The organism is Citrobacter sp. RHBSTW-00887 (genome assembly GCF_013728095.1).
Taxonomy (GTDB): Bacteria; Pseudomonadota; Gammaproteobacteria; order Enterobacterales; family Enterobacteriaceae; genus Citrobacter; species Citrobacter braakii.
Window position 1 is genome coordinate 5,117,979 of the sequence record NZ_CP056267.1, and the last position, 57,330, is coordinate 5,175,308.

General features: G+C 51.6%; 57 protein-coding genes (1 of these 57 cut by a window edge). 29 read left to right on the forward strand and 28 right to left on the reverse strand.

What is annotated here, in order from left to right:
* The 4 genes from HV314_RS24420 to yiiM all read right to left on the reverse strand — a co-directional run.
* A protein-coding gene (locus HV314_RS24420) for an MFS transporter (RefSeq protein ID WP_181548129.1) crosses the window boundary here: on the reverse strand, positions 1-744 show its 5' portion. The gene continues 507 nt to the left of window position 1, outside the view; the window shows 744 of its 1,251 coding nt (coding positions 1-744); its start codon is at positions 742-744; its stop codon lies beyond the left edge, outside the window.
* A 118-nt stretch (positions 745-862) separates the two neighbouring features.
* Entirely contained in the window at positions 863-1,819 is a 957-nt protein-coding gene (locus HV314_RS24425) for a sugar phosphate isomerase/epimerase family protein (protein WP_016155208.1), read from the reverse strand.
* A gap of 8 nt (positions 1,820-1,827) precedes the next feature.
* A complete protein-coding gene (locus tag HV314_RS24430) occupies positions 1,828-2,532 on the reverse strand; it encodes a GntR family transcriptional regulator (protein WP_181546917.1) in 705 nt (234 codons plus the stop codon).
* Between the two features lie 229 nt (positions 2,533-2,761).
* Positions 2,762-3,436: a 6-hydroxyaminopurine reductase gene (yiiM, locus tag HV314_RS24435; RefSeq protein ID WP_181546919.1), complete on the reverse strand. Its 675-nt coding sequence runs from the start codon at positions 3,434-3,436 to the stop codon at positions 2,762-2,764.
* Positions 3,437-3,588: 152 nt separating this feature from the next.
* On the opposite strand from yiiM, the gene HV314_RS24440 reads away from it, so the two are divergent.
* Positions 3,589-4,485 carry a dihydrodipicolinate synthase family protein gene (locus tag HV314_RS24440; RefSeq protein ID WP_016155205.1) on the forward strand — a complete coding sequence of 299 codons (897 nt, stop codon included), beginning with the start codon at positions 3,589-3,591 and terminating at the stop codon, positions 4,483-4,485.
* Positions 4,486-4,526: 41 nt separating this feature from the next.
* Here the strand turns inward: HV314_RS24440 and kdgT are convergent, their stop codons facing one another.
* Entirely contained in the window at positions 4,527-5,510 is a 984-nt protein-coding gene (kdgT, locus tag HV314_RS24445) for a 2-keto-3-deoxygluconate transporter (RefSeq protein ID WP_016155204.1), read from the reverse strand.
* A gap of 234 nt (positions 5,511-5,744) precedes the next feature.
* Positions 5,745-6,365: a superoxide dismutase [Mn] gene (sodA, locus tag HV314_RS24450; RefSeq protein ID WP_016155203.1), complete on the reverse strand. Its 621-nt coding sequence runs from the start codon at positions 6,363-6,365 to the stop codon at positions 5,745-5,747.
* Positions 6,366-6,620: 255 nt separating this feature from the next.
* Here sodA and HV314_RS24455 point away from each other — a divergent pair, with 255 nt between their 5' ends.
* The gene (locus HV314_RS24455; RefSeq protein WP_181546921.1) at positions 6,621-8,042 is read left to right on the forward strand and encodes an L-fucose/L-arabinose isomerase family protein; all 1,422 of its coding nucleotides are present in this window, start codon (positions 6,621-6,623) and stop codon (positions 8,040-8,042) included.
* Between the two features lie 201 nt (positions 8,043-8,243).
* Positions 8,244-9,278 carry an L-rhamnose/proton symporter RhaT gene (rhaT, locus tag HV314_RS24460; protein WP_016157897.1) on the forward strand — a complete coding sequence of 345 codons (1,035 nt, stop codon included), beginning with the start codon at positions 8,244-8,246 and terminating at the stop codon, positions 9,276-9,278.
* Positions 9,279-9,381: 103 nt separating this feature from the next.
* On the opposite strand, the gene HV314_RS24465 is transcribed toward rhaT, so the two are convergent.
* Positions 9,382-9,861, reverse strand: coding sequence for an Hcp family type VI secretion system effector (locus tag HV314_RS24465; protein ID WP_114683749.1), 480 nt, complete (start codon positions 9,859-9,861; stop codon positions 9,382-9,384).
* Positions 9,862-10,048: 187 nt separating this feature from the next.
* Complete coding sequence (locus HV314_RS24470) at positions 10,049-10,738, reverse strand: hypothetical protein (protein ID WP_233592944.1); 690 nt, start codon at positions 10,736-10,738, stop codon at positions 10,049-10,051.
* Positions 10,739-10,837: 99 nt separating this feature from the next.
* Here HV314_RS24470 and HV314_RS24475 point away from each other — a divergent pair, with 99 nt between their 5' ends.
* Positions 10,838-11,818, forward strand: a complete 981-nt coding sequence (locus HV314_RS24475) for an IS5-like element ISKpn26 family transposase (protein ID WP_000019441.1) — start codon at positions 10,838-10,840, stop codon at positions 11,816-11,818.
* Positions 11,800-12,021: a hypothetical protein gene (locus tag HV314_RS27470; protein ID WP_326928836.1), complete on the forward strand. Its 222-nt coding sequence runs from the start codon at positions 11,800-11,802 to the stop codon at positions 12,019-12,021. Before HV314_RS24475 ends, HV314_RS27470 begins: the two co-directional genes overlap by 19 nt.
* Before the next feature lie 122 nt (positions 12,022-12,143).
* On the opposite strand, the gene rhaR is transcribed toward HV314_RS27470, so the two are convergent.
* Positions 12,144-12,983, reverse strand: coding sequence for an HTH-type transcriptional activator RhaR (rhaR, locus tag HV314_RS24480; RefSeq protein ID WP_094761767.1), 840 nt, complete (start codon positions 12,981-12,983; stop codon positions 12,144-12,146).
* Positions 12,984-13,088: 105 nt separating this feature from the next.
* Complete coding sequence (rhaS, locus tag HV314_RS24485) at positions 13,089-13,937, reverse strand: HTH-type transcriptional activator RhaS (protein WP_016157890.1); 849 nt, start codon at positions 13,935-13,937, stop codon at positions 13,089-13,091.
* Positions 13,938-14,237: 300 nt separating this feature from the next.
* Here rhaS and rhaB point away from each other — a divergent pair, with 300 nt between their 5' ends.
* The 5 genes from rhaB (at position 14,238) to rhaM (ending at position 19,519) form a co-directional block, all read left to right on the forward strand.
* Positions 14,238-15,707, forward strand: coding sequence for a rhamnulokinase (rhaB, locus tag HV314_RS24490; protein ID WP_181546923.1), 1,470 nt, complete (start codon positions 14,238-14,240; stop codon positions 15,705-15,707).
* A complete protein-coding gene (rhaA, locus tag HV314_RS24495) occupies positions 15,704-16,963 on the forward strand; it encodes an L-rhamnose isomerase (protein WP_019077926.1) in 1,260 nt (419 codons plus the stop codon). Before rhaB ends, rhaA begins: the two co-directional genes overlap by 4 nt.
* A 142-nt stretch (positions 16,964-17,105) precedes the next feature.
* Positions 17,106-17,933 (forward strand): rhamnulose-1-phosphate aldolase, encoded by an 828-nt coding sequence (gene rhaD, locus HV314_RS24500; RefSeq protein WP_016155197.1) that lies wholly within the window; start codon positions 17,106-17,108, stop codon positions 17,931-17,933.
* Positions 17,934-18,059: 126 nt separating this feature from the next.
* A complete protein-coding gene (fucO, locus tag HV314_RS24505; protein WP_181546925.1) occupies positions 18,060-19,208 on the forward strand; it encodes a lactaldehyde reductase in 1,149 nt (382 codons plus the stop codon).
* The gene (gene rhaM / locus HV314_RS24510; RefSeq protein WP_049269664.1) at positions 19,205-19,519 is read left to right on the forward strand and encodes an L-rhamnose mutarotase; all 315 of its coding nucleotides are present in this window, start codon (positions 19,205-19,207) and stop codon (positions 19,517-19,519) included. Before fucO ends, rhaM begins: the two co-directional genes overlap by 4 nt.
* Before the next feature lie 291 nt (positions 19,520-19,810).
* Here rhaM and HV314_RS24515 read toward each other — a convergent pair whose 3' ends face one another.
* Positions 19,811-21,208: a carbohydrate porin gene (locus HV314_RS24515; RefSeq protein ID WP_181546927.1), complete on the reverse strand. Its 1,398-nt coding sequence runs from the start codon at positions 21,206-21,208 to the stop codon at positions 19,811-19,813.
* Between the two features lie 336 nt (positions 21,209-21,544).
* Complete coding sequence (locus HV314_RS24520) at positions 21,545-22,093, reverse strand: helix-turn-helix domain-containing protein (protein ID WP_016155192.1); 549 nt, start codon at positions 22,091-22,093, stop codon at positions 21,545-21,547.
* Between the two features lie 101 nt (positions 22,094-22,194).
* Here HV314_RS24520 and HV314_RS24525 point away from each other — a divergent pair, with 101 nt between their 5' ends.
* The 6 genes from HV314_RS24525 (at position 22,195) to HV314_RS24550 (ending at position 28,067) form a co-directional block, all read left to right on the forward strand.
* Positions 22,195-22,854 (forward strand): AzlC family ABC transporter permease, encoded by a 660-nt coding sequence (locus HV314_RS24525; protein ID WP_016155191.1) that lies wholly within the window; start codon positions 22,195-22,197, stop codon positions 22,852-22,854.
* The gene (locus tag HV314_RS24530; protein ID WP_016157884.1) at positions 22,854-23,177 is read left to right on the forward strand and encodes an AzlD domain-containing protein; all 324 of its coding nucleotides are present in this window, start codon (positions 22,854-22,856) and stop codon (positions 23,175-23,177) included. Before HV314_RS24525 ends, HV314_RS24530 begins: the two co-directional genes overlap by 1 nt.
* 182 nt (positions 23,178-23,359) lie before the next feature.
* Positions 23,360-23,806: a PTS fructose transporter subunit IIA gene (locus HV314_RS24535; protein WP_094761756.1), complete on the forward strand. Its 447-nt coding sequence runs from the start codon at positions 23,360-23,362 to the stop codon at positions 23,804-23,806.
* A 10-nt stretch (positions 23,807-23,816) separates the two neighbouring features.
* Entirely contained in the window at positions 23,817-25,262 is a 1,446-nt protein-coding gene (locus tag HV314_RS24540; protein ID WP_181546929.1) for a PTS fructose-like transporter subunit IIBC, read from the forward strand.
* Entirely contained in the window at positions 25,252-26,322 is a 1,071-nt protein-coding gene (locus HV314_RS24545) for an aminopeptidase (RefSeq protein WP_181546931.1), read from the forward strand. The genes HV314_RS24540 and HV314_RS24545 overlap by 11 nt, the downstream gene beginning before the upstream one ends.
* Entirely contained in the window at positions 26,322-28,067 is a 1,746-nt protein-coding gene (locus HV314_RS24550) for a putative frv operon regulatory protein (protein ID WP_181546933.1), read from the forward strand. Before HV314_RS24545 ends, HV314_RS24550 begins: the two co-directional genes overlap by 1 nt.
* 56 nt (positions 28,068-28,123) lie before the next feature.
* On the opposite strand, the gene HV314_RS24555 is transcribed toward HV314_RS24550, so the two are convergent.
* Positions 28,124-28,336: a DUF1471 domain-containing protein gene (locus HV314_RS24555; RefSeq protein ID WP_003825262.1), complete on the reverse strand. Its 213-nt coding sequence runs from the start codon at positions 28,334-28,336 to the stop codon at positions 28,124-28,126.
* 128 nt (positions 28,337-28,464) lie between these two features.
* Positions 28,465-29,301, reverse strand: coding sequence for a formate dehydrogenase accessory sulfurtransferase FdhD (gene fdhD, locus HV314_RS24560; protein WP_049040549.1), 837 nt, complete (start codon positions 29,299-29,301; stop codon positions 28,465-28,467).
* A gap of 194 nt (positions 29,302-29,495) precedes the next feature.
* Between fdhD and fdnG the strand changes: the two genes are divergently transcribed.
* From fdnG to fdhE, 4 genes are read left to right on the forward strand one after another with little or no spacing between them, the layout of a single operon-like run.
* On the forward strand, positions 29,496-32,546 hold the full coding sequence (fdnG, locus tag HV314_RS24565) for a formate dehydrogenase-N subunit alpha (protein WP_181546935.1): 3,051 nt from the start codon (positions 29,496-29,498) through the stop codon (positions 32,544-32,546).
* A gap of 12 nt (positions 32,547-32,558) precedes the next feature.
* Positions 32,559-33,461 carry a formate dehydrogenase O subunit beta gene (gene fdoH, locus HV314_RS24570; protein WP_003028691.1) on the forward strand — a complete coding sequence of 301 codons (903 nt, stop codon included), beginning with the start codon at positions 32,559-32,561 and terminating at the stop codon, positions 33,459-33,461.
* Positions 33,458-34,093 (forward strand): formate dehydrogenase cytochrome b556 subunit, encoded by a 636-nt coding sequence (gene fdoI, locus HV314_RS24575; protein ID WP_003028686.1) that lies wholly within the window; start codon positions 33,458-33,460, stop codon positions 34,091-34,093. Before fdoH ends, fdoI begins: the two co-directional genes overlap by 4 nt.
* Positions 34,090-35,019, forward strand: a complete 930-nt coding sequence (gene fdhE, locus HV314_RS24580; RefSeq protein ID WP_003028685.1) for a formate dehydrogenase accessory protein FdhE — start codon at positions 34,090-34,092, stop codon at positions 35,017-35,019. The genes fdoI and fdhE overlap by 4 nt, the downstream gene beginning before the upstream one ends.
* A gap of 36 nt (positions 35,020-35,055) precedes the next feature.
* Here fdhE and HV314_RS24585 read toward each other — a convergent pair whose 3' ends face one another.
* Entirely contained in the window at positions 35,056-35,430 is a 375-nt protein-coding gene (locus HV314_RS24585) for a type II toxin-antitoxin system VapC family toxin (protein WP_016155182.1), read from the reverse strand.
* Positions 35,430-35,672 (reverse strand): CopG family transcriptional regulator, encoded by a 243-nt coding sequence (locus tag HV314_RS24590; protein WP_016155181.1) that lies wholly within the window; start codon positions 35,670-35,672, stop codon positions 35,430-35,432. The genes HV314_RS24585 and HV314_RS24590 overlap by 1 nt, the downstream gene beginning before the upstream one ends.
* Positions 35,673-35,877: 205 nt before the next feature.
* Between HV314_RS24590 and HV314_RS24595 the strand changes: the two genes are divergently transcribed.
* The 3 genes from HV314_RS24595 to HV314_RS24605 all read left to right on the forward strand — a co-directional run bounded on the left by HV314_RS24595 (position 35,878) and on the right by HV314_RS24605 (position 37,652).
* On the forward strand, positions 35,878-36,807 hold the full coding sequence (locus tag HV314_RS24595) for an alpha/beta hydrolase (protein WP_181546937.1): 930 nt from the start codon (positions 35,878-35,880) through the stop codon (positions 36,805-36,807).
* 84 nt (positions 36,808-36,891) lie between these two features.
* The gene (locus HV314_RS24600; protein WP_019077936.1) at positions 36,892-37,203 is read left to right on the forward strand and encodes a type II toxin-antitoxin system HigB family toxin; all 312 of its coding nucleotides are present in this window, start codon (positions 36,892-36,894) and stop codon (positions 37,201-37,203) included.
* On the forward strand, positions 37,200-37,652 hold the full coding sequence (locus tag HV314_RS24605; RefSeq protein WP_141876133.1) for a helix-turn-helix domain-containing protein: 453 nt from the start codon (positions 37,200-37,202) through the stop codon (positions 37,650-37,652). The genes HV314_RS24600 and HV314_RS24605 overlap by 4 nt, the downstream gene beginning before the upstream one ends.
* A 17-nt stretch (positions 37,653-37,669) precedes the next feature.
* Here the strand turns inward: HV314_RS24605 and fabY are convergent, their stop codons facing one another.
* The 10 genes from fabY to yihU form a co-directional block, all read right to left on the reverse strand.
* The gene (gene fabY, locus HV314_RS24610; protein WP_003825286.1) at positions 37,670-38,611 is read right to left on the reverse strand and encodes a fatty acid biosynthesis protein FabY; all 942 of its coding nucleotides are present in this window, start codon (positions 38,609-38,611) and stop codon (positions 37,670-37,672) included.
* 44 nt (positions 38,612-38,655) lie between these two features.
* Positions 38,656-39,093: a D-aminoacyl-tRNA deacylase gene (gene dtd / locus HV314_RS24615; protein WP_016157874.1), complete on the reverse strand. Its 438-nt coding sequence runs from the start codon at positions 39,091-39,093 to the stop codon at positions 38,656-38,658.
* Positions 39,090-39,962, reverse strand: a complete 873-nt coding sequence (locus HV314_RS24620) for a virulence factor BrkB family protein (protein WP_019077938.1) — start codon at positions 39,960-39,962, stop codon at positions 39,090-39,092. Before HV314_RS24620 ends, dtd begins: the two co-directional genes overlap by 4 nt.
* Positions 39,956-40,555 carry a glucose-1-phosphatase gene (gene yihX / locus HV314_RS24625; RefSeq protein ID WP_016157873.1) on the reverse strand — a complete coding sequence of 200 codons (600 nt, stop codon included), beginning with the start codon at positions 40,553-40,555 and terminating at the stop codon, positions 39,956-39,958. Before yihX ends, HV314_RS24620 begins: the two co-directional genes overlap by 7 nt.
* Positions 40,556-40,645: 90 nt before the next feature.
* Positions 40,646-41,536 (reverse strand): aldose epimerase family protein, encoded by an 891-nt coding sequence (locus HV314_RS24630; protein WP_181546939.1) that lies wholly within the window; start codon positions 41,534-41,536, stop codon positions 40,646-40,648.
* A 30-nt stretch (positions 41,537-41,566) separates the two neighbouring features.
* Positions 41,567-42,892 carry an MFS transporter gene (locus tag HV314_RS24635; protein ID WP_181546941.1) on the reverse strand — a complete coding sequence of 442 codons (1,326 nt, stop codon included), beginning with the start codon at positions 42,890-42,892 and terminating at the stop codon, positions 41,567-41,569.
* Positions 42,893-42,994: 102 nt separating this feature from the next.
* Positions 42,995-44,428 carry an MFS transporter gene (locus HV314_RS24640; RefSeq protein ID WP_049041375.1) on the reverse strand — a complete coding sequence of 478 codons (1,434 nt, stop codon included), beginning with the start codon at positions 44,426-44,428 and terminating at the stop codon, positions 42,995-42,997.
* A gap of 69 nt (positions 44,429-44,497) precedes the next feature.
* A complete protein-coding gene (locus tag HV314_RS24645) occupies positions 44,498-45,508 on the reverse strand; it encodes a zinc-dependent alcohol dehydrogenase (RefSeq protein WP_016157869.1) in 1,011 nt (336 codons plus the stop codon).
* 31 nt (positions 45,509-45,539) lie between these two features.
* Positions 45,540-46,427: an aldolase gene (locus tag HV314_RS24650; RefSeq protein ID WP_181546943.1), complete on the reverse strand. Its 888-nt coding sequence runs from the start codon at positions 46,425-46,427 to the stop codon at positions 45,540-45,542.
* 25 nt (positions 46,428-46,452) lie between these two features.
* On the reverse strand, positions 46,453-47,343 hold the full coding sequence (gene yihU, locus HV314_RS24655) for a sulfolactaldehyde 3-reductase (RefSeq protein ID WP_047357794.1): 891 nt from the start codon (positions 47,341-47,343) through the stop codon (positions 46,453-46,455).
* Positions 47,344-47,515: 172 nt separating this feature from the next.
* Between yihU and HV314_RS24660 the strand changes: the two genes are divergently transcribed.
* Positions 47,516-48,412, forward strand: a complete 897-nt coding sequence (locus tag HV314_RS24660; RefSeq protein WP_181546945.1) for a sugar kinase — start codon at positions 47,516-47,518, stop codon at positions 48,410-48,412.
* 39 nt (positions 48,413-48,451) lie between these two features.
* The gene (locus tag HV314_RS24665) at positions 48,452-49,240 is read left to right on the forward strand and encodes a DeoR/GlpR family DNA-binding transcription regulator (protein ID WP_053388928.1); all 789 of its coding nucleotides are present in this window, start codon (positions 48,452-48,454) and stop codon (positions 49,238-49,240) included.
* A gap of 66 nt (positions 49,241-49,306) precedes the next feature.
* Here HV314_RS24665 and typA read toward each other — a convergent pair whose 3' ends face one another.
* On the reverse strand, positions 49,307-51,130 hold the full coding sequence (gene typA / locus HV314_RS24670) for a ribosome-dependent GTPase TypA (protein WP_008786988.1): 1,824 nt from the start codon (positions 51,128-51,130) through the stop codon (positions 49,307-49,309).
* 380 nt (positions 51,131-51,510) lie between these two features.
* Here typA and glnA point away from each other — a divergent pair, with 380 nt between their 5' ends.
* From glnA to HV314_RS24690, 4 genes are all read left to right on the forward strand, one after another.
* Complete coding sequence (glnA, locus tag HV314_RS24675) at positions 51,511-52,920, forward strand: glutamate--ammonia ligase (protein WP_003028638.1); 1,410 nt, start codon at positions 51,511-51,513, stop codon at positions 52,918-52,920.
* Between the two features lie 203 nt (positions 52,921-53,123).
* The gene (glnL, locus tag HV314_RS24680; protein WP_016155163.1) at positions 53,124-54,173 is read left to right on the forward strand and encodes a nitrogen regulation protein NR(II); all 1,050 of its coding nucleotides are present in this window, start codon (positions 53,124-53,126) and stop codon (positions 54,171-54,173) included.
* Positions 54,174-54,184: 11 nt separating this feature from the next.
* Positions 54,185-55,594: a nitrogen regulation protein NR(I) gene (gene glnG, locus HV314_RS24685; RefSeq protein ID WP_047357802.1), complete on the forward strand. Its 1,410-nt coding sequence runs from the start codon at positions 54,185-54,187 to the stop codon at positions 55,592-55,594.
* Positions 55,595-55,706: 112 nt separating this feature from the next.
* On the forward strand, positions 55,707-55,817 hold the full coding sequence (locus HV314_RS24690; protein WP_003028631.1) for a YshB family small membrane protein: 111 nt from the start codon (positions 55,707-55,709) through the stop codon (positions 55,815-55,817).
* 87 nt (positions 55,818-55,904) lie between these two features.
* On the opposite strand, the gene hemN is transcribed toward HV314_RS24690, so the two are convergent.
* Complete coding sequence (gene hemN, locus HV314_RS24695; RefSeq protein WP_181546947.1) at positions 55,905-57,278, reverse strand: oxygen-independent coproporphyrinogen III oxidase; 1,374 nt, start codon at positions 57,276-57,278, stop codon at positions 55,905-55,907.
* Between the last annotated feature and the right edge of the window lie 52 nt (positions 57,279-57,330).

A 57,330-nucleotide genomic window follows, 5' to 3' on the forward strand; every position in this document is an offset into this window, starting at 1 on the left:
TACCGGCAGCATGTAGATATCTTTTAAGAATGGGATGAAGTAAGTCAGGCCACAGTACGCGGCGTAAACGAAGAAAATCCCTAAAGAAGCCAGCCAGACGTTAGGGCAGGACAACACATGTTTGATACCCTTTAAGACTTCCATGTTGGCACTGGTTTTCTCGCCGCCTTTCACTTTGTCATCATCGACAATAAAGTAAGTGAGAACGCCCGCAGCCAGCGTAATTAGCGTATAAAACAGCAGTCCAGCCTGCATCCCCGCTTTACCTTCACCAAACTGGACGAAAACAAACAGAGCGCCAGAAGCGACGATAACATCCACCACGCCACGTCCGGCTTCTAAAAAGCCAAACATACGCCCTTGTTCTTCTTGCGTACCTAGCAGACGCACAGCTTTCAATAACACCGGCCAATAAACCACATCGGCAAAGAACGCCATTGCGGCAAAGCAAATAAGATAACCGGTAAATGACGGTAGCGTCGCCAAATATAAACCGCATAGCCCAACGCCGATCAGACCAAATGGTAATAATATTTTCTTGGAATAACGGTCTGCGATATAGAGCGACAGAAAAAGCCCGGTTGTCTGAACAATCGTATAAACAGTAAAACTTAAACCAATTTGCGTATTGGTTAAACCCCAGTCACTTTGCATTGGCACATAGAAAACGTCTTTCATACTTGAAAGTTTGAATATTGTGCCGCCGCCTAAAATTAAAAAACAGAGCCTTGCCCATTTGTTCATGAACATAATTAAACCCTCATTGCTTGTTGAGAGAAATATTTAAATCAAATCATATAACTAATAAATAAAGAGAGTTATTTTCATAACCCTTTTCGCATTTAATAATATTTAAAGAAGTTTATTTATTACTTGTGAACTTGTCGCATAAATCACGGATATACTTTATTTGAGCAAGAGCATGTTCTTTTTCCTGCGCCAGTCGCGCATCAATCATGTTACTGTCGGGCAGCGGCGTATAGCTTGCATCGCGCCATGGGATCCAGGGATTATCACCTTCATCATCAAAACGAAATGCCGGAGCATAATATTCAACTTCCTCTTCCAGACCAAAAGCATTTACTTGCGGTTTATCCTCACCTAAAAGTAATAATGCCTTAAGCATCTCTTCCATTGGTAAGTCACCGTATCCTGAACGACAAGCCTCATGCCCCCAGCCTTTACCTTCTTTAATAATTTTTGCGTCTTTGATATGCACCTGAGTGATTAGAGGGGACATGACTTCTAACGCAGAAAGCGGCTGCTCATTGGCGTTAATCATGTTGCCAAAATCAAACAGAATAGAGAGATTCTTCATTCCACTATTATTAACCAGCGTCACCAGTTCATGGCCTTGCAGATCTTCATGCTGTTCGATAGTAAAGCTTAGTCCGCAATCGTCATACTGAGACAACCACGCAATATCATTGGCAATCTTTGCCATGACATCGTTGAGATGTCCTTCATAGCGCGGGTAGAAACGTACTGAAGTTGCGCCAGTTGCCACAGCAATACGGATCGCATCCGTCAATGTCGCCTTGTCCGATGCGCTCGTTTCAATATGTACATCGAGGTTATATTTTTTGGCCTTTTCTTTAAAATCGTGCAACTGCCGATCGTTTAGTTTCTGCAGCGATTGGGACTCACCATCCTCAACATGTATTTTCACTCCCTTTAATTGTTGCTGATGCGCAATATCCAGAAGATCGCCCGGAAGGACTCTCTCATAGCGCATATTCAGATGAAAGGCATAAGCATGTAGGTACAGTGGTATATTTCTCGCACGCTCAGCGAGAAGTTCTTGGTTGCATTTTCCCATTATTTTTCTCATTCATCACGAATAACAAGTTCCACTGATTCAAGTCGCCAGTATTCAAAATCAACCTGAACCACTTTTTTATCTCGGGTAGCCCGATGTTTTTCTACTAAAATTCCATAAGTATTAGGCGCAACGCCCAACTCTTTGCAGGCCACTTCTGGCATATTGACCGGCTTAAAAATCATTTCTTTGATATTTAAAGCATGACCAAACGCATCTTCCCAGACGCTGGCAAAAGACTGATTGCCCAATTTGTTAATGAATCCTGGCGCAACATCAGCATCAATATAGGACTCATGGTAAAACACTTTATGCGAATCAAGACCACACCAACCGGTAACTAAATAGCGATCACCGGAGGAGAGAAAAACATCATCAACATGGTGCGGAACCGTCGCAGTCGTTTCTTTGGTTAAATAACCCCAAAAAGGCTTGCGCCCCTGAGCACAGGCTTCAGCATTAAAGCTGGAAAGTGATTTGGGATTATAAATAAATCGCTTCGATGAAATAAACCAACCACTGCGGTTCTTTCGGAAGATACGCGCATCGATCTCAAGCTCAATCAGAACCTGACGTAAGGTCATGCGCTTCGCATCCAGCAACTCACATAACTCTCTCTCCGAAGGCAATTTAGAGCCCGCTGGCAAATTATTCTCGTTTAACCAGCTTTCAAAGCGCTCTCTAAGCACATCAACATTGTTTTTCTTTTTCATCTTACTCATCTGGTTTAAACCAATTTAAAGCTAAGATATTTGAGTGCAGGAAATACTCAAGTTTTTTTTCAACGCAGAGTTTCTTTTTGTGGGCCAGGTATCAAGAATGGACTGAAAACATGGCGTGACAGGCAGGTTTTTTTAACCTGCCTTAGCATGCAGAGATAAGAACCACGAGAGAGGCAAATCAGGTGTTACCACCTGATTTAATTGCATGGCCAGAATGTCTTTATTTTCCCCACAAACGTCGGGAATTGTCTTCGATCTTGCCGCTTAAACGACGCTTTTGCATCGTTCGGGTCCAGCTTTTCGATAACCCGGCAGCCGAGAGTAAACGGTGATATTGTGAGTCATCAAACGGCATATGCCAGGCAATGGCAATCGCCTCCCGCACGCTGACGTCGCTGACGCGTGAAGCCAGGATCAACGGCGCGTCCGCCGACACCTGGCCTGGAGCGATGACGCTGCACAACCAGCCCGTCTTGCCTGCATCCTGCATCTGGCTAGCCATATCGCTGATGCCAAAATGGAAATTCAGCTTAAAGCACGGCGAGCGCGGCTGCGTGACCTGAATCAGCGCATCTCCCCACTGGAAAATGTCGCCAATGAATACATTCTCTTCCGTTAGCCCCTCAGTAGAGAGATTCTCGCCAAACGCGGGCGCGACAAAGAGCTCTGCCTGCTCCGGAAACTCTTGTCTCCAGTTCTGATAGTGTTCACGCGGATAGTGGCACAGCGCGCGATCCGGCCCACCGTGAATTTTCGTTTCCGCCTGTTCATCACCCGTCAGCCCCAGTTCGGTCAGCATCAGCTCGCCGTCAACCTGGACCTTAGCAATCGCGCTGGGACGGCTTCCCGTGTAGTCCCGAACCTTGCCTGTAAAAACATCGACCGGATATCGCATCTGTTCCCTCTCCCGATAAATTTCCCCCATTACACCACATTTATTTTACCCCAGTCGCTCAAAATGAGAGCACGGTTCACATGAAACTTAGGGACACATGCTATCAATGTAATCTGGTTTTGAAACATCATTTCAAATAAGGAGTCAACAACGTGACTGGTCAATCGCAATTTGCTGGCGTCTGGTGTCCTTCCATTACGCCAATGGATAATGACGGCAAGATCGATCTTAACGGTCTGAGCCAGCATCTCAAACGCCTTACCGAGGCCAAAATCGACGTGATTTTGCTGATGGGTAGCATCGGGGAATTTGCCTCCTTTACGCTCGAAGAAAAGCTGTTACTGATCCGCGAGGCCCGCGCTATGAGCTCGCTGAAGATGGTCGCCAACGTCTCATCCACCTGCCAGAATGATGTGCTGTTGATGGCGCAGGAAGCGTATCGCGCCGATTACGATGCCGTGATGATCCTGCCGCCTTACTACTATGGGCAAACGGCAAAACAGCTGCTGAGCTACTTCCGTCAGTTGGGGCAGAAGCTCAGCGGTAAATGGTTTGCCTATAACTTTCCGGCGCGCACTGGCTGCGATTTAACGCCCGAACTGGTTGCCACCCTCGCCGCCGAGTTCCCCAACTTCGCAGGCATTAAAGATACCGTCGACTGCCAGTCCCATACTCGCAGTATGATCCAGACCACCCGCGCCGTACGGGAGGATTTTGCCGTGTTGTCCGGCTATGACGAATACTACATTCCTAACCTGCTGGCAGGCGGCGCGGGGGTGATTTCAGGATTAAACAACGTCATGCCTGAACTGTTTGTCAGCGCACGGGAAGCATTTAAACAGGGCGACCTGACAGCACTTCGCGACATTCAGGACCAGATTGGCACCTACATGTCCATCTACGCCATCGGCGAAGATTTCGTCACCACCATCAAAACCGTGGTATCGCGTAAGTTTGGCTATTGCACCGGCGTGTCACGAAATGCCGGCGGAGAGTTGAACGAGGGTGAGTGTCGGACCATCGATGAGGTATTTGTCGTCAAAGCGTAAATCGTTAAGCCGGATGGAACAGACCATCCGGCAAAAGAGGCTTACTTCACGGCGCTACGAATATCAATTTCCGCCGCCCTGGCTTTAACTCTTTTCGACCAGATGGAAGTGATAATCGGCACCAGAATGGAGGTCACAATCACCGACGTGGCGACAAGGGAAGTTGCTGCCGGCGCCATCGGTTTAAATGCCGGAACCATTTCAGCAATCAGCACTGGCGTAGCGACCGCCGCACCAGCTGAGCTGGAGGCCGCAATCCCCGCTGTGCCATCGCCGCCGCCAATCAGTTTATCGGCGATAATCAATGGAATACCGGTAATAATAATTACCGCCACGCCCAGCAAAATACCCAGTACACCGGTCTGCGCAATCACGCTCAAATCAATGGTGTTACCAAGCGCGAAGGCAAAGAAAGGAATCAACGTCTGCACCGCTTTGCTGAAGAACTCCCGCAGCTCAGGGTCCAGATTTCCCAGCGCAAAGCCAATCAGGAACGGTAATACGGCCCCCACAAACACGTGTGGTTCAAACGAAGCGATCCCGGCGGTTCCCAGAATCACCATAGTCATCAGCGGGCCAGACTCCAGCGACATCAGGACAAACGCCCCGGCCTCTTCTTTGGTGCCGTACTGCTGCATAATCGAGGCATACAGCCCGCCGTTGGTCATATCCATGGCTGCCACCAGCGCCAGCGTAGACAACCCGGCGAAGAAACCAACTTCTACACCATGTTCCGGCAGAATACGTGAAGCAATCGCCGCGACCACCCACGCTACCAGAATCTTGGTTATGACCAGCGTGCCTGATTTACGCAGCACGGTACCGGTGGCGCTTAGCTTGATCGACGCCCCCATACAAAAGAACCAGACCGCCAGAATAGGCACCGTACCGGTGATCATACCGTTGGTAAAGGAGCCGAAGTATTTCCCGGCGCCGGGGGAAAAGGTGTGACACAACGCGCCCAAAAAAAGCGGCACCAGCATCATGCCGCCTGGGATTTTCTCTATCGTTCGTTTGATCTGCATTTCCATCACCTGTAGACATAAAAATGGGGCAATTTTTATGGGCGATGCATCTTGCTTATGAGATGCGCCCGTCTTGATGAAACGAAGATAGACATTCATAGAGACTATAAAAGTGATCTCACTCGCATAATAAAACCTTGTTTCAATTTAAATGGATCATTGTTTTTATATTGATTTTGATCACAAAAAAACCCCCACAAGCATCGCTTGCAGGGGCTTATCAAAGCGTAGAACTTATTTTTTCGCTGCGAAACGCGCGGCAGCTTCGTCCCAGTTCACCACGTTCCAGAACTCTTTGATGTAGTCCGGGCGACGGTTCTGGAATTTCAGGTAGTAAGCGTGTTCCCAAACGTCCAGGCCCACGATCGGGAAGCCGGAAGCGCCAGAGATAGCTTCACCCATCAGCGGGGAATCCTGGTTAGCAGTGGAAACAACAGCCAGTTTGTCACCTTTCAGAACCAGCCACGCCCAGCCGGAACCAAAACGGGTTGCCGCAGCTTTTTCAAATTCAGCTTTGAAGTTGTCCACGGAGCCGAAGTCACGTTCGATAGCCGCTTTCAGGTCGCCCTGCAGCGTAGTACCGGTTTTCAGACCTTTCCAGAACAGGCTGTGGTTAGCGTGGCCGCCCGCGTTGTTACGCAGTACGGTTTTCTTGTCTGCTGGCAGTTGATCCAGTTTGGTGATCAGCTCTTCAACAGGCAGGCTCGCGAATTCAGGCAAGCTTTCCAGCGCAGCGTTCGCGTTGTTTACGTAAGCCTGGTGGTGTTTGGTATGGTGGATTTCCATCGTCTGCTTATCAAAGTGCGGTTCAAGGGCATCATAAGCGTACGGCAGGGATGGCAGTGTATAACTCATAATCATCTCCAGTATTGTCGGGCGGCCAGTGTTAACGCCGCGTAAGCAGTTGGGTCATTATAGTTAATTAAATGATATTGAAAATGATTATCAATGTCGTACTTTTTACATGGCTATTATGAGGTAAAAGTGTGAGCATCACTGGGAAAATCAGGCTGATTTTGCCAATCTGAGTAGAAAATAGGCAGCGACATGAAGGACATGGGAGATAAAGCACGACATAGTCTGAAAATTATCTCACAAGGAAATATTGCTATGTCTGTCAACATCGCCCTTTTTGGTATCGGCCTCGACACATACTGGCCCCAATTTACAGGCCTGGAGTCACGTCTTCAGGGCTATCTGCAATCAATTGATGAGCGCCTGACGGCGCAACAAGCCAGCGTGATTAATGGCGGCCTGATTGATAACGTCGATAAAGCCGATGCCCTTATCAGACGGTTGCAGCAACAGCCGGTCGATGCTGTCTGTCTTTACATCAGCACCTACGCGCTCAGCTCAACGGTGCTACCGCTTGTGCAGAGTATCAATAAACCGGTCGTTATTCTGGCCCTACAGCCAGAGCCAGGGCTGCCTTATTCAACAATCCGTCAAATTCCCGATCGGGGAGGTCGTACTGGAGAGTGGCTGGCGCACTGTCAGGCCTGCAGCGCCCCCGAACTGGCAAACGTGTTTAACCGTGCGAATATTCGCTTTCAGTTGATTGTTGGCGCATTACAGGGCGATGAGTATGTCTGGCAACAAACGGCGCAGTGGCTACAGGCACTTAACGCTCGTCAAATGCTGGCAAATTGTCAGGTCGGCGTCCTCGGGCACTATTATGACGGCATGGTAGACGTTTACAGCAATATGACGAACTTGTCCGCCAAAATGGGCGTACGCTTTAAGCCATTGGAAATGTGTGAGTTGGCGGAATATCGCGAGCAGGTCAGCGAGGCAGACCTCAATGCCAAACGACAGGAAATGCACCGTGTACTTCAGTTGGATGCGGCATGCGAACCTGCAGAGCTCAACCGCGCACTCACCACTGCCTGCGCCATGGATAAACTGATTGCCCAGAATAAACTCGGTGCACTAGCCTATTACTATGAAGGCCGTAACGCCAACGCTTACGAGAACATCATCACCTCAATCATTCTCGGCAACACGCTGCTTACCCACCGTGGTATTCCCGTAGCGGGAGAATATGAAATCAAAAATGTGCTGGCGATGAAAATTCAGCAACTTCTGGGGGCTGGCGGTTCATTCTCAGAACCATATGGCATTGAATTTAATGATGATGCTGTTTTGTGGGGACATGACGGTCCGGCACACCCGCTGATGGCGGATGGTCCGGTGAGTCTGGTGCCGCTGCCGGTTTATCATGGTAAACCCGGTAAAGGTGTATCTATCCAGATGACCGTAAAATCAGGTCCGGTGACCTTTCTTTCGGTAATTGAAGATGCCGAAAACGGGGTGCGTTTACAGTATGCCGAAGGTGAAGCTGTGCCAGGTGAAGTCCTGGATATTGGCAACACCAATAGCCGCTATCGCTTCCCGTTATCAGCTCGCGAGTTCACCACGCAATGGTGCATGGGCGGCCCAGCTCATCATTGCAGCATTGGCCTGGGACACCATGGCGAGGCACTGGAAAAACTCGCCTGGCTACTGGGTATTCAGGCAGTAAGAATTTGCTAATCCTCTATATTTCCGCCCTTCTCAAAAAAGAGGGGCGGAGCCGCATTTGTGATCAATATCCCTTTCATCCCCTGAATTTTGCCAGCATTACTGATCACACGGCAGCATGCTGAAGGTTAATCTATTGCTCACTCTTTAGACTTTTGAACATCAAAACGGGTGTTTTCATCCTGCCAAATCGATAACTCAAAAGGAAACAGAATGGGTAACGCAATTACGATGGGGATAATATGGCATCTAATCGGTGCCGCTAGTGCCGCTTGTTTCTATGCCCCTTTTAAAAAGGTACAACACTGGTCCTGGGAAACCATGTGGTCTATAGGTGGTTTTGTTTCATGGCTGATCCTTCCCTGGCTCGTCAGCGCGATCCTTCTGCCGGACTTCTGGGCCTATTACAGTTCATTCAGTGCGTCCACCCTGCTGCCGGTATTTTTATTCGGTGCCATGTGGGGGATTGGTAATATCAACTATGGCCTGACTATGCGCTATCTCGGTATGTCGATGGGGATCGGGATCGCTATCGGCATTACGCTAATTGTTGGTACCTTAATGACGCCAATCATTGCCGGTAAATTTGACGTGCTCATTGGCACACCAGGCGGACGTATGACCCTGCTCGGCGTGCTGGTCGCCCTGATCGGAGTGGCGATTGTCACCCGCGCCGGACAGTTAAAAGAGCGCAAGATGGGCATCAAAGCCGAAGAGTTCAATCTGAAAAAAGGTCTGATACTGGCGGTGATGTGCGGCTTTTTCTCCGCGGGGATGTCCTTTGCCATGGATGCGGCTAAACCAATGCACGAAGCCGCTGCAACACTCGGTATCGATCCGCTGTATGTCGCCCTGCCAAGCTACGTAGTCATCATGGGCGGTGGTGCGGTGATCAATCTGGGATACTGCTTCATTCGTCTGGCAAAAATGAAAAACCTGTCAGTAAAGGCCGATTTCTCTTTAGCAAAACCGCTGATTATCAGCAATATCCTGTTTTCGGCGCTTGCTGGCCTGATGTGGTATCTCCAGTTCTTCTTTTACGCCTGGGGCCATGCCAAAATTCCAGCACAGTATGACTACATGAGCTGGATGCTGCACATGAGCTTCTACGTCCTGTGCGGCGGTATTGTGGGCCTGATCATGAAAGAGTGGAGCAATGCAGGGAGACGTCCGGTCAGCGTGCTAAGTCTTGGCTGCGTAGTGATCATTGTCGCGGCAAACATTGTTGGTCTGGGAATGGCAAGCTAATCATGTTGGGTACTGAGATGACGCCACTGCGCTGGCGTCATCTCAGTACCCATCATTAGTAAATAATGCCTCACACCTATTTTCACGTTGCCCAAACGCTGACTTAATAGGTTGTACGTTGATTCCATTCATCGGTATAAATGATATTACCGTCACAATGTTTCCAGGTAATTTTCTCGTAGCGCAGCAGAACAGTCTCAAGATGTGTGCCTGTTGCTGCGCCAGGATATAAATCAGGAGTGATTGAAGTGAGCTTCACGTTGTGAAGGGTTATGTTGAAATACTCCTTTTCCATCCCTGCTTCATTAATTGAGTACATTTTAATCATCGCGGATTTAAGCGTAGCTCCGGTACTTAAGGCCCTGTACAAAAAAGGTGTAACTCGGTCGAATTCTTTTTGAAACATGATGGGCGCATGAATTCGCGTACCGGTCAGCCGCCCTGTATTACTATCAACCGGAATATTGACGTTATGAGTTAGTGACTTTATTTCAATAGCTCCAACGCGACCTACGACCTGACATGAGCCGGGCATAGGAGAACCATTCTCATCGGTTAGCCACAAATAAGCTGGATTAGACATGAACTACTCCTTTTATTTAAACCTAGTGAATAGTGAAGTCAACCGGGGGAAAAGCCACAACAAAACAATAATCGTTATTAATGTCAGTAAAAGACAATATTCAGGAAATAGATGAAGCCATAACAGACCAAAGCCTATTACCAGCGCTGGAAACACTACACTTTCTAATAAAAGTGTGATCAAACTATTAAACACCAAAATCCCTCTGCAAAAAATCCGCTAAATTATCAAGATTTGAGAAGCGCTTTGACTTTACTCTACTAATCATATTGGAAATAGCTGGTTCAACAAAATAATAGAGCATTTCAAGCTTTGCCTGATATAAAGCCCAATAATAATCTGGATCAATTCCTTTTAGCTGCCGCGCAGCAAGAGCGCACTTTTGTTGAACTCCGAAAAATTGCAGCAAAAATACCGCTTGCGGCAGTTTTGCAGATAAACGCTCAACGATGATTTTCGACATGAAGCCAGACTGAGACAACGCAATAGAAGCCGCGGAAGCAAAAGCATACCGAGTCCCTCCCGCAATATTCATATGAGTAGCCAGTGCGGACATTTTTCTGATAAATTGACGAGCCGAGCCTTCGGGATTACCTTCATCAACATCATCACTTATTGTTATGAAGTACAAATAAAGCATATATGTAATTACATCACGATATCTATATATTGACTCAATGGAATAGAGCATCCTTATTTCTTCAGATTTTAACTCCTGACAAATATCATTGTATTGAGGTATGAAACATGATGAATACCAACTAGCTCGCTCAATACCAGAATATATATCTGAAGCGACACCTCTGGCTGATTGAAAAACTCCACCAACAGCATTCTGAGTGGTTAGAGCCAGCCGTCTATCATTTTGAAACTTCATCCTTAAATAGTCAGACGCCTGCATTACTTAGGGAAGGTGCGAACAAGTTCCTGATATGAGATCATCATATTCATCCGGAGCGCATCCCAGAGGGACATCATGAGCCATCAACTCACCTTCGCCGATAGTGAATTCAGCACTAAGCGCCGTCAGACCCGAAAAGAGATTTTCCTCTCCCGCATGGAGCAGATTCTGCCATGGCAGAATATGACCGCTGTCATCGAGCCGTTTTATCCCAAGGCGGGCAATGGCCGACGGCCCTATCCGCTGGAGACCATGCTGCGTATTCACTGCATGCAGCATTGGTACAACCTGAGCGACGGTGCCATGGAAGATGCCCTGTACGAAATCGCCTCCATGCGCCTGTTTGCCCGATTATCCCTGGATAGCGCCCTGCCGGATCGCACCACCATCATGAATTTCCGCCACCTGCTCGAGCAGCATCAACTGGCCCGTCAATTGTTCAAGACCATCAATCGCTGGCTGGCCGAAGCAGGCGTCATGATGACCCAAGGCACTTTGGTGGATGCCACCATCATTGAGGCACCCAGCTCTACCAAGAACAAAGAGCAGCAACGCGATCCGGAGATGCATCAGACCAAGAAAGGCAATCAGTGGCACTTTGGCATGAAGGCCCACATTGGTGTCGATGCCAAGAGTGGCCTGACCCACAGCCTAGTCACCACCGCGGCCAACGAGCATGACCTCAATCAGCTGGGTAATCTGCTTCATGGAGAGGAGCAATTTGTCTCAGCCGATGCCGGCTACCAAGGAGCGCCACAGCGCGAGGAGCTGGCCGAGGTGGATGTGGACTGGCTGATCGCCGAGCGTCCCGGCAAGGTAAAAACCTTGAAGCAGCATCCGCGCAAGAACAAAACGGCCATCAACATCGAATACATGAAAGCCAGCATCCGTGCCAAGGTGGAGCACCCGTTTCGCATCATCAAGCGGCAGTTCGGCTTCGTGAAAGCCAGATACAAGGGGCTGCTGAAAAACGATAACCAACTGGCGATGTTATTCACCCTGGCCAACCTGTTTCGGGTGGACCAAATGATACGTCAGTGGGAGAGATCTCAGTAAAAACCGGAAATAACGCCAGAAATGGTGGAAAAAATAGCCTAAATAGGCTGATTCGATGTGTTTGCGGGAAAAAAATCGGCCCAGATCCGCGAAATTTTAATCAGCGAGTCAGCTTGGGAAGAAATGACCTGCTTATTCGCACCTTCCTTAGCTCTCAGTCATTTATGATGATAAATTATAATATACGTTCATGCCCCCCATGATAATGGGCGTTATTCCTATTTCACTCTTTATTTACAGCAATAAACCATCGTGGAGATTTTATTTTATGGGAGTATTCGCTGTCAGGTTTTATCACCCTAATATGCGACATTATTATGATTCCTCACTCAGCCAGATGACGCCACTGGCTCGGCGTCATCCCGGTTTCGCGCGTGAATACCACCGAAAAGTAGTTACTATCCTCAAAGCCGCAGCGCATGGAAATCTCACTAATCATCAACCGACTATGCTTGAGCAGATACTGTGCATGGCACACCCGCACCTGGCGCTGATACTGGTTGATAGTCATCCCGGTCTGGCTGCGAAACTGCTGGCGCAAAACGCGTTCGCTGCACCGTTCACGCTCGCAAAATGTATCCAGTTCGAACGCATGCTCATGGCTACCGGCTAACGCGGTGATCAGTTTATCCAGCAGCGTTTCACTTGACGTCGCCGGGAGCGTATCCGTGGCATAACGATGACGTTTAAGGTGAGTTACCAGTTGACCAAACAGCAGCTCAGCCATGGTAAAGGCCTGCGCATCGCGCTGATTACTTTCATGCTCAAGCTGGCTTATCACCTGTCTGGCCTGGGTCATGCCAACGCTGCCAAGTCGCCAGTGCGGCTGCCTCGGCGTACCGTCAAATCCGGGGATCGCCCCTTGCCAGTCAACATTCAGCGTTAACCGCTCCGGGCAGTAGATGATATTTTGCAACACAAGGTCGTTAACGGAGGTGTAGGAGTGTTTATCTTCGGCGCGAATATAAAACAGATCGCCACGGGTTATCCGGTACGGACGATCGTTAAGGACATGCAGACCATTGCCGCGCCAGACCAGAACCAGCTCGCAAAACTCGTGGGTATGCTCAGCAAAGACATCCTGCGGATAACGATCGGCCACGGCGACAGCCTGCTGCTCATGCGCAAAAAAGTCTGATTTCAAAAGAACCAGATGATTCGCCATCACATCACCTCAACCTGTACGCTTGCCGGATGCGCTGCGCTTATCCGGCATGAAAGGGTATGATTATCAGCAAACGGACGGTAAAAAACGTTGATAGCTTTCGCGTTACTGAAGGCTGCTTCCCGCTATAAGGTCACGCCCCTGACGAATATCGCGTGGCGACCACTCGAACTCACGGCGAAAAAGCGTCGAAAAGTGGTTACTGTCACCGAAACCGCAGAGATAAGCGATATCAGTCACGCTGTCATCACTGTGGCGGAGCAGATGTCTGGCTTTAATCAGTCGCAGACGGTTAAGGTAGCGCTGCGGCGTCAATCCTGTTTGCTGTTTAAGCTGGCGATGCAGAGTGCGTAAAGAGAGCGAAAACTTCTCGGCCAGCGCCTCCCAACACACCTCTTCGGCAAAGTTATCCTCCAGCCATGCCATCAAAAGGTTAAGCCGCGCATCGTTATCGGTCGCCGCTTCCATCAGGCTGCTTTTACGCAGCAGTACCAGCAACTGCATAAACAGGATCTCGCGATTTGCCGCCGTGGGCGTATCCATCTCCTCGCCGAGCGTCTCCATCTGCCCCACCAGGTGACGAACCTGCTGCAGTACGCCCTGGTTTACGCGCCAGTGGGAGGGATACTGCCCATTTTGTTCCTGAGGCAAAAGCTGATTCAGCCCGGCCAGAAATTGAAACGCATCCGGAGAGCGATACAACACATTGGTCAGACACAGATTGTCAGTATGTTCATATAAATGCCTGTCATGATCGCGGACGAAACACACAGTACCGCCGCTGATGGTGTAAGGCTGTCCGTTGAACACATGGATCCCCGTTCCATGTTCGACCACCACAATTTCATGAAAATCATGATGATGTTCAGGAAACGCGGGCTGAGGAAGCCGCGGTTCAATAGCCACAGGCGCTTTACCTGTCGGAAAAAAATCCACGCAATGCAGTACGGTCATGACGGCTCCCCCTGATTAACGAATATGGCTGAATAGTAATTAAGGGTTCCTACCCTCACCTTAATTTTTTGACGCCAAAGTGCGTAAACACGGTTAATTCTTCAAGAAATGGCGGGAAAGATCGGGAAATGCGGAAGGCGTCACATCCGCCAAAATCCGCGCTATTAGTGGAAACTGTGAACAACATCACGTTCACCTTTGCCATGTTGCCAGCCGCTAATTGGGGCTGTCACTGTCAAGAAGGTACGCTTTATTCGGGGTTCTTAGACTGAGTGCAATAAAACTCAGAAGGACCTCGCCATGACTTTTCGCCATTGTGTCGCTGTCGATCTCGGCGCATCCAGTGGGCGCGTAATGCTCGCACGTTACGACAGTAAACACCGCACCCTGACGCTGCGTGAAATCCACCGCTTCGTTAACTGTCTGCAAAAAACGGACGGTTTTGACACCTGGGACATCGACAGCCTGGAAAACGATATTCGCCTTGGCCTGAAAAAAGTCTGTGATGAAGGCATTCGGATAGACAGCATTGGCATTGATACCTGGGGCGTGGATTACGTATTGATCGATAACGCCGGCCAACGTGTTGGTCTGCCGGTCTCTTACCGTGACAGCCGCACGACCGGCATTATGTCACAGGCGATGGCGCAGCCAGGTAAAGGTGAAATCTACCGCCGTAGCGGCATTCAGTTTCTGCCGTTTAACACCTTGTATCAGCTACGTGCGCTGGTTGAACAGCAGCCAGAACTGCTTGCGCAGGTGGCACATGCTCTGCTGATCCCCGACTACTTCAGCTTTCGCCTGACCGGCAAATTGAACTGGGAATACACCAACGCCACCACCACCCAGTTAGTCAATATCAACACCGACGACTGGGATGACACGCTGCTGGCGTGGACCGGGGCAGACAAAGCCTGGTTTGGTCGCCCGACGCATCCGGGGAACGTCATTGGTCACTGGATTTGCCCGCAGAAAAACCAAATTCCGGTTGTGGCCGTCGCCAGTCACGACACCGCCAGCGCGGTCATCGCTTCACCGCTGGCCGATAAAAATAGTGCGTATCTCTCTTCCGGTACCTGGTCGCTGATGGGCTTTGAGAGCAGAACGCCGTATACCAACGATGCGGCGCTGGCGGCGAACATCACCAACGAAGGGGGCGCGGAAGGGCGCTACCGCGTACTGAAAAACATCATGGGACTGTGGCTGCTCCAGCGCGTTTTAAAAGAGCGCCAGATTACCGACCTGCAAACGCTTATTGCCCAAACGCAAGCGCTGCCGGCCTGCCAATTCCTGATTAACCCGAATGACGATCGCTTTATCAACCCCGACGATATGAGCGCGGAAATTCAGGCGGCCTGTCGTGAATCGGGTCAACCCGTTCCCCAGCAAAACGCCGAACTGGCGCGCTGTATCTTCGACAGCCTGGCATTGCTATACGCTGACATTCTGCAAGAACTGGCACAACTGCGTGGTGCAGCATTTAGCCAACTGCACATCGTTGGCGGCGGCTGCCAGAACGCCCTACTGAACCAGCTGTGCGCGGATGCCTGCGGTATTCGCGTGATGTCCGGGCCGATTGAGGCCTCCACGCTCGGCAATATTGGCATCCAGTTGATGACGCTGGACGAGCTTAACAACGTCGATGATTTCCGTCAGGTGGTGCGTGCCAACTACGACCTGACCACCTTCATTCCAAATCCTGAAAGTGAAATTGCCCGCTACCTGGCGCAGTTTCCATCACTACGACAGACAAAGGAGCTTTGCGCATGACCACTCAACTTGAACAAGCCTGGGAACTGGCAAAACTGCGTTTCGCCGCGGTAGGCATTGATGTCGAGGCGGCCTTACGCCAGCTCGATCGTCTGCCGGTCTCCATGCACTGCTGGCAGGGCGATGATGTCGCCGGTTTCGAGAATCCGGAAGGCTCGCTCACAGGCGGTATTCAGGCTACCGGCAACTATCCGGGCAAAGCGCGTAACGCCACCGAACTGCGCGCCGATCTGGAGCAGGCACTGAGCCTGATCCCGGGTCCAAAGCGTCTGAATTTGCACGCGATCTATCTGGAGTCCGATACGCCGGTTGCCCGCGACCAAATCAAACCTGAACATTTTAAAAACTGGGTTGAGTGGGCGAAAGCAAACCAGTTAGGGCTGGATTTCAACCCATCCTGCTTCTCTCACCCGCTGAGCGCCGACGGCTTCACGCTGGCCCACGCCGATGACACCATTCGCCAGTTTTGGATTGACCACTGCAAAGCCAGCCGTCGCGTCTCAGCGTATTTTGGCGAGCAGTTGGGTACGCCGTCAGTGATGAATATCTGGATCCCGGATGGCATGAAAGACATTACCGTTGACCGGTTAGCGCCGCGCCAACGTCTGCTTGAAGCACTGGATGAAGTGATCAGCGAAAAACTCGACCCGGCGCACCATATCGACGCCGTCGAGAGCAAGCTGTTTGGCATCGGCGCCGAAAGCTACACCGTGGGCTCCAACGAGTTCTATATGGGTTACGCCACCAGCCGTCAGACCGCGCTGTGCCTGGATGCGGGTCACTTCCATCCGACTGAAGTGATTTCCGACAAAATCTCCGCCGCCATGCTGTACGTACCGCGTCTGCTGCTGCACGTCAGCCGTCCGGTGCGCTGGGACAGCGATCACGTGGTGCTGCTGGATGACGAAACGCAGGCGATTGCCAGCGAGATCGTACGCCACAACCTGTTTGACCGCGTACACATCGGCCTCGACTTCTTCGACGCCTCTATTAACCGCATCGCCGCGTGGGTTATCGGCACCCGCAATATGAAAAAAGCCCTGCTGCGCGCGCTGTTAGAACCGACCGAGCAACTGCGTCAGCTTGAAGCCAGCGGCGACTACACCGCTCGTCTGGCCCTGCTGGAAGAGCAAAAATCGCTGCCGTGGCAGGCCGTCTGGGAGATGTATTGCCAGCGTCACGACACGCCAGCAGGAAGCCAGTGGCTGGACAGCGTGCGCGCCTATGAGAAAGAGATTTTGAGCAAACGTAGCTAACCGTGACACCAGGCTTACAGGCCGGATAAGACGCCCCACGTCGCTATCCGGCAATTAATGAAACACGAAGCCGGATGGATCTTCACTTATCCGGCTTACGTAAGACCCGATAACGATCGGGCAATCAACAGGATCACCGAATATGCAAAACATGACTAATTCCTGGTTCGTCCAGGGGATGATCAAAGCCACTTCCGACGCGTGGCTGAAAGGCTGGGACGAACGTAACGGCGGCAATCTGACGCTGCGTCTGGATGAGGCTGATATTGCGCCATTTAGCGCCGATTTCCACGAAAAACCGCGCTATATCGCGCTAAGTCAGCCAATGCCTTTGCTGGCTAACACGCCGTTTATCGTCACCGGTTCCGGTAAATTTTTCCGTAACGTTCAGCTCGATCCCGCGGCAAATTTGGGCGTGGTGAAAGTAGACAGCGACGGCGCGGGCTACCACATCCTCTGGGGCCTGACCCACGAAGCGGTGCCAACCTCCGAGTTGCCGGCTCACTTCCTCTCCCATTGCGAGCGTATTAAAGCGACGAACGGCAAAGACCGCGTGATCATGCACTGCCATGCTACCAACCTGATCGCCCTGACCTACGTGCTGGAAAACAACACCCCGCTGATTACCCGCAAACTGTGGGAAGGCAGCACCGAGTGTCTGGTGGTGTTCCCGGATGGCGTCGGCATTCTGCCGTGGATGGTGCCGGGTACGGATGAAATCGGCCAGGCAACCGCCGAGGAAATGCAGAAACACTCGCTGGTACTGTGGCCGTTCCACGGCGTGTTCGGCAGCGGTCCCTCCCTCGACGAAGCATTTGGCTTGATAGATACCGCAGAAAAATCCGCCGAAGTTTTAGTCAAAATCTATTCGATGGGCGGTATGAAGCAGACCATCACACGTGAAGAGCTGGTAGCACTGGCTAAACGCTTTGGCGTGACCCCGCTGGCCAGCGCCGTAGAGCTGTACTGATACCTGCCAACTCAACGCCGGATGCGGCTTCGCTTTATCCGGCCTACATGACGATGCACGTTTCACCGTCGGCCCGATAAGCGTAATGCCATCGGGCACCAGGGATTTTTTTTAAGGAGAATAGTGATGAGCTTTATGTTGGCACTGCCAAAAATTAGCCTGCATGGCACCGGCGCGATTGCCGATATGGTGAATCTCGTGGCGAATAAACAATGGGGCAAAGCGCTGATCGTCACCGATGGTCAGCTGGTGAAGCTGGGCCTGCTGGATAGCCTGTTTGCCGCACTGGATGAACATCAAATGTCTTACCACCTGTTTGATGAGGTGTTCCCGAATCCGACAGAAGAGCTGGTACAGAAAGGTTTTACGGCATATCAGGGGGCAGAATGTGACTATATTATCGCCTTCGGCGGAGGCAGCCCGATCGATACCGCCAAAGCGGTGAAGATCCTGACCGCCAACCCTGGCCCTTCTACCGCTTACTCCGGCGTGGGCAAAGTGAAAAATGCAGGCGTGCCGCTGGTTGCCATCAATACCACTGCTGGTACAGCAGCAGAGATGACCAGCAACGCGGTCATTATCGACTCTGCCCGCAAGGTCAAAGAGGTGATCATCGACCCGAACATCATCCCGGATATCGCCGTGGATGACGCCAGCGTGATGCTGGAAATCCCAGCCTCCGTTACCGCCGCAACCGGCATGGACGCCCTGACTCACGCGGTGGAAGCCTATGTTTCCGTTGGCGCGCATCCGCTCACCGACGCCAACGCCCTGGAAGCAATTCGCCTGATCAAACTGTGGCTACCGAAAGCGGTCGACGATGGTCATAACCTCGAGGCCCGTGAGCAAATGGCGTTTGGTCAGTATCTGGCGGGTATGGCATTCAACAGCGCAGGTCTGGGTCTGGTGCATGCGCTGGCACACCAGCCAGGCGCGACCCATAATCTGCCGCACGGCGTCTGCAACGCCATCCTGCTGCCGATCATCGAAAACTTTAACCGCCCGAACGCCGTGGCGCGTTTTGCCCGAGTGGCGCAGGCGATGGGAGTGGACACCCGCGGGATGAGCGACGAAGCGGCAAGCATGGAGGCCATCACCGCGATTCGTGCCCTGAGCAAGCGTGTAGGTATTCCGGCTGGCTTTAGTTCCCTTGGCGTGACGAAAGAGGATATTGAAGGCTGGCTGGATAAAGCGTTGGCCGATCCGTGCGCGCCGTGTAACCCACGCACCGCCAGCCGCGACGAGGTCCGCGAGCTGTATCTGGAGGCGTTATGATCCGCAAGGCCTTTGTGATGCAGGTGAATGCCGACGCGCACGTTGAGTATCAACGTCGGCACAATCCCATCTGGCCAGAACTGGAAGCGGTGCTGAAAGAGCACGGTGCCCATCACTACGCGATTTATCTCGATCAGGAACGCAACCTGCTGTTCGCCACCGTCGAGATTGAGTCAGAAGATCGCTGGAACGCCGTTGCCAGCACCGATGTTTGCCAGCGTTGGTGGAAGCATATGCGTGATGTAATGCCGGCAAACCCGGACAACAGCCCGGTCAGCGCTGAGCTAAAAGAAGTGTTTTATCTGCCTTAACCTCTCTGTTTCCTCCCCTGACGGGGGAGGAAACTTTTTTCTCCCGTCAGCAGCATTGCGTTTGTTTTGTCATCCACGCCTTTTCCTCACAACCCGGCACCTGCTCAGGCTTGCCAATGCTGAAAGTCTCCGGCGTCACCAAACTGGAAGATGGGACGGCATTTAACTACTCGTGTAGCTACAACCGCGCCGACAAGTTCAAAATCAAAAATAACTGGGTGGGGAAATAAAAGCCTGATGACCAGGCTATAAGAAAAAAGCGCCTGAATCCAGGCGCCTGAGAACGGAAAATCAGAAGAAGTATTTGAAGCGGAGACGCGCGCCGTAACGGTCGTCGTCGTCGGTATAATTCTCCGGATTGCTGTTATCGCTGTTAATCATCGAATAATAAGCGCCGAGATAAATATTAAAGTTCTGCATATCCATCACGTTCGGAATTAAATAAGACGCGTGAATGGTATGAATATCGTAAGTGCCCTCATTGTAGAACCAGTCATTATCATCGTGATCGATCAGACCGTTAAATTCGTCGATCTTGTTATGAGCATAGATATAGCCCAGTTCAAAGCGCTTCCACAGAGCGTTGGCCGCCGCCGTAAAATCTTTTTCGTTATCCGCATCGAGATAAGCGGTGTTCAGGTTAAACACCAGGCCATTTTCCGGATCGGCTTTCAGACCGTTCCAGGTCATCGTCATACCGTAACCGGTACGATCGGACTGATCGACAAAGTTGCCCTGAGCATCGGTATATCCATAGGCGTTATTGATAACGTTCGATTCCATGGCCGCAGAAATCGTCAGCGCATCCACCGGTGTCCAGGCGACGACCGGGCGCAGATAAGCCACGTTTTTCTCCTGCGACATTTCACGACCATGATAGCGGCTATCCTGATAAAGCGAGGTACCATCTTCCAGCAGGGTATTTAACTCGAAATACCAGTTATCGAGCTGTTTGCTCATCAGGAAGCTGCCGCCGGAATCAGAACGGCCACGACCTTCTTTCATCATGTAGATGTAGCCGCTACCGTCATCATACAAATCGTTGGCGGTATGCCCTGAATGCTCAACAAAGGTATCCTGATTCAGCGGGAACATATCGTAAGCTTCGAAACGACCGACTTTTACTTTCCAGTCATTTTCCTGACCGAAGAAGAAAGCGGCGTCATCAAGATTGACCGAACCCGTCATGTCAGCCAGCGGTTGCGCTGAAAAACCGGCGAAATAGCCGTTATCCAGCTTACGCATACCGTCAAAGCCCAGCAGGATACGTCCGTTCAGATCCCAGCGTTCATTGGTTGGGTCGCCCACATTCGAATTGGTTGCCGCCAGCACACCTTTGTTGCTTTCCGCATCCATGTTGAATTCCACGTCGCCGTAGATTTTCAGATCGCCATAGCCGGAGAGCACCAGGTTAGGGGTGGTGGCGTTCTTTTTGGTCTCTTGCGCGGGCGTAGTGCCGTTGACTGGCGTATTCCCCTGAGCAACTTTAATTTCCTGGATCTCCGCAGCCTGCTGTACCTGCAATTGCTGCACCTGATTTTCCGCTTTTGCCGCGCGGTTTTCCGCAGCTTCCAGCCGAGCCTCCAGCTGTTCGAGCCGCTGTTCCAGAGTCATTTTTTGCGTTTTAGCAAAGCCATTATTTGCCACTAATAATAGACTTATTGCTAAAGCTAACGTCGATTTCTTCATTATTTGCTTTCCTTGAAATAAAGATCGTCCAACGTCTTCCGACCGGAAGACGCGCAACATGCAAATCCAAAAAATATTTTTATAGGTAATACGATACCGATGACTGAAATAAATTCAGAACATTAAAACGTGGCACCAGTGCAGGCTAATATTTATTATCATACTGATTTTATTATGTGTAACGTAGATATAATTAAGAATGTGAGGGATATAACAATAGTGCTGAAATTAACGAAAAATAATAAAAACAATTTTATATGAATAACAATAAAATATAATTAAAAATAATAAAGGCGCGAACGACAATCGCCGCGCCTTTATTTAATAAGCGTTCAATTAACTCTGCTCAGAAACCAGAATCGCCTGAGTGTCAGGCTCCAGTGCTTTAAAGATATGCGCTTGATCGGCAGGGTAACAAATATAATCGCCCTCACCTAACTCCTCCGGCGCTTCCGTCAATCCCACCATCGCCTTACCCTGCGTTACGATAATATGTTCAACCGATCCCGGTGGATGCGGTTGTGAAATACGATCCGCGCCCGGCTGCGTCAGCAGCAGATAGATATCCCGCCGCGCACCCGGTGGGCAGGCGGCCAGTAAAATGGCCTGATAGTGGGCCTGCTCAGCCACGACTTTTGTCCCTTCGCCGCGGCGAATCACCTGCGTTTTTTGCTCCTGCGGTTCCAGCAGGCGCGCAAAGGGAATATCTAACGCCACACACAGCGACCAGAGCGTTTCCAGGCTAGGATTTCCATTGCCCGCTTCCAATTGCGAGAGTGTCGATTTTGCAATCCCCGCGCGACGGGCAATCTCCGCCAGCGACAAACCGGTGCGCTGACGTTCACGCACCAGACTTTTCGCGATCATACTGATGGGCTGGGTCATTCACGACTCCATGTTTTTTATATCGAACGAATTGTTCGACTTGTAAAGCCAATTGGTCGCGTTCATTATAATGGAAACTCGTTCGATATGGCTAAAACGGTATGAAACATTATTTTTCCAGTCTCAAAGGCGACACGATAAAAGCAATATTTTTAGTCTGTCTGGCCGTCGGTGTAGTCGGCATGTCATACGGCTCGCTGGCGATGGCCTACGGCTTCCCGCTGTGGGTACCGTTTGTACTCTCTATTACTGTGCTGGCGGGCGCGTCCGAGTTTATGTTTATCGGCATTATCGCCAGCGGTGGTAATCCACTGGCGGCTGCGGCTGCCGGTTTACTGGTTAACGCCCGACACGTGCCGTTCGGCGTCACCGTACGCGATCTGGTGGGTACCCGGGCTGCCAGTTTCCTCGGCTGTCATATTATGAACGACGAAAGCGTAGTCTTTGGCCTGTCGCAAAAAACGCCTGAGCAACGTAAAGCCGCCTACTGGCTGTGCGGTCTGGGCGTCGCAATTTTCTGGCCTGTTGGCACCCTGATCGGCGCAGGCGTCGGCAAACTGCTCCCTGCCCCGGAAACCATCGGGCTGGATGCGGTTTTCCCGGCAATTTTACTGGCACTCGTCGTCCCGGCATTCAAAAACCGCACTACGCTGATTCGTGCCTGTAGCGGCGCCACGTTGTCGCTTGCCGCCATTCCCTTTGCGCCGGTCGGTTTACCGGTTTTGCTCTCACTCTTTGGCTTACTGACGAGGAAAAAATAATGGGCAACATGACGCTGTTTATCGTCGGTATCGCCATGTTATCTGTGGGAACGTATTTAATGCGTTTAGGGGGAGCTAAGCTTGGAAGCCGTTTAGCGTTCTCAGAACGCTCGCAGGCGCTGCTTTCCGACGCCGCAACGGTATTACTGTTCTCCGTTGCGCTGGCGACCACCTTTTACGAGGGCGAACACTTTGCCGGAATGGCGCGCGTACTCGGCGTGGCTTTTGCGGTATTTCTCGCCTGGCGTAAGATGCCGCTGATCGTGGTGATCGTTGCCGCTGCGGTGGTAACCGCGCTGTTACGAATGGTGGGTATACACTAAGAATATAATTACCCTGGCGAAATATTCATCAGGGTAATCACCTGTAGCGTTATGTGTTTTACCCCACAAAACCAGGCGCTAACTCTGCCTCAAATTGTCACTTCCCGCTGACATATTGCTGCTCATCTCTTCACCATCTCACCGTTAAAATCAAATCAAACAGTTTTTAACGGAGTCCCACCATGACAGCCCTTACAGCTAACTGCATTGACCTGAATATTCAGGGGAATAGCGTTTATGCCATCCTCAAGCAACTGGCGAATATGGCGCTTCAAAATGGCTACGTCTCTGACCGCAGCGCCTTCCTGCAAACGCTGCTGATACGCGAAAAGCTGCATTCCACCGGCTTTGGTTCGGGCATTGCCGTCCCACACGGTAAAAGCGCCTGTATCACACGCCCCTTCGTCTTGTTCGCGCGCAAATCAGAAAAAGTGGACTGGAAAGCCAGCGACGGCGAGGACGTTAACTGCTGGATCTGCCTCGGCGTGCCACAAACGGGCGAGGACGATCAGGTCAAAATTATCGGCACCCTGTGCCGCAAAATTATCCATCAAGATTTCATCAACCAACTGAAGCAAGGCGACACCAACCAGGTGCTCGCCCTGCTCAATCAGACCTTAACCTCATAAGGAAGCGGCTATGGAGTCATCCTTGCGTTTAGTGGCGATTACCAACTGTCCGGCGGGTATCGCCCACACTTATATGGTGGCAGAAGCGCTGGAGCAAAAAGCGCGCTCGCTCAGCCATACGATTAAAGTCGAAACCCAGGGCTCAAGCGGCGTCGAAAACCGACTGACCAGTGAAGAAATTGCCGCTGCCGATTACGTTATTCTGGCTACAGGTCGCGGCCTGAGCGGTGAAGACCGGGCGCGTTTCGCCGGGAAAAAAGTCTATGAAATAGCCATTTCCCAGGCGCTGAAAAATATCGACCTGATTTTTACGCAGTTACCGACTCATTCACAACTTTTTGCCACTGATAGCAGCGTGAAGCTGGGAAAACAGGAGGTCCAGCACGGTAGCGTGATGAGCCACCTGATGGCTGGCGTTTCCGCCGCGCTGCCGTTTGTTATTGGCGGCGGTATTCTGGTCGCCATCGCTAATATGCTGGTGCAGTTCGGTTTGCCCTATGCCGATATGTCGAAAGGTGCGCCGTCGTTCACCTGGATTGTTGAATCCATCGGCTATCTGGGTTTCACCTTTATGATCCCCATTATGGGGGCATACATCGCGTGGTCGATTGCCGATAAGCCCGCTTTTGCCCCGGCGTTTCTGGTGTGTTACCTGGCGAACGATAAAGGTCTTCTCGGCACCCAGTCCGGCGCGGGGTTTCTCGGCGCGGTCGTACTCGGGCTGGCAATTGGCTACTTTGTGCTTTGGTTTCGCAAGGTTCAACTCGGCAAAGCGTTGCAGCCGCTGCTCGGCTCCATGCTGATCCCGTTTGTCACTTTGCTGGTGTTTGGCGTCCTGACTTATTACGTCATCGGCCCGGTGATGTCCGATATCATGGGGGGGCTGCTGCACTTCCTGAACACCATTCCGCCATCAATGAAAATGGGCGCAGCCTTCCTCGTTGGCGCAATGCTGGCATTTGATATGGGCGGGCCAATCAATAAAACAGCCTGGTTCTTCTGCTTCTCACTGCTGGAAAAACATATCTATGACTGGTACGCCATCGTCGGCGTGGTGGCGCTGATGCCGCCCGTCGCGGCAGGTATCGCTACCTATTTAGCGCCAAAACTGTTTACCCAGCAGGAGAAGGCCGCCGCCAGCAGTGCGATTGTGGTGGGTGCCACCGTCGCCACTGAACCGGCCATCCCCTATGCGCTGGCCGCGCCGCTGCCGATGATTACCGCCAATACGCTCTCCGGTGGTATTACCGGCATGCTGGTCATCGCCTTTGGAATCAAACGTCTCGCGCCGGGTTTAGGTATCTTTGATCCGCTGATTGGCCTGATGTCCCCGGTGGGGTCATTTTACCTGGTGCTGGCTATCGGTCTGGCGCTGAACATTTCGTTAATTATCATCCTGAAAGGATTGTGGCTGAAACGTAAAGCCGCGCAGCAGGAGCTTGCCCATGAACATTGAGTTACTTCAGCAGTTATGCGAAGCCAGCGCCGTCAGCGGTGATGAGCACGAAGTTCGCACTCTTCTCATTAATGCGCTGGATTCCAGCGTCGATGAAATCACTTTTGACGGCCTCGGCAGCTTTGTCGCACGCAAGGGCAACCGTGGGCCGAAGGTTGCCATCGTCGGTCACATGGATGAAGTGGGCTTTATGGTCACGCATATCGACGAAAGCGGCTTTTTGCGCTTCACCACCATTGGCGGTTGGTGGAGCCAGTCGATGCTGAACCACCGGGTCGCCATCCGTACCCGCAAGGGCGTTAAAATCCCTGGCATAATCGGCTCCGTAGCACCACACGCCTTAACGGAAAAGCAGAAACAGCAACCTCTGACATTTGACGAAATGTTCATCGATATTGGTGCCAACAGCCGCGAAGAAGTAGAAAACCGCGGAATTGCGATCGGTGATTTCGTTAGCCCGGAAGCCAATTTCGCTCGCTGGGGCGAAGATAAGATCGTCGGCAAAGCGCTGGATAATCGCGTCGGCTGCGCCCTAATGGCCGAGCTTTTACAAACCGTGGATAACCCTGAAATTACCCTGTACGGCGTGGGCAGCGTGGAAGAAGAAGTGGGTCTACGCGGGGCGCAAACCTCAGCGGAGCATATCAAGCCCGATGTGGTTATCGTGCTGGATACTGCGGTTGCGGGCGATGTGCCCGGAATCGACAGCATTAAATACCCACTCAAGCTTGGCGAGGGCCCAGGGTTGATGCTGTTCGATAAGCGCTATTTCCCTAATCAGCAGTTGGTTGCCACATTAAAAGCGTGCGCAGAAAGCAGCGGTGCGTCATTGCAGTTTTGCACCATGAAAACCGGGGCGACGGACGGTGGACGCTATAACGTTATGGGCGGCGGTCGTCCGGTGGCGGCGCTATGCCTGCCGACTCGCTATCTCCACGCCAACAGCGGCATGATTTCCGCATCGGATTACGACGCGCTGTTTACGCTGGTGCGGGAACTGCTCACCTCGCTGTCGACCGAAAAGGTCCGCGCGTTTACTGACTTTCGCCGGGAGAGTTAATGCTTTCGGAACGCCAGTTAAAATTGGTGGATCTTCTTGAACAGCAGCCGTGTTTGCTGGGCGACCTGGCGCGGCAAACTGGCGTTTCAGGCAGAACCATCCTGCGCGATATTGACTACCTCAATTTTACCCTCAGCGGTAAGGCCCGCATTCAGCCCGGTGGCAGTGCGGGCTATCAGTTGGAAATTGTCGACAGACGCGGTTATTTTCAGCTTCTGCAACGCCATGATAATGATGACCGGTTGCTGGCCTTTCTTCTGCTCAATACCTTTACACCGCGTGTACAGCTGGCTTCGGCGCTCAATTTACCTGAAACCTGGGTGGCCGATCGTCTCCCACGGTTGAAGCAGCGCTATGAGCGCGCCTTTTGTCTTGCCAGCCGCCCGGGCGTCGGTCATTTCATTGATGAACCGGAAGAAAAGCGCATTATCCTGTTGGCGAATCTGCTTAAAAAAGATCCCCTCTTAATTCCACTGCCGGGTATTACCCGAGACAACATCGACAGGCTCAATGCAGCATGTGAAAAACTTAATGAATTCCCGCTCATCTCGGGAGAGTACCTGGCAAGTCTGGTGCTAGCCGTCTATGCCCTGCGTAACCAGCTCTCCGGGTCATGGCCGGAGTGTCGGTATGTTTCACTGAAAAATGCGGTGGAACAAGGAGGTGTCTACCTGGGCGAGAACGCCTTCAGAACACTGATCGGCCTTCTGGAAATCAGACAACGGCAGGCAATGACAATCTCTGCCGATGCGGTGACCTTGTTGTTAAAAAGCGTTCCCGGCATCGCTGCGTTGCACGTTATCGATACCCAACTGGTTGATAATATTACCGGCCACCTGCTGAGATGCGTCTCTGCCCCGGTTTGGGTACCGGAACATCGCCAGAGCAGTATGCACAACCTGAAGTCGACCTGGCCTGCCGCCTTCGATTTGAGTCTGCGTTTTATTGCCCTGTTGCGTGAAAAACTGGATATCCCATTGTTCGATAGCGACCTCATAGGGCTTTACTTCGCCTGCGCACTGGAACGCCATCAAAACGAGCGCCAGCCGGTCATTTTGTTATCCGACCAGAATGCTATCGCCACCATCAACCAACAGGCTATTGAGCGAGATGTTCTGAATTGTCGGGTGATCATTGCGCGAAATACGAGTGAAGTCAGCGCCATCAGTGAAGAAATCACCCCACTGTTAATCATCAACAATAGTCACTATTTACTTGATGAATCTATAAAAAATACCTTAACCATCAAGAATATCATCACCTCTGCGGGTACCGAGCAGATTAAACACTTCCTCGCGACGGCCTTTATCCGCCAGCAGCCCGAACGTTTCTTTTTACAGCCGGGCAGCTTCCATTACGCCAATATGAAGGCCGAAAGCTGGCAGAGTATCATCGGCCGGATCTGCGGCCAGCTTGTGGCACAGAGCCATATCACCGAGGACGAAGCGCTGCGCATTTGCGCCCGGGAGCATGAAGGTGAAAACCTGATCGTGAATCGCCTGGCGATTCCTCATTGCTGGAGCGAACAGGAGCGCCGCTTTCGTGGTTTCTTTATTACCCTCGCACACCCTATTCTGGTGAATAACGAACCGGTCAGCCATGTCCTGATCGCCTGTGCCGCCGCCGAGGCGCGGCATGAGCTAAAAATCTTCAGTTATTTATCCAGCGTGCTGAGCAGCCATCCGGCAGAAACTATTGCGGGATTGAAAGACTATAACGCGTTTATCGCATTGCTCAGGCAGTGAATGCCGGAAATGAAAAAAGCGCCTCAAGGGCGCTCTTTCGACAGTACTGAGGTATCTTATTTCAGCAGTTCAGCGGTCATGTGCACGCGGTTGCCGGTGTATGCCTGAGTGATTTTATAATCGCTGGCACCTGCACGTTCAGCCTGAGCGGCAATTTTTGCTTCAGCGCTTTCCAGTGTAGAACCAGTTGCGGTAACTGTCTGAGCAGCGAAAGAACCGAAAGAAGTAGCCAGAGCGATAACTGCGACAAAAGTTTTGATGCTTTTCATGATATAAACCCTTTAACTTAGTTGTTTGATTAAGGCACCGTGCCTTGATGTGATAAATAATAGCCATCTCATCGCACAACTAAAAGCGGAAGGATTTGCCATTCTTATTCAAATTAATTGAATACTGGTTACTCAGTTATCAGACGCTCGGGATGTGTATAAATCGTCGCCCTGCCCGGTTTGCAAAAACCCACCAGCGTCAGGTTACAGCGTTCGGCAACTTCCACAGCGAGCGTTGTCGCCGCAGAAACAGCAAACAGGATTTCCACGCCGCACATTGCCGACTTCTGCACCATCTCGTAGCTGGCGCGGCTGGAGACTAATACCGCGCCCTGCTGCCAGGTTTCCCCTTCGATCGCACGTCGTCCCAGCAGTTTATCCAGCGCAACATGACGTCCAACATCTTCATGTCCGCCCGCCAGATGACCTGACGGCTGTACCCAGGCAGCCGCGTGCGTGCAGCCTGTCAGTTGCCCAACAGGCTGGAAATCAGGGAGATGCCTTAAGGCGTTATCGAGATGCGCCAGATTGAATGTCTGGGTAAACGGCAGCGGCTGGACCGGTTTGCCAATATCATTAAGTTGTTCCACGCCACAAACACCGCAGCCAGTCCGACCGGCCAGTGCGCGACGACGCTCTTTCAGCCCCATAAAGCGCCGACTGGACAGCTCAACCTGCACTTCTAATCCGTTGCAGGAAGGCACCACGTCCATCCCGTAAATATCTTGCGAGGACTCAATAATGCCTTCAGAAAGTGAAAAACCCATCGCGAAGTGCTCAAGATCTTTCGGTGATGCCATCATCACCACGTGTGAAATCCCGTTGTATACCAGTGCCACAGGCACTTCTTCAGCTACCTCATCTGGCTGAGGATGTTGCAAGTCCTCGCGCTTCCAGAGGGTCAACTGACGAGATCCTGTCGGAGATGTCACATTCTTGATGTTTTCTTGAATAATCTTATTCACTTTCTTTTAACCGTATTGGAACACGCATACCAACATTGTGGTATTCTTTACAAACCCCTCCTGGACGGAGGGAAATTCACCCAATTCTGGACCTTTGCGGTCCCGTCCGCAAAGAAAAATAACAACCACTTCCCTCGCGTTCGCGTTATAGGAAAACGAAGGGAACGTGACAATGTCGAAACAAGGAGCGAACCATGCAGGTCAGCAGAAGGCAGTTCTTTAAGATCTGCGCTGGCGGTATGGCAGGCACCACGGCAGCGGCACTGGGCTTTGCACCCGGCGTAGCGCTAGCGGAAACACGGCAATATAAATTGCTGCGCACCCGCGAAACCCGTAACACCTGCACTTACTGTTCCGTTGGCTGTGGACTGTTAATGTACAGTCTCGGTGACGGAGCAAAAAACGCCAAAGCATCCATCTTCCATATCGAAGGGGACCCGGATCACCCGGTGAACCGTGGCGCACTGTGCCCGAAAGGGGCAGGACTTGTGGACTTCATCCACTCTGAAAGCCGCCTGAAATTCCCGGAATACCGCACACCTGGCTCTGATAAGTGGCAACAGATTAGCTGGGATGAGGCATTTGACCGCATCGCTAAGCTGATGAAAGAAGATCGCGACGCTAACTACGTTGCACAAAACGCCGAAGGCGTAACCGTTAACCGCTGGCTTTCCACCGGGATGCTGTGTGCTTCCGCTTCCAGTAACGAAACCGGCTATTTAACACAAAAATTCTCCCGCGCGCTTGGTATGCTCGCGGTCGACAACCAGGCACGCGTCTGACACGGACCAACGGTAGCAAGTCTTGCTCCAACATTTGGTCGCGGTGCGATGACCAACCACTGGGTCGACATTAAAAACGCCAACCTCGTTGTGGTGATGGGCGGTAACGCCGCTGAAGCTCACCCGGTCGGGTTCCGCTGGGCGATGGAAGCCAAAATTCACAACGGCGCGAAGCTGATTGTTATCGATCCGCGCTTTACGCGAACCGCGGCGGTGGCTGATTTCTATGCTCCGATTCGTTCCGGTACTGACATTGCTTTCCTGTCAGGCGTTTTGCTGTACCTGCTGAACAACGAAAAATTCAACCGCGAATACACTGAAGCCTATACCAACGCCAGCCTGATCGTGCGTGAGGATTACGGTTTCGAAGATGGCCTGTTTACCGGCTACGACGCGGACAAACGCAAGTATGACAAAACCAGTTGGAACTACGAACTGGATGAAAAAGGCTTCGCCAAACGCGATGTCACCCTGCAACACCCGCGCTGCGTATGGAACCTGCTGAAACAGCACGTCTCCCGCTACACGCCGGACGTCGTAGAAAATATCTGCGGTACGCCAAAGGCCGACTTCCTGAAGGTCTGTGAGTACATCGCAGAAACAAGCCGCCCAGATAAAACCGCGTCGTTCCTGTACGCACTGGGCTGGACGCAACACTCCGTTGGTGCGCAGAACATCCGTACCATGGCGATGATCCAGTTGCTGCTGGGCAATATGGGGATGGCAGGCGGCGGCGTTAACGCTCTGCGCGGACACTCTAACATTCAGGGTCTGACCGACTTAGGTCTGCTGTCACAAAGCCTGCCGGGCTACATGACGCTGCCAAGCGAGAAGCAAACTGACCTGCAAACTTACCTTGCCGCCAACACGCCAAAACCGTTGCTGGAAGGCCAGGTGAACTACTGGGGCAACTACCCGAAATTCTTCGTTTCGATGATGAAAGCCTTCTTTGGCGATAAAGCGACAGCGGAAAACAGCTGGGGCTTCGACTGGCTGCCGAAGTGGGATAAAGGGTACGACGTCCTGCAGTACTTCGAGATGATGAACCAGGGCAAAGTGAATGGCTATATCTGCCAGGGCTTTAACCCGGTCGCATCATTCCCGAATAAAAACAAGGTTGTGGCTTCACTGTCCAAACTGAAGTTCCTGGTCACCATCGACCCGCTCAACACAGAGACCTCCACCTTCTGGCAGAACCACGGTGAGTCGAACGATGTTGACCCGTCGAAAATCCAGACCGAAGTATTCCGTCTGCCGTCCACCTGCTTCGCCGAAGAGAACGGTTCTATCGTCAACTCCGGTCGCTGGTTGCAGTGGCACTGGAAAGGTGCGGATGCCCCAGGAATTGCCGTTACCGATGGTGAAATCCTCGCCGGTATCTTCCTGCGTCTGCGCAAGATGTATGCCGAGCAGGGTGGCGCGAATCCGGAACAGGTACTGAGCATGACCTGGAACTACTCCACCCCACACGAACCGGCTTCGGAAGAAGTGGCGATGGAGAGCAACGGTAAAGCCCTGGCCGACATTACCGACCCGGCCACCGGTGCCGTTATCGTCAAGAAAGGCCAACAGCTTAGCTCGTTCGCCCAACTGCGTGACGACGGTACCACCTCCAGCGGCTGCTGGATTTTTGCCGGTAGCTGGACGCCGGAAGGCAACCAGATGGCACGTCGCGATAACGCCGATCCGTCAGGCCTTGGCAATACGCTGGGCTGGGCATGGGCGTGGCCGCTCAACCGCCGCATTCTGTATAACCGCGCCTCCGCTGACCCGCAGGGGAATCCGTGGGATCCAAAACGTCAGATTCTGAAATGGGACGGGGCGAAATGGAGCGGGATGGATATTCCTGACTACAGTGCCGCCGCGCCGGGCAGCAACGTTGGGCCGTTCATCATGCAGCCGGAAGGGATGGGACGCCTGTTTGCTATCGATAAGATGGCAGAAGGTCCGTTCCCGGAACACTACGAGCCGTTTGAAACGCCGCTGGGGACTAACCCGCTGCACCCGAACGTTATCTCTAACCCTGCCGCACGTATCTTTAAAGGTGACGCGGAAGCACTGGGTAAAGCGGATAAGTTCCCGTACGTCGGTACGACCTACCGTCTGACCGAGCACTTCCACTACTGGACTAAGCATGCGCTGCTTAACGCTATCGCCCAGCCGGAGCAGTTTGTGGAAATTGGCGAGAAGCTGGCGAATAAGCTCGGTATCTCTCATGGCGATACCGTCAAAGTCTCCTCTAACCGTGGCTACATTAAAGCCAAAGCGGTGGTGACCAAACGTATTCGCACGTTGAAGGCCAACGGTCAGGATATCGACACTATCGGAATCCCAATTCACTGGGGCTACGAAGGTGTGGCGAAAAAAGGCTTTATCGCTAACACGTTAACGCCATTCGTCGGTGATGCGAACACGCAGACGCCGGAATTTAAGTCCTTCCTCGTGAACGTGGAAAAGGTGTAACGGAGACGACCTATGGCTTATCAATCGCAAGACATCATTCGTCGTTCCGCCACTAACGGTTTCACCCCCGCGCCTCAGGCGCGGGACCATCAGGAAGAGGTGGCGAAGCTTATCGACGTCACCACCTGTATCGGCTGTAAAGCGTGTCAGGTGGCGTGTTCAGAATGGAACGACATCCGTGATGAAGTGGGCAACAACGTTGGGGTGTACGACAACCCGGCTGATTTGACCGCTAAATCCTGGACGGTAATGCGCTTCTCGGAAGTGGAACAAAACGACAAACTGGAGTGGCTTATCCGCAAGGATGGCTGTATGCACTGCGCCGATCCGGGCTGCCTGAAAGCGTGTCCGGCCGAAGGAGCAATCATTCAGTATGCCAACGGTATCGTCGACTTCCAGTCCGAGCAGTGCATCGGCTGTGGCTACTGTATCGCGGGCTGCCCGTTCGACGTGCCGCGCCTCAACCCGGAAGACAACCGCGTTTACAAATGTACGCTGTGCGTTGACCGTGTAGTGGTCGGACAAGAACCAGCCTGCGTGAAAACGTGTCCAACCGGCGCTATTCATTTCGGCACCAAAGAGTCGATGAAAACGCTGGCCGGTGAGCGCGTGGCGGAGCTGAAAACGCGTGGTTACGAAAACGCGGGTCTGTACGATCCGGCAGGCGTTGGCGGTACGCACGTGATGTACGTATTGCACCATGCGGACAAGCCGAATCTGTACCACGGTCTGCCGGAGAACCCGGAAATCAGCGCCACCGTGAAGTTCTGGAAAGGCATCTGGAAACCTCTCGCAGCCGTCGGCTTTGCAGCGACATTTGCGGCCAGTATCTTCCACTACGTCGGCGTAGGCCCGAACCGTGCGGAAGAGGAAGAAGACAATCTGCATGAAGAAAAAGACGAGGTGCGCAAATGAAACGACGTGACACCATCGTGCGCTACACGGCGCCGGAACGCATCAACCACTGGATCACCGCCTTCTGCTTCATTCTGGCAGCAGTGAGCGGGATGGGTTTTCTCTTCCCGTCTTTTAACTGGCTGATGCACATCATGGGCACGCCGCAACTGGCGCGAATTGTGCACCCGTTTGTCGGCGTGATCATGTTTGCCTCGTTTATCATCATGTTTTTCCGTTACTGGCACCACAATCTAATCAATCGGGATGATATCTTTTGGGCGAAGAATATTCGTAAGATTGTCGTCAACGAGGAAGTAGGTGACACGGGACGTTATAACTTCGGCCAGAAATGCGTATTCTGGGCGGCGATTATCTTCCTGGTCCTGTTGCTGGTGAGCGGAGTGGTCATCTGGCGTCCGTATTTTGCGCCTGCTTTCTCAATCCCGGTGATCCGATTCGCGTTAATGCTGCATTCATTTGCCGCAGTAGCGTTAATTGTGGTTATCATGGTGCACATTTACGCCGCCCTTTGGGTGAAAGGCACCATTACCGCGATGGTGGAAGGATGGGTTACCAGCTCATGGGCGAAGAAACATCACCCGCGCTGGTACCGTGAAGTCCGCCAGAAACAGGAAAAGTCATCTGAATGAGTATTCGCATAATCCCGCAAGATGAGCTGGAGAAGAGCGAGAAACGCACGGCGGATATGATTCCGCCGTTATTATTCCCCAGACTCAAAAATTTGTATAACCGCCGCGCTGAACGTCTGCGCGAACTGGCCGAGAACAACCCGCTGGGTGATTACCTGCGTTTTGCCGCGCTGATCGCTCACGCGCAGGAAGTGGTGTTGTACGACCATCCGCTGCAGATGGATCTGACCGCTCGCATCAAAGAAGCGAACGATCAGGGCAAACCGCCACTGGATATCCACGTTCTGCCACGCGACAAGCACTGGCAAAAACTGCTGCAATCGCTAATTGCTGAGCTGAAGCCGGAAATGAGCGGCCCTGCGCTGGCCGTAATCGAGAATCTGGAAAAAGCCTCGGAGCAGGAGCTGGAACTGATGGCCAGCGCGCTGTTTGCCTCCGATTTCGCCTCCGTCAGCAGCGACAAAGCACCGTTCATTTGGGCTGCCCTGTCGCTCTACTGGGCGCAGATGGCGAGCCTGATCCCCGGCAAAGCCCGTGCGGAATACGGCGAACAGCGTCAGTACTGCCCGGTGTGTGGTTCAATGCCGGTCTCCAGCATGGTGCAAATCGGTACCACTCAGGGGCTGCGCTATTTGCACTGCAACCTGTGCGAAACCGAGTGGCACGTGGTGCGCGTGAAGTGCAGCAACTGCGAGCAGAGCCGTGATTTGAACTACTGGTCGCTGGATAACGAACAGGCGGCCATTAAAGCTGAAAGCTGCGGCGATTGCGGGACTTACCTGAAGATTCTCTATCAGGAAAAAGACCCGAAAGTCGAGGCCGTAGCCGACGATCTCGCTTCACTGATGCTGGACGCACACATGGAGCAAGAGGGCTTTGCCCGCAGCTCCATCAACCCGTTCCTGTTCCCGGGTGAAGGGGAGTAAGTTCTTCGCACTACCGGGCGGCGCAGGTCGCCCGGGTTATAACGTATACGGTGTGACCACGCCGGATATGCCTGCAAAATCCCTGGTATTACGCGTAACCAGTGTAAGACGATGAATCTGCGCAGTGGCCAAAATGATGGCATCCGGCAATTTCATCCCATATTCCTGCCTGATACTCACGCTTCGTTCAGCAATATCCTGTGAAACACCGATCACATTAAAAGCGCCTAGCGCAACGCGTGTGCGAGATTCCTGATGATATTTTTTTGCGCCCACCATCAACTCCATCCATGTAATGAGGCTGATTGCGTTCTGCGGCGGCCATGTTTCTATCGCTAGTTTTGCTTCACTTCGCCCGCTAAACAGGTCGATGAGGATGTTGGTATCAAAAAGCGCAGATCCTGTGACCATTACCATTCCTCACGGAGTTTACGCTGATAATCAACGCCATCTTCCTCACAACCTTGCCATAGCCCAAGAGCACGTGAAATTGTCGTTTCAGCTTGATCCTGCCTCTCAAGATACTGTTCAACAGCCTCCCGCAAAAGCTCGGCCCGCGGCAGATTACGCTGCACCTTGAGATCATCAAGACGTTTGATCACTTCGTCTGATAAATCGAGTAAAATTCTGCCCATATCCATCCCAGCCATCATACTCACATATACCTCCAGTATATCATTGGCGATTAATTTCCACACAACATACACCCGAGAAAAGCGAGAAAATAGCCTTCACGCGAACGATTTTTACTTTTGCGAGCCGCTTTCCAGAATCGTACACCCCGTCACTTTTCCCATTCTCATTCGTGGTTATCCAGGTTATAAGACTGTATATCCATACAGATAAGGAAAATAATAAATGGCACTGGAAAGCGGGATTGCACAGCTGGTTGAGGCATTTATCGCGGCGGGACGCCCTTCTTCGCGCGAGCAAAATATTGATGACCGGAGAGCTGGCTACATTGCCAACACGGTACTAGCAGGAGAAACTGAAACCCGCGTACAGGTTGAAGATATTGAACTCGATGCAATGACATTTCGCGTTGTTTCGCCGCGGGGCGCCACGGGAAATCTACCCTGCGTTATCTATTATCACGGCGGCTGCTTTGTCAGTGGCGGATTCGCGACGCATGATAACCAGCTAAGGCAGCTCGCCTGGTACAGCGGCTGTCGAGTCATTGCGGTGCAGTATCGCCTTGCACCAGAGCATACTTTCCCGGCTGCACATAACGACGCTGAAACGGGAGCCAATATTATCTGGAAGTATGCCCAGAAACTGGGTGTCGACCGCGGCAGGATTACGCTTGCTGGCGACAGTGCGGGCGGGCATCTGGCGCTGATCACTGCACTGCGCCTGAAAGCTGCCAATCAATGGCAACCTGCGCAGCTAATGCTGATTTACCCGATGCTGGACGCGACCGCCAAGTTTGAGAGCTACGACCGAAATGGGCAGGATTACATTATCACACGTGACACGTTGCTTTCGGGCTACGAGATGTATTTGCCGCAAACCGACCTGCGGCATCCCGAAGCCAGCCCTGTCTGGCGTGAAGACTTCAACGGTCTGCCGCCCACGCACATCATTACAGCCGAATTCGACCCACTGCGCGATGAGGGCGAAGCCCTGTATCAACGGTTCCAGGAGCAGGGCGTGGAGTGTACCTGCCAACGCTATCTTGGCGTTATCCACGGATTTTTCCAGCTGGCAGGAGTGAGCCAGGCGGCACGAAATGTTATGCGAGATGTGGCCTGGCGCATCGTTAATCCTATAGCAGGAAGACATGCTTGATTAATATTTTGCTTTCATCTTGAAAACTTAATTACCTTGCGTTATTTTGTTTTCAGGTTGAAAACCTTGTAATGGAACTACACCATGCATGTTATCAGCCGAAAACCTTTCAACGAGGCAATACTCCGTTTTCCAAACCACATGGCAGCACTCGTTGATTTGCTGAATATTTTAGAGAAAAAAATGTTCCACACTCCTGAAGAGATGAAGCAGTACATACCTTCACTGGATAATTTTAAATACAGAAATAAATGGTGGGTGATTAATGTTTCAGGTAACTGCTTGAGACTTATTGCCTATATTGATTTCAAACTGCAAAAGGTATTTGTGAAGCATATCGTTCACCATGCCGAGTATGACAGACTAACCACATACTATCGGGGTCACAAAGAATGAGAACGCATGAAAGCCATCAGATAGACACAGCCAGTGTAAAATTGATGATCGATACCTTTACCGATGCAGTGAAAAAAATCCCCCTGTTAGGCAAAGAACAAAATGAGACAGAGTACCGAAAAGCACTCGCTTTGGTGGAGTTTCTGGTTGATCGTGACGACCTGGAAAACCCGTTGTTTGAGCTGCTTTCAGCTCGGATCCGCGACTACGAAAAACATGCGCCTGAGTTCAGTGCCCTCAACCAACAACTGGAACATACTCCTCATGGCGTTGCGTTACTGCGTACGCTCATGGATCAATATGGTCTCAAAGCAGCAGATCTTGCCAACGAACTTGGTTCAAAATCCAATGTCAGCAACATCTTGAATGGTCGCAGAGCACTGACTGTAAGTCATATTAAAATGCTCGCAGAACGCTTTAACCTTCCGGCAGACGCATTCATCGAGTAAAGAGGATCCCCTCTGACCTACTCTTCCTCATTCCCGCCCTCTTCATATGCGCCAAACGGTTTCGCGGGTAGCACAATGTAGGTACCTTCAAACACGACGCCCGGCGTGTCATCGCCAAACACCCCGACCTGCATCTGAACGCGCGCCTTGCGGCCTCTTGCCAGACGGTCCAGGTCACCGCTCAGCGAGCCCAGATCGGCAATAGCGGTAGGTTTCCCGGTAATTGGCCTGCTGTATCGGATATGCGCGTCGGCGAGGATTATCGTCCCCCCCAGATGACGCTCGCGCAGCATCAGCCAGATAAGCCCCCAGCCCGTTAACGTCGCCAGTGAAAACAGGCTTCCGGCAAACAGCGTATGGTGCGGGTTCTGATTGCCTGTCTCTGGCATCGTCGTAATAAATTTCTGCCCGGTGTACTGCTGAATGCGCACGCCCATTTTCTCACTCAATGGAATATGTTCGTACCAGGCTTGCTGTAGCTGTCCGCACCAGTCCCCGCGATGGAGAATGTCGTCCAGCGTTGCGATGGGTTTAATCATCAAAAAATGGCGCACCGGCGTGGTTTGTGGCGTGGTAATTTCGCCCTGACTCACAAACCCCAGTTTGGCGAAAAATTCGACCGCATCTTCACGGGCGCTACAGGTTACGCGTTTTACCCCTTCCTGACGCGCCACAGACTCCAGGGTCATCGCCATCAGCGTGCCCAACCCTTTCTCCTGCACAGAGGGGTCAACGGCCATAAAGCGTATGGAGGCTTCGTTATCCGCATTGATATACAAACGCCCAACCGCGACCAGATTTCCCTCTTCGTCCACCACCATCTGGTGATGCGCCATCGCGTCCCAGGCATCCCGTTCGGAGCCTTTGGGCTGGTGCAACGGTTTACGCAACATCTCCCAGCGAAACTGGTAGTAACGCTCCAACTCTTCTTCTGTTTGCGGTACTCGAAGGTGATACATAGTCGTATTCTCTCTTGTTGCCCGCGGCCACACCGGTAGCTGGTTCATACTTGTAACCAGAACGTCACGGGGCCATCATTAACCAGTGAAACCTGCATATCCGCAGCGAATCGACCGGTTTGCGTATTCATTTCCTGTTGGCGGCAACGCTCAACAAAGTATTCATACAGCGCTTCTGCCCGCTCGGGCGAAGCGCCTTTCGAAAACCCCGGGCGCATGCCACGTTCGGTATCTGCCGCCAGCGTGAACTGTGAAACCACCAGCACACTGCCACCTGATTGCTGCACGTTGAGGTTCATTTTTCCTTCGGCATCGCTAAAGATTCGATAGCCGAGTACGCGCTCGCACAGACGGTTCGCTTTCTGTTCGTCATCATCCCTTTCGACACCTAACAGGACCAAAAGTCCTGGGCCAATTTCACCCGTCACCTCGCCCTCCACGGTGACGCTGGCACGGGTTACGCGCTGAATTAATGCAATCATGGTTGATCTGCTTCTTCTTGTTCTGCGGCTTGTTTAAGTTTGCGGTATTCCCCGAGAGTGACAGTTATTTCCGCGCCTAGCAAGACGATACACCACGTCCAGTATACCCAGACAAATAAAATGGGGATCACCGCCAGGACACCGTAAATGAGCTGATACGACGGGAACATCGTGATGTAGAGCGCAAATCCTTTCTTTCCGGCCTCGAACAACACGGCGGCCACAAAGGCGCCAATAACCGCATCACGATTGGGCACACGCGTAGTTGGTACAATGCTGTAAAGCAGCCAGAACGAGAGCCAGGAAAGCACCAGAGGGAAAATACGCAAGACGTCATCAATCACCGAGTTGAGATCGCTGGCCCAGCGCAATGACAACAAATAAGAGCTGATCGCCAGACTAGCCCCCGCCAGCAGCGGCCCCAGCGTTAAAATCATCCAGTAGACGGCGAAAGAGTAAACTTTGGGACGAGTGCGCTTACTGCGCCAGATAGTATTCAGAGCATTATCAATGGCATACATCAGCAATAACGCCGTGACAATCAGCCCACATGCCCCAACGGCCGTCATTTTGTTCGAGTTGGCGACAAACTGTTCGATATAACGCTGGATGACGTCTCCCGTCGCCGGGATAAAGTTTGCAAAAATAAAATGACGTAGCTGGGCACTGACGTCGGAAAACATCGGAAATGCGGCGAAAAGAGCAAACACAACGGCGATAAGCGGCACTAATGAGAGCAGTGAAACGTAGGCAAGATTCCCTGCCAGCGTCGTCATGTTGTCCTCATCAATCCGCTGCCATAGTAGCTTCAGCCAGGCCCGTACAGGACGCGTATGATGCCTGGCTTGTTGCTGAACATTTTTTAACATAACAACTTCGCGAAATAGTCAGGAATGGTCGTTTTATCGACGACCTGGATACTGGTAATCCCTAACCGATTAGCTCCTTCAATATTATCGGCGTTGTCGTCAAAAAAGACCGCATCGTCCGCAGAAAAACCTTCAGACTGCAGGACATGCTGGTAAATCCGCGCTTCCGGTTTTCGCATGCCCAGATCCTGGGAAAGATAAATATGGTCAGCAGCCTGACGAATTTCAGGATATTCATCCGGCCAAAATGTTGTGTGCAGACGGTTAGTATTCGACAAGACGACCACCCGATGCCCCTGCTCACGCAGCTTATGCATGATGTCGATGACTTCAGGGCGCAATGCCACAAAAACGGCCTGCCAGCCGTGAGAGAACTGCTCGTAACTTAGCGGCAGCGCCATGTCATGACATAGCGCCTCGGCAAAGGCTTCATCCGTTATTTCACCTCGCTCGTGCTGGTGAAAAGCCTCCCCCATGGTGAAACTTTGCTTCAGCGAGGCCAGCGGTACACGGCTCAGATCGCTCCATGTGCCCAACACGCGGTTGAAGTCGATATCGACAATCACATTACCTAAATCAAAGATATAGAGCATGCCCTTCTCCTTATTCGCCGTGGATGAATAACTGTAGCGGGAAAGGAGAAGTTTGACTATGCGTCCCTGTTGGGATTATTGGCTAAGCCATCAGAATTCCTGTGCAAATTGCCAGCGTGACTCAATCACCAACGGAAGACCTGCACTGACAAACTGCGGTGTCCTATTTATCGCATTTGGCGCCTGAGTAAGCGGATTGGCACAAGTTGCATCGGGCTGTTTATCAAAGACAACCAGAATTTGCGCACTCGATGTCATTGTCATACTCAGCTTACCAGGCCACTGTAATCTGACATTGAGACCGTTATTAAAACCAAAGCAGTCATCCCACGGACCTGATTGTGGAGGGATTTTTTTACCGGTTGGTAGCTCATTGTTTCCAGCCTCTTCCTGCCAATCAGCATCAAAAAGTACCTGTAATTGTTCTTGTTCATTCTGCTGGTCGAGTCGTTTTGCAAACCAAGGGTGCCATCCAGCTGATGCAGGGAATGTTCCAGACAAAGTATGAATTTCTAAGCGTAGAATTAGCGCATCGTCTTCAATGGTCAGCGTTTGCAGGACCTCTCCTTGCCATGGCCATGGAGCGCCCAGTGTCATGCGCAGTTTCAAGGTATCCGCTTTATGTTCGACAATTTCCCATGATGAATAACAGGCCATACCATGTAGAGCATGAGGCGGTTTGTTAGCAGGTAATACGTACTGTTTCTCCCCCACTGTCAACGTTGCATCGCCAAGGCGGCCTGCCCAAGGAACCATAGGAAAGCAGCCATACTGAAATGCTTTACGCTGTGGCTCCCATTGACGTAACACTTCAAAACCAAATGCCTGTAGCGAGGTGATTCTGGCACCATCACGCGGAAAAACTTGCAGACGTAAATGTCCTTTTTCCAGCAAAATAGGTTGACCGATCGGTCCCGGCCAGGCGGCATCAAAAGCACGCTGTAATGCTTGATAATGCTCAGTATTCAATTCATTGTTCATGTTATTGCTCTCTGATATTTCGGTAAGAAGTTAAATGTTATTAGCGTCATTTTTATTGTCTGAATGTGGCTCAATAAGCCAGACGCAAATGAATGAAAGTATTGAGATAACAAACAGAAACAGTGCTACATACCACGGTTTCCCGCCTCCCAGCGCCAACAAGCTGGAGGCAATTAGCGGGCTTAACCCACCCAGAATTGCGGAGAACTGATAGGCAAATGAAAGACCCGTATAACGCACTCGTGTTCCGAACATACGAGTAAATAAGGTGGGCTGTACTGCAAACATCATCGTTGGCCCCAGGTTATAGCCAAGAATCATGCAGCACCAGATGATAAGTGTGCTTTTCGTATCCAGCAGCAGGAAGAATGGGAATGCAAAAAGGATGCAAAAACCAGCGCCAAATAAATACATCTTCCGTTGCCCAACGCGGTCAGAGATCCAACCAATTAATGGACAACATACAATGCCAATTGCTGAGGCGATTAGCATGCCGTTGAGTGGAATATCCCTTGATAATGCCAACTGGCTGGAAATATAGACAATACCAAAGGCATTAATGATGTTTGACGAAACGCTCTCTGCCAGCCTGGCCCCTAGCGCCAACAGAATGTTACGCGGATGCTTACGGAAAAGTTCAATCAACGGTGGTGCTGATTGTTCCTGTGAGACAGCCGTTTTTTGTTTTTTAAAATCCAGTGTTTCTTCAGTATGTAACCGTATGAACATCCCAACAATTAACATGATGGCAGAGAGCCAAAAAGGGATACGCCATCCCCAGGCCAGAAACTCTTCCTGGGTCAGGAAGTGATTGCATAATGCAAACACCCCTGTCGCCAGCATAATCCCAACCGAGGCTGCAGTTTGTGGGAGCGAACCTAAAAACCCGCGCTTCGCCTCAGGCGCAGATTCAATAGTCATCAATGCAGCCCCGCCATATTCCCCACCCAGACCGAACCCCTGCACCAGACGAAGAACCATCAATATAATCGGGGCCCAGATACCAATGTCCTTGTATGTTGGTATGAAGCCGATTAAAAACGTTGAGGAACCAACTATCGCTAACGTCCAAATCAACGTTATTTTTCGACCGACTTTATCGCCAAAATGGCCAAAAACAATGCCCCCTAGCGGACGTGATAGAAAACCCACACCAAAGGTCGCGAATGCGGCGATTAAACCAATAAAAGGATCGCTATCAGGGAAAAACAGGGGAGCAAAGACTAGCCCTGCTGCCGTTCCGAAAATAAAAAAATCGTACCATTCCATCAACGCGCCAGCGAAACTGCCCATGACAACGCGTCTCATGGCTTTGCCGGATAGCTCTTTCCCTGGTAAATGTTCTATTTCAGCCATAATTTTCCTCTCCGGGTCGGCGAGAAATCTGCGCAATAAAATCACTAAAAAAGCGGCGGATATACGAAAAAGCGCGTCGACATGTTGCGACGCGCTTGCTTGTTATTTATCCAGCTCAGCCAGTACCTCAGCGTCTTCAGCGTCAACGTTTGCACCAAGTGGTTCCCACTTAATCAACACGCATGTCAAGAAGCCGAGAAAAGGAACAATTGCCAGCCAATAGAACGCTTCTGTCTTTAATGCACCCCACAACATTGGCCAGAAAATAAGTCCGGCAATCGCCCCAGTACGCATAATTGCACGAGCAAATCCTACGCCTGTCGGGCGAATAGATGGCGGATAAGAAAGTGTGGCAATGGTCATTCCCAGGCCGCCCGGGCCCGCTGAATGGAAGAAAATGATCGCGCCCAACAAACCTAAAGAAAGCCATGGGTTGGTGGTTGCTAATGCACCTAAAGCCAGTAATGCAACCGTTACGACGGCGAAACCATACATCGACTGAAGGCGAGTTCCCAAACGCTGGAGGATAAGTGAACCAATCAATCCACCTGTAATGCCACACAGGGCATTCACTACCGCAGAACCGCTAAGTGCCCCGGTTAATCCACCGCTCAGTATTCCCGCCAAAGTCAGCGGTAAATAAACGCCCACGGCGTTGTATTGCCAGGCTTGCATCGTCGCCACAACGCAGCCGAGAATGGTACGTTTGCGATAACGTGAGTTAAATAAAATCCCATACCCGCCATGAAACTTACTTTCTGTTTTTTCAGCAGAAATATCATCGCTTTTTGACTTGGCAGCAACGCGAGCATGAACACCATAGCGTTTAGCCAGAATATCGCAGGCTTTATCATAACGTCCGACTCGTGCGGCCCACATTGCGGATTCGCCAATGAAGAAATAGCGTAGGATCATGATAATGATGGCAAAAATAGCACCAATGAAAATACCATAGCGCCATAATTGCTCTTCTGCGATACCCGACAACAGCAGTGGAAGCAGCACAAGATAGACGACCGTAGTTGATACATACCAGGCCATTTGCCAGAGATTAACCGATGAACCGGTTTTCTTAGATGTTGAGCCGCGTAGTTCTGCCACCGCATTTGTTGCCAGCGGGAAATCAATACCCAAGCCAAATCCCATGATTACGCGACACACCAGCACCCACCAGATGTTCGGGGCTATCGCGACAGCTGCGGCACCTATTGTGCACAGGCCCATTCCGATGATAAATGCACGCTTTTGACCAAAGCGGTTAATCACACGGTTCGCCAGCAATCCACCAATCAGAGCGGCAACTAAAACAGAGGCGTTAACCGTCGCCGCTAGCCCCGGCGAAATACCAAATTGCAATGCAATATATTTATTACCAAACCCCACCATCGCCGCCTGATAGGCATCAATTAGAATGCCGCCAAGAGCGATAAAAATGACGCCGACACTGGTGTTTACTGCTGAATGTTTATTAACAATATCAATCACGTCCTGGGGACGACCGATCGAGTAAGGTGTAGGACTGGTGATGTGACTCATCGCAGCATCCTTTTTCATTGTTGTAGGATGGCGCTACCCTTAAGCAGCGCCAGACAGAGGGTTACAGCATCAAACCTCAGCAAATTGCAGCATGACTTTTATAGAGTCATTTTGCTGCGCACGTTCAAACGCCTTATCCGCATCTTCGACAGGGAAGAGATCGGTCACCAGTTCGCTGGTGTCAAACCGCCCATCCGCAAGCCATTCAATCACGGCATCGAAGTCTTCCGGGATATACATGCCGGAATTCAACAAATCGCGTTCGAAGCGCTGCATCATCGGAAGAGGAATTTCACGTGGGCCACTCGGTACCCCCATGCACACTACCGTTCCGCCAGCATAAACGTGGGTAAATGCATCATTCAGCGTGGTCTGGGCAGCAACAACATCAATTGCCCCCGTAAAACGGACCTGTGCATCCAATTCCCCCGGAGCCCAGACTTCCGTGGCACCTAGCTTTAACGACAACGCGCGCTTAGCGGCATCAGGTTCGATGACGGTGATCTTTCCCGCGCCCATGATGCGCAATGCTTGAACGATGGATAAGCCAATTGTCCCTGCACCAATCACTAGTACACTTTCCAATGACGCTTTCGGCATACGGCTCACGCAATGACGCGCGCAGGCTGCTGGCTCAGCGAAAGCCAGTGCTTTTAGTGGTAACGAAGCAGGTGCAACATGGCAGTTTCGTGCAGGTACAATGTGCTGCGAGCGGGCAAAACCCGGCGCCCGAAAGCCAGCAACCTGTGGCGGCTCACACAGATTAAAGCGACCCGCTTTACAAGCACGACACTCCATGCAGGCCATTATTGGGTCGACTACGACATGATCGCCCAGCTTAACATTCGTCACTTCACTGCCCACTTCAGTTACGCGTGCCGCAATTTCATGTCCAGGCACAACCGGAGGTTTTGCAAATGGGTGCCCTCCCTTCAGTACATGCAGATCAGAGCCACATATTCCGTAAAACACCGGAGCAATGCGGACTTCTTGCGGTTTAAGTTCCTGGTGCGGCAGCTCAACATATTGGGTGGTCACCTTCCCAATATCAGAAAATAGAACTTGGGTAATCTTATCCATGGTTCTTCTCCAGATTCGTTAAAATGGGTGATTAACGCTGAGAAATCCCTTCATCGACGATTTCTGCCAGGCGTTGTAAGCGTGGAACCGACACATCACGCAACATTGTTTGCGGATCTTGAGCACCAACAACCGATGCCCAAACGGCACGCCCTGCCAGGAATCCGGAAGCTCCCCCCTTCATGGCGATACGGACCGCGCGGCCAAAAATATCCGCATCAACACCAGAAGAGAGAATGACCCACGGCATTTTCATTTGTTCATGCAACTTTTGACACGCAGCAAGTAGGGTCTGTTCATCACCTTTGCCGCCTAATGGCATTTCAGCTTTATAGAGGTCAGCATTGGTGCAGCCGAGTTCAGCCGCTGCGGCAACGATGGCGCTTTCCCGGTCAAATTCCCAACCACGACGAGGAGGTCGGACAACCGGCTCAATGATGCTGACCAACCCTGCGCTACGGCAGCGTTGAACAAACTCAGCCACCATAGCCAAACGTTCTTCTGCAGGTTCATCTTCACGCCACAGCACCAACAACTTCATGGCTTTCGCACCCATTTCGCGGGCTTTATGCGGATCAATCGCTCTATCAATTTCGACACTATCAACTGGAATACCATTACCCGGAACAAAATGGTCAGCCGCCACAATCAGTCCACATGAATCAGCGACTGCACCTTGAGAGACAATCTGATCGAGACAAAATTGTTTATCTGCCAGAACCGCTGAAGCGTAGGGAGACAGAATTTGTGTTGCTGCAACTTTAAAATCAGTCAATACGCTGTCGGCAACCGGTTTAGGATATCCAGACGCTGCAAACATCAGGCGCATTGCTTCACGCTGATCAACGGCCAGCATGGCAAATCCACCGCCAGGGCGAGAAATATCTTTCAGCGTGTATGGGGTATTGTGGGAAGACATAATAACTCCTGTAACTGTTTAAAATTTATAGTGAATCTGGTCGGCCAGCCTGCTGACGAACCTGAGATAACAACGCACTCCAGTCCTGACGGCCTCGACCGTTCTCGCTGGCACGGGTGTAATAGGTTTCTGCTGCAATGCCCATATTGAGCGGCGCACCGGTCTGACTAGCGACATCGACGGCAATACGCAGGTCTTTCAACGCGAGGTCCACCATGAATGCCGGAGAAAGATCTCCTTTAAGTACCTTGCCAGGCCAGGTTGTCGTAAAGTGCCCCTTGCCTGCGGCAGTACCGCTCATGACCTTAATGGCCACATCAAGGCTCAAACCCAATGATTCGCAAAGTACAGCGGCTTCCGCTGACAAGGCGTTCAGCGCAATACTCATATAGTTATTGATGAGCTTTACACGGATCCCCATACCGGGACCGCCAGCTTCCACCAGTTCATTTCCCATACACATCAGCACAGGGCGAGCGCGTTCAACCTGTTCAGGCGTTCCACCAGCAAGAATCAGCAGCGTGCCGTCAATCGCGTTAACTGACGTTCTGCCCACGGGGGCATCCATCATGCTGATGCCTTTCCCTTTCATCTCATGAATCAACGCATCGGTCTGCAATGGATGAATCGTGGACATGTCAATAACCAATGCATTGGGGGACAGGCCTTCGCTGACGCCATCTTTACCCAGCAGAACTTGCCGAACGATGTCGCCATTTGGCAGCATAGTGATAATGAATTCAGCATCTTTAGCGGCTTCAGCAGGGGTTTGAGCAGCAGTCGCACCTTTTTGTACTAATTCATTGACTGCCTGTTGGTTTACGTCGAACACACGCAAAGCATGTCCCTTTTGCAATAGATTATTAGCCATTGGGCTGCCCATCTGGCCCAAGCCCAAAAATGCAACGGTTGTCATGAATGCTCTCCTGTCTCAGGTTGACAAAATAATTACAATTAAAAATTCGTTTTCGTCTGTTTTTGAGCATATTTGTAATTTATGACTAAAAACAAGACACATGTCACTAATTTGATCATTTATGTCATTAAAATGAACAAAAGAAGACAAGATCACACAGGAATAAACAAATATGACCAGAATTGCTTGTATTGGAATCACCGTTCAGGACCGTATTTATTCTTTAAACGACCTGCCCAATGGCGGGGGTAAATATCAATCTAATCAATACATTGAAACAGGTGGCGGCCCAGCCGCAACAGCGGCTGTCGCCATTGCCCGGCTCGGTATTGACGTTGATTTTATAGGTCGCGTAGGCGATGACAGTTGCGGGAATACTTTGCTTAACGAACTTCAGGTCTGGGGGGTTAATACCGAGTTTTGTCGGCAATACCCGAATTCCCGTTCATCTCAGTCCGCAATATTGGTCGATCAGCACGGAGAACGCATCATCGTGAACTATCCAAGCCCAGATCTTGGTACAGATGCTCAGTGGTTGGAGTCGATTGATTTTTCTCGATATGACATCGTTCTGGCCGATGTACGTTGGCATGAAGGGACGTTGAAATCCTTCGAGCTGGCACGTGCCGCAGGTGTCCCAACACTGCTGGATGCCGATATGACTCCACAAGACATAACCCCATTGGTAGCACTTGCCGACCATGCAGTTTTTTCAACCCCAGGTCTGAAGAGAATGACCGGGCAGAATGATGCACAACTGGCACTTAAACTGGCCTCTAAGCATACCAATGGTAAAGTGTACGTTACGCTTGGTAGTGAAGGATCACTATGGATTGAAAATGGGCAAACGTGCCAACAAACTGCATTTTCTGTCAATGTTGTGGATACAACTGGGGCAGGCGATGTTTTCCACGGTGCTATGGCGGCAGCTCTCGCAGAGAAAATGTCTACTGATCAAGCTATCCGTTTCGCAAGTGCTGTGGCGGCGATGAAATGCACTCAGGCAGGCGGACGAGCCGGAATTCCTAATCGTGCGCAAACCGAATCATTTTTGTCACTTTATGCGTAAAATAGCCGACAATTACGGGGAAGAGGTCCAGGAGTATTCATGAGCATCATTGAAGTCACCGGTAATCCGCGTCACGATCAACTTGTTCATTACATTTCAGAACGCGGCTATATGAATATTGAAGAGCTCGCACAATTGCTGGATGTTTCCACACAAACCGTGCGCCGAGATATTCGTAAGTTGAGTGAACAGGGTCTGATCACCCGACACCATGGTGGAGCCGGACGTGTATCCAGCATCATGAATACCGCCTTCGAACAGCGAGAGTTGTCCCTCATTCAGGAAAAAGAAGCGATAGCGGAGGCTGTTGCTGATTATCTTCCTGAACGCTGCACGGTTTTTATTACCATTGGTACTACGGTAGAAGCCGTCGCACGAGCTTTGCTGAACCGCCGGGACCTACGCATAATTACTAACAGTCTTCGCGTTGCGCAGATCTTATATAAGAATCAAGATCTTGAGGTCATGGTGCCCGGTGGAACGTTACGTGCTCATAATGGCGGTATTATTGGTCCAGGAGCAGTGAACTTTATTGAAGGATTCAGAGCCGACTATTTGATTACCAGTATTGGTGCCATTGAGGAAGACGGCACACTATTGGAATTTGACGTTAACGAAGCGCTTGTCGCCAAAACGATGATTAAGCATGCACGTAATACGCTGTTAGTTGCTGATCATACTAAGTTTACCGCCTCAGCCGCTGTATCCATCGGTAATATGCGCAAAATTCGGGCATTTTTTACCGATTCCCAACCACCAAATTCATTCAAGCAATTGCTTGATTTAGAAAATATTGAGCTAGTCATTGCAGAGCAGGAAACAACCTGATCTTTTAGATAAAAAAAGCCGCTGAAATCAGCGGCTTTTTTATGCTTACCTGAGAAAGAGCGTTAATTACTCTTCTTTCGCGCCACGCATTGCACGGCGACGATCGTTTTCAGTCAGGTGACGCTTACGGATACGGATAGAGGTTGGGGTAACTTCTACCAGTTCGTCGTCATCGATGAATTCCAGAGCCTGCTCCAGAGTCATCTTAACCGGCGGAACCAGAACCGTTGCTTCGTCAGTACCGGACGCACGCATGTTGGTCAGTTTCTTACCGGTCAGGCAGTTTACAGTCAGGTCGTTAGAGCGGCTGTGAATACCGATGATCTGGCCTTCGTAAACTTCAGCACCGTGACCCAGGAACAGCTTACCGCGGTCCTGCAGGCTGAACAGTGCGAACGCAACTGCTTTACCCTGGCCGTTGGAGATCAGTACGCCGTTCTGACGCTGACCCACATCACCCGCACGAACATCGTCGTAGTGGCTGAAGGTGGAGTACAGCAGACCGGTACCGGAGGTCATGGTCATGAATTCTGAACGGAAGCCGATCAGACCACGGCTTGGGATCACGTAGTCAAGACGTACGCGGCCTTTGCCATCTGGATTCATGTTTTTCAGGTCGCCTTTACGCTCACCCAGTGCCTGCATGACAGAACCCTGATGCTGCTCTTCTACGTCCAGCGTTACGTTTTCGAACGGCTCTTGTTTACGGCCGTCGATTTCGCGGAAGATTACTTTCGGACGGGAAACCGCCATTTCGAAACCTTCACGACGCATGTTCTCGATCAGAACAGACAGGTGAAGCTCACCACGACCGGATACACGGAACGCATCCGCATCTTCGGTTTCTTCGACGCGCAGCGCAACGTTGTGCACCAGCTCTTTGTTCAGGCGGTCAAGGATCTGACGAGAGGTAACATATTTACCTTCTTTACCACAGAACGGGGAGGTGTTTACGCAGAAGAACATGGTTACGGTCGGTTCATCAACGGACAGAGCCGGCAGCGCTTCGACGTTCTGCGGGTCGCAGATGGTGTCGGAGATGTTCAGTTCGCCCAGACCGGTGATCGCGATGATATCGCCCGCTTCGGCAATATCACTCTCGATACGTTCCAGACCCAGATGGGTCAGAACTTTACCGACTTTACCGTTACGGGTTTTGCCTTCGCTATCAATGATAGTGATCTGCTGGTTCGGTTTAACTTTACCGCGTTTGATACGGCCGATGCCGATTACGCCAACGTAGTTGTTGTAGTCCAGCTGAGAGATTTGCATCTGCAGCGGGCCATCAAGGTCTACGCTTGGAGCCGGAACACGATCAACGATGGTCTGATACAGCGGAGTCATGTCTTCAGCCATATCTTCGTGATCCAGACCTGCGATACCGTTCAGCGCGGAAGCGTAAACGATCGGGAAGTCCAGCTGCTCGTCGGTAGCGTCGAGGTTAACGAACAGGTCAAATACCTGATCAACAACCCAGTCAGGACGCGCGCCAGGGCGGTCAACTTTGTTGATAACAACAATTGGCTTCAGGCCATGGGCAAAGGCTTTTTTGGTCACGAAGCGCGTCTGCGGCATCGGACCATCCATTGCATCCACCACCAGCAGCACGGAGTCGACCATGGACATTACACGTTCAACTTCACCACCGAAGTCGGCGTGCCCTGGGGTATCAACGATGTTGATACGGTAGTCATTCCATTTGATAGCGGTGTTTTTAGCGAGGATGGTAATCCCACGCTCTTTCTCCAAATCGTTGGAGTCCATCACGCGCTCTTGGGTTTCAGCACGTGCATCGAACGTACCGGATTGTTGGAGCAGCTTGTCTACCAGGGTCGTTTTACCATGGTCTACGTGCGCGATGATGGCGATGTTACGCAAATTTTCGATCACAACTTTGCCTCAGGCATTTTAGAAATAGCGCGTTATTGTACACGGATTAATCGCAGTACAAAACAGGATCACAAACATCCTCCGCAAACAAGTATTGCAGAGTTTCTTTGTGATCACATTCACGGAGCGTTAAAAGGGGTAATCTGACATGCTTTGCACCATTATGGTGCTTAATGTTCACATTAAAGCACTATAATGGTGCAATACAACCTTCATGGTGCAGCCCCTTTGCACGATAGTGCGCATGATAACGCCTTTTAGGGGCAATTTAAAAGTTGGCACAGATTTCGCTTTATATTTTTTACGGCGACACGGCCAATTTTTTGCAGAATTGAAGACTTCGTTACCACGACGACCATGACCAATCCGGGAGAGTAAGTATGTCCGCTGAACACGTTTTGACGATGCTGAACGAACACGAAGTGAAGTTTGTTGATTTACGCTTCACTGATACCAAAGGTAAAGAACAGCACGTCACTATTCCTGCTCATCAGGTAAATGCCGAATTCTTTGAAGAAGGCAAAATGTTTGACGGCTCCTCAATCGGTGGCTGGAAAGGCATTAACGAATCAGACATGGTTCTGATGCCAGATGCGTCTACTGCACTTATCGACCCGTTCTATGAAGAGTCCACCCTGATCATCCGTTGCGATATCCTGGAACCAGGTACGCTGCAGGGCTACGACCGCGACCCGCGCTCCATCGCTAAACGCGCTGAAGAGTATCTGCGTTCTACCGGCATCGCAGACACCGTTCTGTTCGGGCCTGAGCCAGAGTTTTTCCTGTTTGACGACATCCGTTTCGGCGCGTCCATTTCCGGTTCCCACGTGGCTATCGATGACATCGAAGGCGCATGGAACTCCTCCACCAAATACGAAGGCGGTAACAAAGGTCACCGTCCTGGCGTGAAAGGCGGTTACTTCCCGGTTCCTCCAGTAGATTCTTCTCAGGACATCCGTTCTACCATGTGTCTGATCATGGAAGAAATGGGCCTGGTTGTTGAAGCGCATCACCACGAAGTGGCGACCGCAGGTCAGAACGAAATCGCGACCCGCTTTAACACCATGACCAAAAAAGCGGACGAAATTCAGATCTACAAATATGTGGTTCACAACGTCGCTCACCGTTTCGGTAAAACCGCGACCTTTATGCCAAAACCTATGTTTGGCGATAACGGTTCCGGTATGCACTGCCACATGTCTCTGTCCAAGAACGGCGTAAACCTGTTCTCTGGCGACAAATATGCGGGTCTGTCTGAGCAGGCGCTGTTCTACATCGGCGGCGTAATCAAACACGCTAAAGCGATCAACGCCCTGGCTAACCCAACCACCAACTCTTACAAGCGTCTGGTCCCAGGCTACGAAGCGCCGGTAATGCTGGCTTACTCTGCCCGTAACCGTTCTGCTTCTATCCGTATTCCGGTAGTGGCTTCTCCGAAAGCGCGTCGTATCGAAGTGCGTTTCCCGGACCCGGCTGCTAACCCGTACCTGTGCTTCGCAGCACTGCTGATGGCGGGCCTTGACGGTATTAAGAACAAGATCCACCCGGGCGAAGCCATGGACAAAAACCTGTACGACCTGCCGCCGGAAGAAGCGAAAGAGATCCCACAGGTTGCTGGTTCTCTGGAAGAAGCACTGAAAGAACTGGATCTGGACCGTGAGTTCCTGACTGCAGGCGGCGTGTTCACCAATGAAGCGATCGATGCGTACATTACGCTGCGTCGCGAAGAAGATGACCGCGTGCGTATGACTCCGCACCCGGTAGAGTTTGAGCTGTACTACAGCGTTTAATTAGTACCAATACTCCGTAGATTTCTTGTTGCGACCCACGCGGCTGTAGCAAGAAAAATATAGAGTCTTTAAGTTGCCGTGGAACTTTTAGCCCATCCCAGGATGGGCTTTTTTCTCCACTAACAACCTGCTTCCTCGCGCTTTTTTGATGTAAAAAGTTATAATGCACTAAATTGGTGCAACACTTTTCAGGAGACTGCTGAATGGCAACCGGCACGCTGCCCGATGCTGGGCAGATCCTCAATTCTTTAATCAACAGCATCTTACTCGTCGACGATGAGCTGGCGGTACATTACGCCAACCCGGCGGCACAACAGCTGCTCGCCCAAAGCTCCCGCAAACTGTTTGGTACCCCACTTCCCGATCTGTTGAGTTATTTCTCCTTAAACATCGGGCTGATGCGAGAGAGCCTGGAAGCAGGCCAGGGCTTTACGGATAACGAAGTGACACTGGTGATAGATAGCCACTCACACATCCTCTCTGTGACCGCTCAGAGGCTGCCTGATGGCCTTATCCTGCTGGAGATGGCGCCAATGGATAACCAGCGCCGTCTGAGCCAAGAACAGCTCCAGCACGCCCAGCAGATTGCTGCCCGCGATCTGGTGCGCGGCCTGGCGCACGAAATTAAAAACCCGCTGGGTGGATTACGCGGCGCGGCGCAACTACTCAGTAAAGCGCTTCCGGACCCGGCGCTGACCGAATATACCAAAGTCATTATTGAGCAGGCCGACCGCCTGCGTAATCTGGTCGACCGTCTGCTGGGACCACAACAGCCGGGAATGCACGTCACGGAAAGTATTCACAAAGTGGCGGAGCGCGTGGTGGCGCTGGTCTCGATGGAGCTGCCGGAAAACGTCACGCTGATTCGTGATTACGACCCGAGTCTGCCTGAATTACTGCACGACCCGGACCAGATCGAGCAGGTTTTGCTGAACATCGTGCGCAATGCTTTGCAGGCGCTGGGGCCGGAAGGCGGCGAGATTATTCTGCGTACCCGCACCGCGTTTCAGCTCACGCTGCACGGTATGCGTTATCGTCTGGCGGCGCGGATTGATGTTGAGGATAACGGCCCGGGAATTCCCTCGCATTTGCAGGACACGCTGTTCTACCCAATGGTCAGCGGTCGCGAAGGCGGTACCGGCCTTGGATTATCTATCGCCCGTAATTTGATTGATCAACATTCCGGCAAAATTGAATTTACCAGTTGGCCGGGTCATACCGAGTTCTCGGTTTACCTGCCTATCAGGAAATAAAGGTGACGTTTATGCAACGAGGAATAGTCTGGGTAGTTGATGACGATAGTTCCATCCGTTGGGTGCTTGAACGTGCGCTCGCAGGGGCAGGACTAAGCTGCACTACATTTGAGAGTGGTAAAGAGGTACTGGACGCGCTGGCCAGCAAAACGCCGGACGTACTGCTGTCGGATATCCGTATGCCGGGCATGGACGGCCTGACGCTGTTAAAACAGATCAAACAGCGGCATCCGATGCTTCCGGTCATCATAATGACCGCACACTCCGATCTGGATGCTGCCGTCAGCGCCTACCAGCAAGGGGCGTTTGATTATCTGCCCAAACCTTTTGATATTGATGAAGCCGTGGCGCTGGTCGAACGCGCCATCAGCCATTATCAGGAACAGCAGCAGCCGCGTAATATTCAAATCAACGGCCCAACAACCGACATCATCGGCGAAGCACCGGCAATGCAAGACGTCTTTCGCATTATTGGTCGCCTGTCCCGTTCTTCAATCAGCGTATTGATTAACGGAGAGTCCGGGACCGGTAAAGAGCTGGTCGCCCATGCGTTGCACCGTCATAGTCCGCGCGTCAAAGCACCGTTTATCGCGCTGAACATGGCTGCTATTCCGAAAGATTTGATCGAGTCTGAGCTGTTTGGCCATGAAAAAGGGGCGTTTACCGGGGCGAATACGATTCGTCAGGGGCGCTTTGAACAGGCAGACGGCGGCACGCTGTTCCTCGATGAAATTGGCGATATGCCGCTGGACGTGCAGACACGTTTATTGCGCGTATTAGCCGATGGACAGTTTTACCGCGTTGGCGGTTATGCGCCTGTGAAGGTGGACGTACGTATTATCGCCGCCACGCACCAGAACCTGGAACTGCGGGTGCAGGAAGGCAAATTCCGTGAGGACTTATTCCATCGCCTGAACGTCATCCGGGTGCATCTGCCGCCACTGCGCGAACGTCGGGAAGATATCCCACGCCTGGCGCGTCATTTCCTGCAGGAGGCCGCCCGCGAACTGGGAGTAGAAGCCAAGCAATTACACACTGAAACCGAGGCGGCGCTCACCCGTCTGTCATGGCCGGGAAACGTGCGTCAGCTTGAGAATACCTGTCGCTGGTTAACCGTAATGGCCGCCGGACAGGAAGTACTCATTCAGGACTTACCGACCGAACTGTTTGAAACCACCGTGCCTGACGCACCGTCCCATATGCAGCCAGACAGCTGGGCAACCCTGTTGGCACAGTGGGCGGATCGGGCATTACGTTCCGGTCATCAAAACCTGCTTTCAGAGGCTCAACCGGAGATGGAGCGCACGCTGCTGACTACCGCGCTACGTCATACCCAGGGGCATAAACAGGAAGCGGCACGGCTGCTCGGTTGGGGCCGTAATACCTTGACGCGAAAGTTAAAAGAACTCGGAATGGAGTGACGATCGGTCACTGTGTAAAGATTGATAATTGAGCGCAAATTGCTGCTATTTTGCGCTTTACTGTTCCGATGAGTTAAGTATGATCGTGCCCGGCAAACGGGGGGAAGTAATCATGCTGGAATCAATGATAAATCTGCTATCGAGCGGTGCGGTCGAAAGCCATACGCCACAAACTGCGGTTGCCGCCGTGCTGTGTGCGGCGCTGGTTGGGCTGTTCAGCTAGCGGGTTTGTCGGGTGGCGCTTCGCTTACCCGACCTACGTATTGAGATTTCGTAGGCCCGGTAAGCGAAGCGCCACCGGGCAACCCGGCTAAATAACGCGCGAGAACTGCTGCAAACGCGCTTTCTGGCGCAGATATGCATCGAAGCACATGCAAATATTACGAATCAGCAGACGCCCCTTCGACGTAACCTGAATCCCCTTCTCATCCACATCCACCAGCCCATCTTTCGCCAGCGGCGCCAGCAGTTTCAGGTCTTCGGCAAAATAGTCAGCGAAGTTCAGATCCCATTGTTGTTCCACGGCGGCATAGTCGAGGCGGAAATTGCAGATCAGGAGCTTAATAACATCCCGACGAATGCAGTCGTCGCGGGTCAGGGCAATTCCGCGCCACAGCGCATTCCCCTGCTCGTCTACCTGCTGGTAATAGTGCTTCAGCTCTTTCTGATTCTGCGCGTAGTTGTCGCCAATCATACTGATGGCCGATACGCCCATCCCCAGCAGATCGGTATCCCCCTGGGTGGTATAGCCCTGGAAATTGCGATGCAAAACGCCCTCGCGTTGAGCAATGGCCAGTTCGTCATCCGGGCGGGCAAAGTGATCCATGCCAATGAACTGATAGCCAGTTTCGGTCAGTGAAGAGATGGTCTCCTGCAGGATATCCAGCTTCTGCTGCGCGCTGGGCAGGTCAGCATATTTAATCTTGCGCTGGGCAGCAAACAGCGTCGGCAGGTGCGCGTAGTTAAAGACGCTCAGACGGTCTGGATTCAGCTCAGCCACGCGTTTCAGGGTAAAGGCGAAGCTCTCTGGCGTCTGTTTTGGCAGGCCATAAATCAGATCGATATTCGTTGAGGTAAAGCCAATCTCCCGCGCATGATTCAGCAGCGCAAAGATAAACTCCTCATCCTGCTCACGGTTCACCAGGCGCTGGACTTCTTTGTTGAAGTCCTGCACTCCCATGCTCAAACGGTTAAAACCTTCAGCGCGTAAATGATCAAGGACATCCAGCTCGATTTCACGCGGATCCACTTCGATCGAGATTTCGGCATCGTCGTTAAAGTTGAAATTGCCACGCAGCAGTGACATCAAACGGCTGATTTGCGCTTTATTCAGATACGTTGGCGTGCCGCCGCCCCAGTGCAGCTGGCTGACATGGCGTCCGGCGAACAGCGGTGCGCGATGGATAATTTCTTGTTCCAGGGCATCGAGATATTGATCTGCTTTATGCTGCTGGCGAGTCACAATCTTGTTGCAGCCACAGAAGTAGCACAGTTTGTGGCAGAACGGGATGTGAACGTACAGCGAGAGCGGACGCTCAGGATAACGCGCCACGGCCTTTAGAAATGCTTCTGTGCCGTAGTCTTCAGAAAACTCCAGCGCGGTCGGGTACGAGGTATATCGTGGCCCGGAATAATTATATTTCTGGATCAGGGCCAGGTCCCAGTCTATTAACTGCTCTGACATGCTCACTCCTTCCGATGGCGTCTCTGGCGGGTACGGCGTACCGGCTTAACCC

Excerpts from the sequence above, each read along its gene's own strand:
- rhaD (WP_016155197.1), top strand. The coding sequence starts at position 17,106 with ATGCAAAACATGACTAATTCCTGGTTCGTCCAGGGGATGATCAAAGCC.
- HV314_RS24470 (WP_233592944.1), bottom strand. The coding sequence starts at position 10,738 with ATGAAGTTTCAAAATGATAGACGGCTGGCTCTAACCACTCAGAATGCT.
- HV314_RS24635 (WP_181546941.1), bottom strand. The coding sequence starts at position 42,892 with ATGGCTGAAATAGAACATTTACCAGGGAAAGAGCTATCCGGCAAAGCC.
- HV314_RS24530 (WP_016157884.1), top strand. The coding sequence starts at position 22,854 with ATGGGCAACATGACGCTGTTTATCGTCGGTATCGCCATGTTATCTGTG.
- HV314_RS24550 (WP_181546933.1), top strand. The coding sequence starts at position 26,322 with ATGCTTTCGGAACGCCAGTTAAAATTGGTGGATCTTCTTGAACAGCAG.
- rhaT (WP_016157897.1), top strand. The coding sequence starts at position 8,244 with ATGGGTAACGCAATTACGATGGGGATAATATGGCATCTAATCGGTGCC.
- HV314_RS24630 (WP_181546939.1), bottom strand. The coding sequence starts at position 41,536 with ATGAACAATGAATTGAATACTGAGCATTATCAAGCATTACAGCGTGCT.
- HV314_RS24620 (WP_019077938.1), bottom strand. The coding sequence starts at position 39,962 with ATGTTAAAAAATGTTCAGCAACAAGCCAGGCATCATACGCGTCCTGTA.
- HV314_RS24515 (WP_181546927.1), bottom strand. The coding sequence starts at position 21,208 with ATGAAGAAATCGACGTTAGCTTTAGCAATAAGTCTATTATTAGTGGCA.
- fdoH (WP_003028691.1), top strand. The coding sequence starts at position 32,559 with ATGGCTTATCAATCGCAAGACATCATTCGTCGTTCCGCCACTAACGGT.
- rhaS (WP_016157890.1), bottom strand. The coding sequence starts at position 13,937 with ATGACCGTACTGCATTGCGTGGATTTTTTTCCGACAGGTAAAGCGCCT.
- rhaR (WP_094761767.1), bottom strand. The coding sequence starts at position 12,983 with ATGGCGAATCATCTGGTTCTTTTGAAATCAGACTTTTTTGCGCATGAG.
- HV314_RS24600 (WP_019077936.1), top strand. The coding sequence starts at position 36,892 with ATGCATGTTATCAGCCGAAAACCTTTCAACGAGGCAATACTCCGTTTT.
- HV314_RS24640 (WP_049041375.1), bottom strand. The coding sequence starts at position 44,428 with ATGAGTCACATCACCAGTCCTACACCTTACTCGATCGGTCGTCCCCAG.
- yihU (WP_047357794.1), bottom strand. The coding sequence starts at position 47,343 with ATGACAACCGTTGCATTTTTGGGCTTGGGCCAGATGGGCAGCCCAATG.
- HV314_RS24585 (WP_016155182.1), bottom strand. The coding sequence starts at position 35,430 with ATGGTCACAGGATCTGCGCTTTTTGATACCAACATCCTCATCGACCTG.
- HV314_RS24555 (WP_003825262.1), bottom strand. The coding sequence starts at position 28,336 with ATGAAAAGCATCAAAACTTTTGTCGCAGTTATCGCTCTGGCTACTTCT.
- HV314_RS24455 (WP_181546921.1), top strand. The coding sequence starts at position 6,621 with ATGTCTGTCAACATCGCCCTTTTTGGTATCGGCCTCGACACATACTGG.
- HV314_RS24520 (WP_016155192.1), bottom strand. The coding sequence starts at position 22,093 with ATGACCCAGCCCATCAGTATGATCGCGAAAAGTCTGGTGCGTGAACGT.
- HV314_RS24690 (WP_003028631.1), top strand. The coding sequence starts at position 55,707 with ATGCTGGAATCAATGATAAATCTGCTATCGAGCGGTGCGGTCGAAAGC.
- dtd (WP_016157874.1), bottom strand. The coding sequence starts at position 39,093 with ATGATTGCATTAATTCAGCGCGTAACCCGTGCCAGCGTCACCGTGGAG.
- HV314_RS24605 (WP_141876133.1), top strand. The coding sequence starts at position 37,200 with ATGAGAACGCATGAAAGCCATCAGATAGACACAGCCAGTGTAAAATTG.
- rhaM (WP_049269664.1), top strand. The coding sequence starts at position 19,205 with ATGATCCGCAAGGCCTTTGTGATGCAGGTGAATGCCGACGCGCACGTT.
- rhaA (WP_019077926.1), top strand. The coding sequence starts at position 15,704 with ATGACCACTCAACTTGAACAAGCCTGGGAACTGGCAAAACTGCGTTTC.
- fdhE (WP_003028685.1), top strand. The coding sequence starts at position 34,090 with ATGAGTATTCGCATAATCCCGCAAGATGAGCTGGAGAAGAGCGAGAAA.
- HV314_RS24465 (WP_114683749.1), bottom strand. The coding sequence starts at position 9,861 with ATGTCTAATCCAGCTTATTTGTGGCTAACCGATGAGAATGGTTCTCCT.
- HV314_RS24525 (WP_016155191.1), top strand. The coding sequence starts at position 22,195 with ATGAAACATTATTTTTCCAGTCTCAAAGGCGACACGATAAAAGCAATA.
- glnA (WP_003028638.1), top strand. The coding sequence starts at position 51,511 with ATGTCCGCTGAACACGTTTTGACGATGCTGAACGAACACGAAGTGAAG.
- yihX (WP_016157873.1), bottom strand. The coding sequence starts at position 40,555 with ATGCTCTATATCTTTGATTTAGGTAATGTGATTGTCGATATCGACTTC.
- yiiM (WP_181546919.1), bottom strand. The coding sequence starts at position 3,436 with ATGCGATATCCGGTCGATGTTTTTACAGGCAAGGTTCGGGACTACACG.
- glnL (WP_016155163.1), top strand. The coding sequence starts at position 53,124 with ATGGCAACCGGCACGCTGCCCGATGCTGGGCAGATCCTCAATTCTTTA.
- HV314_RS24590 (WP_016155181.1), bottom strand. The coding sequence starts at position 35,672 with ATGATGGCTGGGATGGATATGGGCAGAATTTTACTCGATTTATCAGAC.
- glnG (WP_047357802.1), top strand. The coding sequence starts at position 54,185 with ATGCAACGAGGAATAGTCTGGGTAGTTGATGACGATAGTTCCATCCGT.
- HV314_RS24540 (WP_181546929.1), top strand. The coding sequence starts at position 23,817 with ATGGAGTCATCCTTGCGTTTAGTGGCGATTACCAACTGTCCGGCGGGT.
- HV314_RS24650 (WP_181546943.1), bottom strand. The coding sequence starts at position 46,427 with ATGTCTTCCCACAATACCCCATACACGCTGAAAGATATTTCTCGCCCT.
- fdoI (WP_003028686.1), top strand. The coding sequence starts at position 33,458 with ATGAAACGACGTGACACCATCGTGCGCTACACGGCGCCGGAACGCATC.
- rhaB (WP_181546923.1), top strand. The coding sequence starts at position 14,238 with ATGACTTTTCGCCATTGTGTCGCTGTCGATCTCGGCGCATCCAGTGGG.
- sodA (WP_016155203.1), bottom strand. The coding sequence starts at position 6,365 with ATGAGTTATACACTGCCATCCCTGCCGTACGCTTATGATGCCCTTGAA.
- fabY (WP_003825286.1), bottom strand. The coding sequence starts at position 38,611 with ATGTATCACCTTCGAGTACCGCAAACAGAAGAAGAGTTGGAGCGTTAC.
- fucO (WP_181546925.1), top strand. The coding sequence starts at position 18,060 with ATGAGCTTTATGTTGGCACTGCCAAAAATTAGCCTGCATGGCACCGGC.
- HV314_RS24660 (WP_181546945.1), top strand. The coding sequence starts at position 47,516 with ATGACCAGAATTGCTTGTATTGGAATCACCGTTCAGGACCGTATTTAT.
- HV314_RS24645 (WP_016157869.1), bottom strand. The coding sequence starts at position 45,508 with ATGGATAAGATTACCCAAGTTCTATTTTCTGATATTGGGAAGGTGACC.
- HV314_RS24425 (WP_016155208.1), bottom strand. The coding sequence starts at position 1,819 with ATGGGAAAATGCAACCAAGAACTTCTCGCTGAGCGTGCGAGAAATATA.
- HV314_RS24595 (WP_181546937.1), top strand. The coding sequence starts at position 35,878 with ATGGCACTGGAAAGCGGGATTGCACAGCTGGTTGAGGCATTTATCGCG.
- HV314_RS24665 (WP_053388928.1), top strand. The coding sequence starts at position 48,452 with ATGAGCATCATTGAAGTCACCGGTAATCCGCGTCACGATCAACTTGTT.
- HV314_RS24430 (WP_181546917.1), bottom strand. The coding sequence starts at position 2,532 with ATGAAAAAGAAAAACAATGTTGATGTGCTTAGAGAGCGCTTTGAAAGC.
- HV314_RS24475 (WP_000019441.1), top strand. The coding sequence starts at position 10,838 with ATGAGCCATCAACTCACCTTCGCCGATAGTGAATTCAGCACTAAGCGC.
- hemN (WP_181546947.1), bottom strand. The coding sequence starts at position 57,278 with ATGTCAGAGCAGTTAATAGACTGGGACCTGGCCCTGATCCAGAAATAT.
- kdgT (WP_016155204.1), bottom strand. The coding sequence starts at position 5,510 with ATGCAGATCAAACGAACGATAGAGAAAATCCCAGGCGGCATGATGCTG.
- HV314_RS24545 (WP_181546931.1), top strand. The coding sequence starts at position 25,252 with ATGAACATTGAGTTACTTCAGCAGTTATGCGAAGCCAGCGCCGTCAGC.
- HV314_RS24535 (WP_094761756.1), top strand. The coding sequence starts at position 23,360 with ATGACAGCCCTTACAGCTAACTGCATTGACCTGAATATTCAGGGGAAT.